Source organism: Dyadobacter koreensis, from assembly GCF_900108855.1.
Classification (GTDB): domain Bacteria; phylum Bacteroidota; class Bacteroidia; order Cytophagales; family Spirosomataceae; genus Dyadobacter; species Dyadobacter koreensis.
In genome coordinates this window covers 1,095,759-1,141,941 of sequence record NZ_FNXY01000001.1, presented here as the reverse complement: position 1 = coordinate 1,141,941, position 46,183 = coordinate 1,095,759, and the positions used below count along the sequence as shown (strand labels likewise).

At 44.2% G+C, this 46,183-nt stretch carries 43 protein-coding genes and 1 pseudogene (1 of these 44 running past the window's edge); 26 read left to right on the top strand and 18 right to left on the bottom strand.

What is annotated here, in order from left to right; all coding sequences use genetic code 11:
- A partial coding sequence (locus tag BMY70_RS04720) for an ATP-binding protein (RefSeq protein WP_177196958.1) occupies window positions 1–244 on the top strand: 244 nt, incomplete at its 5' end.
- A 19-nt stretch (window positions 245–263) separates the two neighbouring features.
- The gene (locus BMY70_RS04715; protein ID WP_374754691.1) at window positions 264–614 is read left to right on the top strand and encodes an SOS response-associated peptidase family protein; all 351 of its coding nucleotides are present in this window, start codon (window positions 264–266) and stop codon (window positions 612–614) included.
- A gap of 64 nt (window positions 615–678) precedes the next feature.
- Here the strand turns inward: BMY70_RS04715 and BMY70_RS04710 are convergent, their stop codons facing one another.
- Both BMY70_RS04710 and BMY70_RS04705 read right to left on the bottom strand, forming a co-directional pair.
- Window positions 679–1,497, bottom strand: a complete 819-nt coding sequence (locus BMY70_RS04710; protein ID WP_090332494.1) for a hypothetical protein — start codon at window positions 1,495–1,497, stop codon at window positions 679–681.
- Window positions 1,498–1,550: 53 nt separating this feature from the next.
- Window positions 1,551–2,750 (bottom strand): DNA-methyltransferase, encoded by a 1,200-nt coding sequence (locus tag BMY70_RS04705; RefSeq protein ID WP_090332492.1) that lies wholly within the window; start codon window positions 2,748–2,750, stop codon window positions 1,551–1,553.
- A gap of 107 nt (window positions 2,751–2,857) precedes the next feature.
- On the opposite strand from BMY70_RS04705, the gene BMY70_RS04700 reads away from it, so the two are divergent.
- Window positions 2,858–3,100, top strand: a complete 243-nt coding sequence (locus BMY70_RS04700) for a helix-turn-helix domain-containing protein (protein WP_090332489.1) — start codon at window positions 2,858–2,860, stop codon at window positions 3,098–3,100.
- The gene (locus tag BMY70_RS04695) at window positions 3,087–3,692 is read left to right on the top strand and encodes a BglII/BstYI family type II restriction endonuclease (RefSeq protein WP_090332486.1); all 606 of its coding nucleotides are present in this window, start codon (window positions 3,087–3,089) and stop codon (window positions 3,690–3,692) included. The genes BMY70_RS04700 and BMY70_RS04695 overlap by 14 nt, the downstream gene beginning before the upstream one ends.
- A 34-nt stretch (window positions 3,693–3,726) precedes the next feature.
- On the opposite strand, the gene BMY70_RS04690 is transcribed toward BMY70_RS04695, so the two are convergent.
- Complete coding sequence (locus BMY70_RS04690; RefSeq protein ID WP_090332483.1) at window positions 3,727–3,906, bottom strand: hypothetical protein; 180 nt, start codon at window positions 3,904–3,906, stop codon at window positions 3,727–3,729.
- On the opposite strand from BMY70_RS04690, the gene BMY70_RS04685 reads away from it, so the two are divergent.
- On the top strand, window positions 3,905–4,201 hold the full coding sequence (locus BMY70_RS04685; protein ID WP_090332481.1) for a hypothetical protein: 297 nt from the start codon (window positions 3,905–3,907) through the stop codon (window positions 4,199–4,201). The two genes, BMY70_RS04690 and BMY70_RS04685, sit on opposite strands and share 2 nt — an antisense overlap.
- Before the next feature lie 169 nt (window positions 4,202–4,370).
- On the opposite strand, the gene BMY70_RS04680 is transcribed toward BMY70_RS04685, so the two are convergent.
- Window positions 4,371–4,568: a hypothetical protein gene (locus BMY70_RS04680; RefSeq protein ID WP_090332478.1), complete on the bottom strand. Its 198-nt coding sequence runs from the start codon at window positions 4,566–4,568 to the stop codon at window positions 4,371–4,373.
- Between the two features lie 843 nt (window positions 4,569–5,411).
- On the opposite strand from BMY70_RS04680, the gene BMY70_RS04665 reads away from it, so the two are divergent.
- Complete coding sequence (locus BMY70_RS04665; protein WP_090332473.1) at window positions 5,412–5,837, top strand: hypothetical protein; 426 nt, start codon at window positions 5,412–5,414, stop codon at window positions 5,835–5,837.
- Window positions 5,838–5,935: 98 nt separating this feature from the next.
- Here the strand turns inward: BMY70_RS04665 and BMY70_RS04660 are convergent, their stop codons facing one another.
- Window positions 5,936–6,097: a SymE family type I addiction module toxin gene (locus BMY70_RS04660; protein WP_090332470.1), complete on the bottom strand. Its 162-nt coding sequence runs from the start codon at window positions 6,095–6,097 to the stop codon at window positions 5,936–5,938.
- Between the two features lie 988 nt (window positions 6,098–7,085).
- Between BMY70_RS04660 and BMY70_RS04655 the strand changes: the two genes are divergently transcribed.
- Entirely contained in the window at window positions 7,086–7,406 is a 321-nt protein-coding gene (locus tag BMY70_RS04655) for a hypothetical protein (RefSeq protein ID WP_090332468.1), read from the top strand.
- Between the two features lie 6 nt (window positions 7,407–7,412).
- Here the strand turns inward: BMY70_RS04655 and BMY70_RS04650 are convergent, their stop codons facing one another.
- The 3 genes from BMY70_RS04650 to BMY70_RS04640 form a co-directional block, all read right to left on the bottom strand.
- Window positions 7,413–8,078, bottom strand: coding sequence for a hypothetical protein (locus tag BMY70_RS04650; protein WP_177196957.1), 666 nt, complete (start codon window positions 8,076–8,078; stop codon window positions 7,413–7,415).
- Between the two features lie 130 nt (window positions 8,079–8,208).
- On the bottom strand, window positions 8,209–9,462 hold the full coding sequence (locus BMY70_RS04645; RefSeq protein WP_090332463.1) for a HEPN domain-containing protein: 1,254 nt from the start codon (window positions 9,460–9,462) through the stop codon (window positions 8,209–8,211).
- A 939-nt stretch (window positions 9,463–10,401) separates the two neighbouring features.
- Entirely contained in the window at window positions 10,402–10,710 is a 309-nt protein-coding gene (locus tag BMY70_RS04640; protein WP_218148577.1) for a helix-turn-helix domain-containing protein, read from the bottom strand.
- Between the two features lie 448 nt (window positions 10,711–11,158).
- Between BMY70_RS04640 and BMY70_RS04635 the strand changes: the two genes are divergently transcribed.
- From BMY70_RS04635 to BMY70_RS04625, 3 genes are read left to right on the top strand one after another with little or no spacing between them, the layout of a single operon-like run.
- Window positions 11,159–12,532: a TlpA family protein disulfide reductase gene (locus tag BMY70_RS04635; protein WP_090332461.1), complete on the top strand. Its 1,374-nt coding sequence runs from the start codon at window positions 11,159–11,161 to the stop codon at window positions 12,530–12,532.
- 22 nt (window positions 12,533–12,554) lie between these two features.
- Window positions 12,555–15,773 carry a SusC/RagA family TonB-linked outer membrane protein gene (locus tag BMY70_RS04630; RefSeq protein ID WP_090332459.1) on the top strand — a complete coding sequence of 1,073 codons (3,219 nt, stop codon included), beginning with the start codon at window positions 12,555–12,557 and terminating at the stop codon, window positions 15,771–15,773.
- 16 nt (window positions 15,774–15,789) lie between these two features.
- Complete coding sequence (locus BMY70_RS04625) at window positions 15,790–17,124, top strand: RagB/SusD family nutrient uptake outer membrane protein (protein ID WP_090332456.1); 1,335 nt, start codon at window positions 15,790–15,792, stop codon at window positions 17,122–17,124.
- A 96-nt stretch (window positions 17,125–17,220) separates the two neighbouring features.
- On the opposite strand, the gene BMY70_RS04620 is transcribed toward BMY70_RS04625, so the two are convergent.
- The 4 genes from BMY70_RS04620 to BMY70_RS04605 form a co-directional block, all read right to left on the bottom strand.
- Window positions 17,221–17,475 (bottom strand): hypothetical protein, encoded by a 255-nt coding sequence (locus tag BMY70_RS04620; protein WP_090332454.1) that lies wholly within the window; start codon window positions 17,473–17,475, stop codon window positions 17,221–17,223.
- Between the two features lie 143 nt (window positions 17,476–17,618).
- The gene (locus BMY70_RS04615) at window positions 17,619–18,044 is read right to left on the bottom strand and encodes a MauE/DoxX family redox-associated membrane protein (protein ID WP_090332452.1); all 426 of its coding nucleotides are present in this window, start codon (window positions 18,042–18,044) and stop codon (window positions 17,619–17,621) included.
- A 178-nt stretch (window positions 18,045–18,222) separates the two neighbouring features.
- Complete coding sequence (locus BMY70_RS04610; protein ID WP_143072054.1) at window positions 18,223–18,783, bottom strand: Crp/Fnr family transcriptional regulator; 561 nt, start codon at window positions 18,781–18,783, stop codon at window positions 18,223–18,225.
- A gap of 20 nt (window positions 18,784–18,803) precedes the next feature.
- Window positions 18,804–20,003, bottom strand: coding sequence for a hypothetical protein (locus tag BMY70_RS04605; protein ID WP_090332448.1), 1,200 nt, complete (start codon window positions 20,001–20,003; stop codon window positions 18,804–18,806).
- Here BMY70_RS04605 and BMY70_RS04600 point away from each other — a divergent pair.
- Complete coding sequence (locus tag BMY70_RS04600) at window positions 20,002–20,187, top strand: hypothetical protein (RefSeq protein WP_090332446.1); 186 nt, start codon at window positions 20,002–20,004, stop codon at window positions 20,185–20,187. The two genes, BMY70_RS04605 and BMY70_RS04600, sit on opposite strands and share 2 nt — an antisense overlap.
- On the opposite strand, the gene BMY70_RS30820 is transcribed toward BMY70_RS04600, so the two are convergent.
- The 4 genes from BMY70_RS30820 to BMY70_RS04585 form a co-directional block, all read right to left on the bottom strand.
- Window positions 20,174–20,317, bottom strand: coding sequence for a hypothetical protein (locus BMY70_RS30820; RefSeq protein ID WP_177196956.1), 144 nt, complete (start codon window positions 20,315–20,317; stop codon window positions 20,174–20,176). The genes BMY70_RS04600 and BMY70_RS30820 overlap by 14 nt on opposite strands.
- 921 nt (window positions 20,318–21,238) lie before the next feature.
- Window positions 21,239–22,396, bottom strand: coding sequence for a sensor histidine kinase (locus tag BMY70_RS04595; protein ID WP_090332443.1), 1,158 nt, complete (start codon window positions 22,394–22,396; stop codon window positions 21,239–21,241).
- A complete protein-coding gene (locus BMY70_RS04590; RefSeq protein WP_090332440.1) occupies window positions 22,389–23,222 on the bottom strand; it encodes a LytR/AlgR family response regulator transcription factor in 834 nt (277 codons plus the stop codon). The genes BMY70_RS04595 and BMY70_RS04590 overlap by 8 nt, the downstream gene beginning before the upstream one ends.
- A gap of 92 nt (window positions 23,223–23,314) precedes the next feature.
- The gene (locus BMY70_RS04585) at window positions 23,315–26,410 is read right to left on the bottom strand and encodes a lantibiotic dehydratase (protein ID WP_090332439.1); all 3,096 of its coding nucleotides are present in this window, start codon (window positions 26,408–26,410) and stop codon (window positions 23,315–23,317) included.
- Window positions 26,411–27,408: 998 nt separating this feature from the next.
- On the opposite strand from BMY70_RS04585, the gene BMY70_RS04575 reads away from it, so the two are divergent.
- Entirely contained in the window at window positions 27,409–27,879 is a 471-nt protein-coding gene (locus tag BMY70_RS04575; protein WP_090332434.1) for a JAB domain-containing protein, read from the top strand.
- A 252-nt stretch (window positions 27,880–28,131) separates the two neighbouring features.
- Here BMY70_RS04575 and BMY70_RS04570 read toward each other — a convergent pair whose 3' ends face one another.
- Window positions 28,132–28,410 carry a hypothetical protein gene (locus tag BMY70_RS04570; RefSeq protein ID WP_090332431.1) on the bottom strand — a complete coding sequence of 93 codons (279 nt, stop codon included), beginning with the start codon at window positions 28,408–28,410 and terminating at the stop codon, window positions 28,132–28,134.
- Between the two features lie 608 nt (window positions 28,411–29,018).
- Between BMY70_RS04570 and BMY70_RS04565 the strand changes: the two genes are divergently transcribed.
- The 7 genes and pseudogenes from BMY70_RS04565 (at window position 29,019) to BMY70_RS04530 (ending at window position 36,985) form a co-directional block, all read left to right on the top strand.
- On the top strand, window positions 29,019–29,396 hold the full coding sequence (locus BMY70_RS04565; RefSeq protein ID WP_090332429.1) for a plasmid mobilization protein: 378 nt from the start codon (window positions 29,019–29,021) through the stop codon (window positions 29,394–29,396).
- The gene (locus BMY70_RS04560; protein ID WP_090332427.1) at window positions 29,390–30,679 is read left to right on the top strand and encodes a relaxase/mobilization nuclease domain-containing protein; all 1,290 of its coding nucleotides are present in this window, start codon (window positions 29,390–29,392) and stop codon (window positions 30,677–30,679) included. The genes BMY70_RS04565 and BMY70_RS04560 overlap by 7 nt, the downstream gene beginning before the upstream one ends.
- 24 nt (window positions 30,680–30,703) lie before the next feature.
- The gene (mobC, locus tag BMY70_RS04555) at window positions 30,704–32,701 is read left to right on the top strand and encodes a conjugal transfer protein MobC (RefSeq protein WP_090332423.1); all 1,998 of its coding nucleotides are present in this window, start codon (window positions 30,704–30,706) and stop codon (window positions 32,699–32,701) included.
- 943 nt (window positions 32,702–33,644) lie between these two features.
- A pseudogene (locus BMY70_RS31645) lies at window positions 33,645–33,944 on the top strand (DUF3892 domain-containing protein); the annotation flags it as partial.
- Window positions 33,945–34,218: 274 nt separating this feature from the next.
- Entirely contained in the window at window positions 34,219–34,902 is a 684-nt protein-coding gene (locus BMY70_RS04545) for a hypothetical protein (RefSeq protein WP_090332418.1), read from the top strand.
- A gap of 620 nt (window positions 34,903–35,522) precedes the next feature.
- Window positions 35,523–36,317: a sensor histidine kinase gene (locus BMY70_RS04535; RefSeq protein WP_090332413.1), complete on the top strand. Its 795-nt coding sequence runs from the start codon at window positions 35,523–35,525 to the stop codon at window positions 36,315–36,317.
- Window positions 36,318–36,334: 17 nt separating this feature from the next.
- On the top strand, window positions 36,335–36,985 hold the full coding sequence (locus tag BMY70_RS04530; protein ID WP_090332411.1) for a response regulator transcription factor: 651 nt from the start codon (window positions 36,335–36,337) through the stop codon (window positions 36,983–36,985).
- A gap of 129 nt (window positions 36,986–37,114) precedes the next feature.
- On the opposite strand, the gene BMY70_RS04525 is transcribed toward BMY70_RS04530, so the two are convergent.
- On the bottom strand, window positions 37,115–37,366 hold the full coding sequence (locus tag BMY70_RS04525; RefSeq protein WP_090332409.1) for a hypothetical protein: 252 nt from the start codon (window positions 37,364–37,366) through the stop codon (window positions 37,115–37,117).
- A gap of 522 nt (window positions 37,367–37,888) precedes the next feature.
- Between BMY70_RS04525 and BMY70_RS04520 the strand changes: the two genes are divergently transcribed.
- The 7 genes from BMY70_RS04520 to BMY70_RS04490 form a co-directional block, all read left to right on the top strand.
- Window positions 37,889–38,203: a hypothetical protein gene (locus BMY70_RS04520; protein WP_090332406.1), complete on the top strand. Its 315-nt coding sequence runs from the start codon at window positions 37,889–37,891 to the stop codon at window positions 38,201–38,203.
- 86 nt (window positions 38,204–38,289) lie between these two features.
- Window positions 38,290–38,766, top strand: a complete 477-nt coding sequence (locus BMY70_RS04515; RefSeq protein WP_090332404.1) for a hypothetical protein — start codon at window positions 38,290–38,292, stop codon at window positions 38,764–38,766.
- A gap of 164 nt (window positions 38,767–38,930) precedes the next feature.
- Window positions 38,931–40,004, top strand: a complete 1,074-nt coding sequence (locus BMY70_RS04510; protein WP_218148571.1) for a LacI family DNA-binding transcriptional regulator — start codon at window positions 38,931–38,933, stop codon at window positions 40,002–40,004.
- Window positions 40,005–40,084: 80 nt separating this feature from the next.
- Window positions 40,085–41,959, top strand: coding sequence for an ulvan lysase-like protein (locus BMY70_RS04505; protein ID WP_090332401.1), 1,875 nt, complete (start codon window positions 40,085–40,087; stop codon window positions 41,957–41,959).
- Window positions 41,960–42,261: 302 nt separating this feature from the next.
- Window positions 42,262–43,188, top strand: coding sequence for a sugar phosphate isomerase/epimerase family protein (locus BMY70_RS04500; protein WP_143072053.1), 927 nt, complete (start codon window positions 42,262–42,264; stop codon window positions 43,186–43,188).
- A gap of 34 nt (window positions 43,189–43,222) precedes the next feature.
- Window positions 43,223–44,761, top strand: coding sequence for a glycoside hydrolase family 28 protein (locus BMY70_RS04495; RefSeq protein WP_229209478.1), 1,539 nt, complete (start codon window positions 43,223–43,225; stop codon window positions 44,759–44,761).
- Window positions 44,762–44,789: 28 nt separating this feature from the next.
- Window positions 44,790–46,183: the start of a hypothetical protein gene (locus BMY70_RS04490; RefSeq protein WP_143072052.1), read on the top strand. 1,489 nt of this gene lie beyond the right edge of the window; 1,394 of the gene's 2,883 nt are visible here — the first part of the coding sequence; it begins with the start codon at window positions 44,790–44,792; its stop codon lies beyond the right edge, outside the window.

Here is a 46,183-nt window from a genome sequence, read left to right as displayed (position 1 = left end):
GCTCTTTCCAGTAGAAAAAAGTCAGGCGGTCTCATTGTTTAACTTCATCAACCTGCTCTACGAGAAAACCTGTTTTATTATTACAACCAATAAAATGGCAACGGAATGGGCCAAAATGCTGGATGACGAAGTGCTTGCAACGGCTTTACTGGACCGATTGCTTTACAGATGCGACGTGATCAGTATGAGTGGAAAAAGTTACCGAATGAAAAACAGAAAGACTTTTTTTGAACCCCAAAATTAACCCATGTATATTTGCCAAAGTGGTGCATTCCTGTTGCCAATTTTGGTGCACTCCTAATTTCCATTTTTGGTGCATTGTTAGTTACCGCTTACAAACGGACGCAAGCGCGTTGATGGCAGAAGTCCATAACGACGCCCAACGTCAGCCGTTGATATTGGATGGAGACGCAGCGACCGCCTGGCTGATTCCGGATTTGACACAGACGGAAATGACGGATCTTATGAAATATAAATATCCAGACGAAAAGCTAACAACTTACCGCGTGATGGATGGGATTTACAGTGCAAAGGTTGAAACAAACAAGCCGGGAGCGATTATGCCATATGAGCGGCCGAAGCCGGATCTTTTGACTTTGTTTGATTTGGAGTGATTATAGCCTTGAAGTATACCGATAATAGTCTAGAAGAAATTTTGTAACAGTGATGGTTCTTAATTCATCTATTTCTCGGTTTTTTTGGATCAGAAAGGGGGTTGGAAGGAGCGACTCGTGTAAGGTTATTTACTCTTAAACTATCAATACTATTATTGATAGAATTCAGCCTAGATACTAAACCATCCATTTGCCTGTGCTCGACCACGATTGTTTTTGGTACTGACTTTTTTGATTCGATATGATTGTTATAGTTAACTAATAACGATAACAGCAGTGCACTCGTAGAGATATACAAAGCAATTGTGGAATTGCGTGCAGATCTTGATGAATTTCTAGCGGATATTGAAGAATTAGAGGCAGATGTAGTTGCGCGGTCAATTTGCTGAGCAAACCTCTGTTCGTCTCTGGCAATAAATCCTTCATTACAAAATCTCCTAAACTCATCAGAAATGATAATTTCCTTGGTAGCATATTCTATGATTTTTGTCATTAATGTTGTATCATACATAGGACTAGATGAATGCTCAACCTGTGCTACCCAAGGTCCAAAAACGACATTTCGCTGTGCGGGTATTATATGAAATAAAGATATGTAAGCCTCTTTTTCAAGTAGTATAAGAAGATTAATTGCAACAACTAAGGTTCGAATAACAGAATCATTTTCCCGAATATTAACCTGAAGGACTCCATTGACAAATCCACCAAGCCTTTTTATAATAACACTATTTTCTTCGCTGTTGATTACTATCGAGACATCTCCAACAAACTCAGTAACAACTGTGGTCAAATTTAAAAAACTGTTTGGATCTTCAATTTTTGCTGCATCTAACGCAAGGATTCTTCTACAAAAGTCTTTTTCAAGTTCATTTAAACTTCGCATATATTTAATTGGGAGGAATAGATTTAATTGATATTTGTCAGTTGATTGTCAATTTAAAAATCTAATAGTAACGGCTTTAAAGTATTGAAACTCTCATCAGTCCAAAGTCCTCGTTTCTTCCTATCAATTGCGCTTTCCGCGGTAAAGAGCCTATTGTAGCCGTTGCGATACTTCGAAAGTAATGGGCGTTCAGATTCGATTTCTTGGAAACGAGCTAAAATATCATCTACAGGGCCGATTTCAACACCTATCCATTTTCGTTCTTTTAATTCTGCTACAACGTATGTGCTGCCGCTCCCACCGAAGGGATCAAAAACGACATCACCTGGTTGGCTTGCCATTTCAAGAATTCTGTCAATTAACTTAATGGATAGCTCATTAGCGCCTTTTCGTTTCTTGTATTTAGTATGGCGTACTGGCGGAATGTCGTACCAAACATCCGTCATACTAATACCTTTGGGGTTCATTTTGTCTTTGTATCCGCCATAATCTTTGAGGTCGCCTTTACATTTCGGGCAAATCTCCATAGGTAAGCGGTCCGAATTGAAATAATTAGGCTTTTTCCCTTTGCAGTAGTAAAGTAAAGAATAATGTGACGGATATAACCTTCCTTGAATTGGAAGGCTGTATTTTATATCTGCGGTAATCCAATGTCTAAAAGTAAGCCGCTGATTTAGATAATCTGATAAATAGGTATTCCACTTGGGAATATTCCATAAGAAGAAACTGCCACCTGGCTTCAAAACCCGGATACATTCGTCGATCCATTTTTCAGACCATGCAAGGTATTCTTTCTCAATAAGATTGTCGTTCATATTTGAAGGATACTGCTTATTAAGGTTAAAAGGCGGATCCGCAAAAATTAAGTCGACAGAATTATCCGGCATGCTTTGTAAAACTGTGTTACAGTCCGCTTGAAAAAGTGACCCATAACTTGTAACTAATTGAGGTTTAAGTTCGGTTTTTTCTTGTAAACCTGGTTTATTGTCAACTTTAAGTAGGTCTCCGATTTTTATTGCATTAATTGCGAGTTCCTCCATCAATTCAGTGGAAATGATTCCCATAGACAGCATTAAGACCGATTTGCTAATTCCTGAAATTTTGGCAATAGATTCGATTTCTGATATTGATGGCAGTATGTTGTTATCGTTGTAATATTTTAAAAGATGGAAGCTAATCCCAGTTTGTTCAGCAAAGCTAAGTGCTTGACTTCTATTGGTAATTCGTAAGGTTTCAAATAATTGGATTGCCATAATATTGTTAATATGGTACTAGAATGCACAAATATATAAATTATTGCAGACTATTGTCTGTTGATATCTGATTTGAATACCTATATCCTTGCCCAATTATTTCAGACATGGATATTGACATTGCTTTTGCTTCCCTACTTCGGACACTAAGAGAAAAAAACGGCCTTTCCCAAGAAAAGCTTGCTGAAAAGTGCGACCTCCATAGAACTTACATATCATTACTTGAACGCGGTAAACGCCAACCTTCATTAAATGTCCTTTATAAACTGGCGATAGGGCTAGACATTTCATTATCAAATATGATGTCTGAGTTGGAAACTAAACTCTCAGATAAAAATGAAAATAGTTAAAGAAAATTTCTTTATTAGTAAAGGAAGCTTTTCCGAATCCGAAAAGTTTCAGGAAATTTTAAAAGATATCAGAGATGGTATTGCATTAGTCAATAATCCGTTTTCCAGTCAGAATTTTAAGATTAATCCTGTGAGAAGGGGAAATGGAGTAAAGCCCATAAAAAATAATTTGATTGTCCATTTAGGGCAGAGAGACTGGCTACACGAACAACGAATTAAGATTGTCAACGGTATGGCTCCCGGACCGATTGATTCCGTTATTAAGACTGAATTTGGTCATTTCGCGCTTGAATGGGAGACTGGTAATATATCATCGTCTCACCGCGCTTTAAACAAAATGGCAGTGGGAATGATAGAGAAGAATATCATTGGCGGTATCCTCATTTTACCTACCAAAGACTTATCTCAGTATTTGACCGATCGGGTAGGGAATTATGAAGAATTAGAATCGTACTTCGTGATGTACAACAACCTAAATTTAACTGAAGGTATTCTCGGGGTGATATCTGTTACCTATGATGAGATAGATGCAGACGTACCGCTTATTCCGAAGGGGCAAGATGGGAATAGTAAGAAGGAAATTATTATCTAAAACAAAAAAAAAATGGGGGCGCAGCCCCCATTTCCTAAAACGCTACTGCCATTCTGCGAACCTGAATGTGCAATTGCTCGCAAACCTGTAACTTTCCAGGCAGCTTGTTATATTCTTCATCTCTTACCTGTTGCAGATCCAGATTGTATTGAATCCATCTAACTTCTTCTGCAAGGTACTCTTCAAGTCTGATCAATTTCAAGTAAGTTTCCATGTGTGCTACTGTTTCACCTGCTGGCACCGCACCGGCATTAGGCCCGGCCGTACGTGTTAGGTCTGATACATGCAAGGGGCAGCCGGGAAAAAATACTACCCGTTTTTCAGGGTGGAGATTTTTTTTTCGGACGGGCTTTTTTGCCCGCCCTTGCATGTTTCAGACCGGGCGTAACTTTGCTAATTCCGGTGTGGATGCTGTGCGATGGCGAACGCCGCGGCTAAAAGGTGTTTCCCTGTCGACCAACCTGGCGGGCAAGTGGCTGGCAGCTTTTTTTTCGCTGCCAGACGCCTAGGCCGACAGGATTTCGAAGCCAGATGTTCAGTAGCGACCAAGGAAAAGGTAATCTCTTTTGGACGTCGAGATGCTGTGAATTTTCAGTCGAGCTACAAATTAATTGGCTTTTAAGCCAGCGTAAAAGAGATGAATCTGAGCAAAAAAAAGGAGGCCGAAGCCCCCAAAGATTAATACCTACCAGGATATAACGTTCTCCTAACTACAAAATGTAGTTCCTCCAATAATTTTCCTAATTCAACTACCTTCCTTTCATTATTGTCACTCACTTCAATATCCTTTAAAGTAAACGTATTCCAAAATCCAACCTCTAATCCCAACATTTCCTCTAACTCTTTCAAATTCTGATACAAAATTTCATTTTCCATTTCTATAAATATTTAACCCTGCTAATACCACATAGCATTGCACCCCGCTTCACGTGTTAGGGATGATTGGTGCAACGTACCCTTGCATCTTTCGTTCGAGCGTATATTTCGTAATACTTGTGCGGTGTGACTGCCGTAAAGGTGCTAACTCGCATAGCCTTTCAAGTTCTTACCAAACCCGACCGGGCCAGGCGTTTGGCGGTTTTTTTGTGGCCGACATAACGCCTGGCACGGCGGGAGTTCAACGCCAGAAGTTCAGTAGCGACCAAGGAAAAGGTAATTTTCTTTGGACTGTCCATTATCCAAGATTCGGATCGGGTCAAACTACTTTCCGTCGCCATATTAAATAAAAAGAGGCCGAAGCCTCTTTTTTAAGGAAGATATAAAAGTTCAAAGATCTCTTCACGTAATTGCTTACGGTGATCTCGGATACTGTGCAACCTATTCCATTCTCCATCAGTCATCCTAATATTTCTCATATCAGCTTCAAACCTTTTGATTTGTTTCTTCACTTTCTTATCGAATTTGACGATTCTCTTACTTGCCTTGTTCATATTATAAGAATTTAAACCTGCCAGCTTCGTACCGGCATTACGCGGTTTGCACGTGATAAGGCTGATTCCTGCAAGGGTCTGCATTAAAAAATACTACCCGATTTTCCGGGTGGAGATTTTTTAAGGACAGACTTTTTAGTCTGCCCTTGCAAGTTTCAGGCTGAGCGTAACTTTCGTATTGCCGATATGAATGCCTGCCATCGATCGGTGTGGATTTGGAGAATATAATTACTGCTCAGCTGATGATTATTAATTCTATCTTTGACACCTACTCAATAAAACCTCTATCATGAAAGCATTTCTTTTCTTCTTCGTAGTCACTATTTTTCCTTTCGTTTCAAATGCTCAGAAGCCTCCAAAGAATGCAAAACAAATCATTTTGACCGTCGACAGTACGAAGTCACAGGAAACAACAGTCAAAGAGTTCGTATCATATCTAAATGACCGGTCTTACGAAATTGACAACTATAATAAGGATTTGGGTCTGGTTACTACCAAAGGAAAAGAAGTCAAATTCTGGCAACTCCGGTTGAGTGTTTTTATTGAAAACAATAAAATAAAAATAACTGGAACTGCTTTTACGAGTATGCTTGGTATTGAGAGTTATTGGCCGGTAGAAAACAAGGGTTCGTTGGGAAGTGTTTTTGTTCATACATGGAGAGAAACCAATGAAACGGCATTAAATTTTCCTCATTCGATGATCGAATACCGATAACACTAAAATTCATTTTACAAAAAAAGAATTGAAGTTGAGTCTTTTTATTTTTTTTCTGTCAATTGAAAGAAGTCGGGAGTTTTAACTCCCGACCTGGACTATGGACTGATTATGATTTGACCGTTAATTACAGCAATATTAACTTCCTGCCCGATTTGAAAACCGGTTGATTCCAGCCTGATCCCGGACAATGGCAAGGATGGAACGAACCGGATACCTCGTATCCGGCGTTCAGCTTTTTCCTGAACTTTGCGATTCATATCAGTAGGGGATTACCAGGTCTGAAACCTGATCATGAATTTTACGAAGCACAGCGTACTTCGTTTTTAGAAGAACTTTTGCAGCTGGTGACTTGGCGGAGTTCAGCTCTTTCTGCACTTTCGAGGTGTTGGATGATAACTCTGTTGGAGCGCATACAGTTTGTCAAGCGTGTCCATACTATTAAAGTTAACCTTCTGGAACCGTACCAGAATTGCGCGGTAGTGACGTGTTAGGTTTGGATTCGTGCAAGGGTCTGCGTTAAAAAAACTACCGTTCACGGTGGATATTTTTCAAACGACGGCTTTTTTAGCCGCCCTTGCATTTTCCAAACCGAGCGTAACTTTCGTTATTCTGTTATGGTAATTTTCGCAGTATAAGACGGTGTGTCATTGTCAACCAAATCTTTTGAGGTGAAGAGCTGCTGTTTGAAAGGAGTATTAGTAGGCCTGTCAACTTGCTGCAAATGAGTATGATTATATCTGCATTAGACAAAAAAGAAGCCAGAGGACAAACTCCGAACCTTTATAAAACACCCTCATTTGTGGCGATCTATCGCCAAACTTAAAGGTAGACAAACGTTTTAACATTCGGTCGAGTTTCAAAAACAAAAAAGACCAAAGCAAGACTCTGATCTTTTTTAAATTTAAACACATACTGACAATCCGAAGACGCCAGAGATGTATTTTAGACGCATAATAGCAATTTGGTCACAAGGATTGAAATTTGTTTGTCGATTGTCTGGCAGGATGGATCAATAATAACAACTTGGATGTTCTTCTGCCGCTGGATAGGACTGCCGCTGGATAGGCGCCCGGGCCATTTGCCGCAGAAGGGGGTGCGGGGTGCGGCAAATGGCCACAGGGGGCGCACAGAAATTTGAAAGGGGCGGGCCATACATTAGAACCCCGCAATGAAAGCACATGGCCCGCCCCGCCGACTGAACGAAGGCTGCTCCCGCGCCCCTTCGGGAACCGTTACGCAAAAGGCATGACAGCCATTTTTATGGCTGGCGTGAGCTTTTGCACGGCCGGGAGCAGACAAGGAAAGGAGACGTATAAACTCGTTTTGTGCGGCTGGATTGCGCGGTGGGAAAAGAGCGGGTTTGACCAGGGCGTGCTGAAACCTTTTTCAGCACTCATCTGCATTTTTATGCAGATTACGCGCGAAACGAGAGAACGGATAAAATATGAACAACCTTACGCCTGTGGCCGAAGTGCGTTAGGAAGAGCATTTAGCCGGGTCTGTTTTGCTTTTCGCAAATCTGGACAGGCTGAATGCTGTGCGGCTGGGGGCAAAATAATTACATGAGGATAGCTAGAACATATCTCGATTCTCGTAAGTGGCACTTAGTGCACTAATTACAACATCTGCATTATCCTTTACAAAATCAATTTGTTTTCTTGTCAATGGTCGACCATGTATTGCATAATTACATGTAGCAAGTACTTTTGGCAGTACTGTTTTTACGTCATTATTGATTAATCCAGATCGAGAAAGTTGTGAAATCTGTTCCAATAGAGACATTCGCTGGTTGTTAGCGATATCTGGGAAAAAATAGGCAAACAATCTATTAACAATCCTTTCAATTTTATATCTTACAACAAATAAGTCAATGTTATCATCCGTCGGTATATCTGAATCGACACCTTCTTTCTCAACTTCGACTAATTCAGGATTGCTTTTAATGATTTCAATTTCTTGCTTCAACTCAGATAATTTATTTTCTGATGGTGGTGGCCCGAAGCTGTGAAAAGTTGCGTTTAAGGTTTGATTTTGACTATTTCTAATATCGCTTTTAATGTCGCCAAACTGAATCCTAATTGACTCTTTTAGCTCATCAATTTCTTGTTTAAGCTTTATCCCTAAGAATTCCATTTCAGCAAATATTGGTACTAGCATCATTGCAACAAACAATCCTAAAAGAAATGAATCATTAGTAGTTGCATTACCAGAGGTAATGTCACCAAGTCTATATCCCAAAATAGAGGCGGTAGACAATAGTAGTAATATCCACCACCATAACTTGAAGTTGTCAGAGAATTTCATTTAAAATAACGGCGTGGCAATTAATTGATATCAGTTTATTGCCATTTTATATAGAAGATTGAAGTCAGTTGGGTGGAGATGAAATTTCAATAATTTCAGCACGATTATAATTATTTTGAAGAAAATCAATGTCTCTATCCAAATCCAGCCCTGATAATAATTTAGTGCTGTTTGCCAAAACATTTCCACATTTATCTTTTATAACAAAACTTGTAGTCATGCCAGATTGGTATTTATGAAAATTTGACTTATCAGCCATAATTAAGCTAAGGGATCTTAAATTATCATAACACTCTTCCTTGGTTTTATAAAATCCTCCGTTCAGTATAATCCTTCCTCCATTATCTGAAACGTTAAATGTATAGCCATCTACTGCAAAAGAAATAACGTGAATTTTACATCCATTAGATTTTTTGGAAATATCATCCTTGAATGCTTCAACTTCATTTTCATTTAATTGAATTGTTTCTATTTTGGCAGTTGCTGCATAAATAATATCCATTAGTTGGCTATGTAAAGCCATTCCGGATTTCAAATCTGAATTCGTAAATAAATTATTGTGTGCCACTTTGTTTCTGATTTCTTCCAAGGTTTTCCATTTGTTTTCAAAGCCCTTGGCTTTAAATGTATCTTTAAAGAATTTAGTGTAATTGCTCTCCAACCCTTTTTTTAAGTCTATTAACGCTTCCACTGTCTCCTCCAATTTTAATATCTGGGCTATTAAATTGGTTTTGTCGTATAGAGTAGTAAAGTCTGAGTAAACCATTTTCCCTAAATCGCCGAAATCAATTAAATAAATCTTGTTATCGATGAATTTTACAAAGGCTTTCTCATTGTCAGTTCTACTATCAGCTTTCGTGGCTGTTCTGGAATTGACGGTTAAATTCCACCAACTGGTGCCTATTTTACTAACAAAAAATTTTATTAGATATTTTCTCAATGAGGATTCGACTTCATTAATTAGTGGATATAATTGAGATGCTATCTGTTTTGATATAGTATCTTTGAGAACATAGGAATTATCTTTTTTAATGCCTAGTTTACTTAAATTTTCTAACACAATCAATCGTGCCTTTTCCAAGTATTTTGATTCTCCGGAAAAGGATAGCTGAAATATGCTTGTATTCGAATTATTTGTTTGATTGTCGATTTGCTCTATACTTACCGATGAGTTATTCATGTCCTCAATTTTATTCTTATTTAATTTGGGAGATTCCCAAATTTCATCTATTGAAATTAAATAAGAGGTAAAATCAAATGCAGTTTTTAACTTATACTCATCATTATAATCTACACAAAGAATTTCAAACACTTCCATAACTTTAACTTTAAATAAAGAATTTAGCCATATTGGATGTTTTATTTGAAATTATCAAACTAAACTCGCGCTTTGTACCCACAAAGTTATTTAACGTATCAAAACTCCGCCACCAACCCCTTCCTCCCTCGATACTCAAAAACCACCTCCCGCAATTTTTATTAGCAATGACCTGCAATTTGTATTTCCCATTTTGGATTGTGAGCAATGTCTAAGAATTCACCACTTCGGCGAATATACAGAGGTTAATCTTGTGGTTAAAAAAAGTGTTGCCCTTCTTCTATTGATAACTTTCCCGATCAAATTTCTTAAGTGGCATCTGTAAAGCAAGCGGTTTAGTGAAACTGTTTCAAACACTTCGTCGTCCAGAATCTTGCCCGATTCCGTTTTCATTTTAATGGCTGTAACAATAAAACATGTCTTGTTTAAGAGCCGATTCATAAAGTAACATAGTGAGAACGTCTGACTTTTCTCCACCGGAAAGAACATGATATCATCAATAAAATATTGTTAGAATTTATATGTCTATTATAATCTGGATATTCCTCTCCCTACTGTTTCTTCATCATTATCGTGAAGTTTTTCATGGATGCGGAACCAGTAACAATTGAAAACCACAGCGAGTTGCCATAATTTCGATGGAATGAGTACCAAAAGGCAGGAATTTCTACTTATTTTAAGGCGCAGAAAATAGATGTTTAAAAAAAGCAAATACACATTTGAATCAATCTGGTCGACCAAATAATGGTTAAAAGGTCTACCAAAGTTTTACCAAATCTGACGAAGAACCACTTTAATAGGACTATCTATATTCAGTTTGTTCAATTCATCGATTCAAGCAAAATTTTGACACATATAAATCTAGAATCGAATTAGCTTCCAGCTATCCTGATCATGAACTAATTCTTAATATTACCTTTAAAATGAATTACTTTTGCCCTAAAATAAAGGGGAATCAAAAAAGTCTTTTAAACTGATGTCAATAGATTTACAGAATTTGTTAATACTGTAAATTGAAGCTCCTCTTCCAGATTCTAATCGGTGTAGTGCTTGTTTATCTTTCTCCAGATTTTCGATTGCAAAATGATTTTGCTTCTTACCAGAGGACTTTCTGAGCTCTTTGATCCTTTTGGCAATAGCGTTTTTAACTAATAAGTCTTTTTCATCCAGTTTTGCACTCATGTGTGCAATCAAAAGAAATTTTGAAAATAAAAAGTAAACCATTTGGCTGACTTTTTGTTTTTTCATATATTTGTTTATAATTTGATATTTCTTAAAAAATAGAATCAACTGTGTAGCATTCCAATTAGAAAACAGGTAATTTTTGGAACGGGGCCAAGTTAAATCGATCGCGGCCTAGGCGTGAGCTCGGCTAGTCGTTCCAGGGTTCTACCAGTACCTCTAATGAAACAAGTTGAGTCTCACGTCCTTTAAGGTTTTGCCGCATCCTTTCGAGACTCAATTGATTTTATTGCCTTTTGTTTCACGCTGCTTTTTTTTAGCACAAACCAAATTGCGCGTATGATGTCTATTCTTGCCCTGGTGATCTGTCCGCCTGATTGAAAATCTGATTTTCCTGATTGTTTTGCTGTATCCGATTATTTCGGTGTTCAGGCTCTTCGTTTCTTTTAGGTTTAGCCCAGTTTAGACTCGAACCGGAAATCTATTGTTTTCACTTCCTATTCTATTTGTTGCAATGAACGCACGTTTTTGCTCCCTGGGCAGACTATTGCCTGACTTGTTTTACTTTACGATTTTATTTATCCTGCTCTGGTGCTGGAAACCGGCAGTCGGCCAGTCTGCCGCTACCGTTCCAATCATCGGACAGAAGGTGCCAGACGTGGATCTGGGCCAGGTGCTCCGCTTTAAGGACGGCAAGGCCAAGCTATCAGACTTTCAAGGAAAGCTGTTAATCCTGGACTTCTGGGCGACCTGGTGCAAGCCCTGCGTCATGATGATTCCGCGGATGGACTCGCTTGAAAAGCAGTTTGAGGGGAAGGTGCAGTTTCTGCCCGTAAGCTATCAGACCGCGGAGCAGATTGCTGTTTTTCGCCAGAAACTCGCCAGACGAAACGGCATGCGTATACAGGGCCCGGAAGTGGTGGGTGATACCCTTCTAAAATTGTTGTTTCCGCATAGCGGCGTTCCGCATTACGTGTGGATTGACCAGGAAGGGGTGCTCAGGGCCGTTACGGGACTGGAAGAGATTACAGCGGCGAAAATACAGCAGGTTTTAAGCAGCTTATCTGCTTTTCTGCCTGAGAAAAAAGATGAGCCCCGACTGTCCTATGACCCGCATACCACGCCGCTTTTTGAATTTATCGGCCAACAGAAGTTACCCGCCTTCGGAGAGGTAAATTACCATGCGCTTCTGACAGGCTACATCCCGGGAATGCAGTCCAGGACCTCTTTTCTTAAACCCAGAGTGAAGGGCCAGAACTGGCGGCTTACCTACTGTAATGAGAATCTCCGCTCGATGTACGGCTACGCGTACGGCAGGGCCAGACGCTTTTTTTCGGATAACTCCATCTCGATTGAAGTGCGCGACAGCAGCCAGTTTTTTCATATGGGAAAAACGGCACGGGAGTGGATGCCGCAGCATAGCTACTGCTATGAACTGGTCGTTCCGGCGCAGCTGGCCGACAGTGGATTTGCCATGGTGCAAAAAGATCTCAGGCGCCTGTTTCCCCAGTATGAAGCAAGGGTCGAAAAAAGAAAAATGAAGGTGCTCGCGCTGGTCAGAACATCTGCTTCTGATAAAATCAAAAGCAGGTCTGAGCAAAGAAAAGTGTCCTATGACGGGTTTTCTTATCAGGCTCAGCGCACCACGATGGAAAATTTTTTGGTGGGCCTGAACGGGATCTATATGAACAGCTCGCCGATGCCGATCGCTGATCACACAGGGTATCAGGGAGAAATTGATTTAGCGCTGGATGTGAAATTCTCTGATCTGGAAGATGTCAACCGCGGCCTTTCTCGCTACGATCTCAGGCTGATTGAAACCGTGGACAGCGTGGAAATTTTGGTGATCAAAGACCGTGTTCGGATGGATACCTCCGCAGAAAATTAACCTTCACTTCTATTATTCCAACATGAGAACATACGTTACTTTTTTTCTTGCCTTCTATTTGCTACCGGGCTTTTTTCTTTCAGCGAGTGGCCAGTTTATCGCCAGGGGCATGGTTGTCTCCGCCTCCGACTCGCTTGCACTGCCCGGGGCAGTGGTGAAGGTCAAAGGCGGCAGTCAGGGCGTTACCACGGATGAAAAAGGCCGGTTTCAGATCGCGCTTGTGGATTCTTCCGCCAGGCTTCAGATCTCTTACATCGGGTTTCGTACCTTGGAAATCAGCGTTCGTTTTCCTTTGCAGACAGACTTGACCGCCGCACTTTCACCGGATGCCAACCAGCTTGGGGAAGTGGTGGTCTCCACGGGCTATCAGACTGTTCCCCGCGAGCGGGCCACAGGCTCATTTTCCAGTGTCAGCCATGCGCTTTTTAACCGCAGGGTCAGTACCGATGTGATCAGCAGGCTTAATGATCTTGTGCCGGGCCTGATCACCAACCGGGGAACCGGTTCAGCCCGGGGACTTTTGATCCGCGGGCAAAGCACGATCAATTCATCTGCGCGGCCGCTGATTGTCATCGATAATTTTCCCTATGAGGGGGATCTAAGTACGCTGAACCCCAATGATGTGGAAAGCGTTACGGTTTTAAAGGACGCTGCTGCGGCCTCGATCTGGGGGGCAAGGGCCGGAAACGGTGTCATTGTCATTACCACCAAAAAGGGGGCAATCGATGCAGCGCCGAAAATCAGCTTTAATACCAATTTTACGGCCGGACAAATGCCTGATCTTTTCTATCAGTCTCAGACCAGTGCCGCAGATTTCATTGAAAACGAGCGGCTGCGCTTTGAAGCGGGAAGCTACAGCAATGCTGAAAAAAATATCCGGCAGTACCCTTTCACGCCGGCCGTTGAGACGCTGATCGCTGCCCGCGATAAGACGATCACACCGCAGCAGGCCCAGCAGCAGCTGGATGCTTTTAAACAGATCGATGTCAGAAACGATTATCAGAAATATTTGTATCAGCCCAGCCTGAATCAGCAGTATTCGCTGGGAATTCAAGGGAGCGGTAGCAAAAACCGGTATTTTCTCTCCGGCGGCTATGACCGCAGCCGCGCCAGCGAGGTGGGTAACCATTACGAGCGTTTTTCGTTTAATGCCAGTAACACCTATGCGGTGAGCAGGCGTCTGGACCTGACTGCGGGAATCTACTTCATACAGAGCACCAGCACCCAAAACAGTCAGGGGCTGCCCACCTATACCAACGCGCTGACCGGCTACACAGGAACGGCCATGTACCCGTATGCAAGACTGGCGGACGGCAGCGGCAATCCTTTGGATCTGATCCGGCAGAACCGCCTTTCCTTCGTGCAGAAGGCGGCAGGAATTGGGCTGCTCGACTGGAGCTATAATCCGATCAGGGAAATCAGTCTTGCTGATAATAAGGTAAAACTCACGGATTACCGCATGAATCTGACGGCAGACTATAGAATCTCAAAGGCACTACGGGCCAATATTCTCTACCAGTACGCGCGCGGCATCAGTGAGGGCAGAAACTATTATAGCGCTGCCACCTTTACAGCGCGTAACCTGGTAAACTCTTTCAGCTCGATCGGCGCGGGCGGAACCCTGGTCCGTCCCATTCCGGCAGGAGGGATCCTGGACCAGGCGACAAGCGCATATCAATCCCATAACCTTCGCAGCCAGCTGGATTACAGCCAGAGCTGGGGCCGGCATGAGGTGTCGGCCATCGCAGGCGCAGAACTTCGCGACCTGGCAAGAAATGGCAGTACCTACCGGGTATACGGCTATGATAATGCGTACGCCACGGGCAAGGCGGTCGACTACGTGACCTTTTTTCCAAATTTTGTTAACCCCTCCAATAGCAGCAGAATTCCGTATCTGGATACAAAAACAGGGGAGTCGGACCGCTACCTTTCTTACTACGCCAATGCGGCCTACACCTTCCAAAAACGCTATGTATTTTCAGCCAGTGCCCGGCTAGACCAGAGTAATCTTTTCGGGGTGAAAACCAATGACAAAGGGGTCCCGCTTTTCTCCTCGGGCCTGGCCTGGAACCTGAGCCAGGAACCTTTCTACCACGCAGCATGGCTTCCCTATCTGAAACTGCGGGCCACCTACGGTTCGAGTGGCAACAGCAACAAAAATGTTTCGGCTTTCACCACTGCCGCCTTCGGCGCGCAGGGTGATGCTGCTACCGGGGCAACGTATGCCACCATCCAGAATCCTCCCAATCCCAGCCTTCGGTGGGAGCGGATTCAGACATTTAATGCCGGCGTTGACTTTGACACCCGGAACCGGGTTTTTAGTGGCAGTCTGGAATACTATCATAAAAAAGGGATTGACCTGATCGGCGTCAGGCCCTATCCGGGCTCATCGGGTATTAAGACCTTCACAGGAAATTATGCTGCTACGAAAGGACAGGGGATTGACCTTTCCGTTCAGGCGCGGATTTTTGACAAGGAGTTTAAATGGTACAGTATGCTGCTAATGAGCCAGGTTACCGATAAGGTCACAAAGTACGATGAAACCACGCTGGCTGTTTTTTACCTGGGAAACGGGGATGGGGCCGGGACCTATCCTTTGGAAGGAAAGCCGCTGTATGCCCTGTACAGTCTGCGCTGGGCAGGGCTGGATCCTTTGAGTGGCGATCCTTTGGGTTATGTGGACGGGGAAGTCAGCAAAGACTATGCGGCCATACTTTCCGCCGATCCTTCGCAGATGATCTATCATGGCCCGGCGCGGCCGAAAGTGTTCGGCGCTTTTCGCCAGACCGTGAGCTGGAAGGCGCTATCGCTTTCTGTCAACATGACCTACCGGCTGGGCTATTTCTACCGCGCACGATCTGTTTCCTACTCGGACCTTGCCGATGGACTGACCGTGCATGGCGATTACGGGCTCCGTTGGCAGCAACCAGGCGACGAGCAGCGGACCCAGGTTCCATCCCAGCCGGCATTCCCGGACAGTAACCGCGATAATTTCTACCTGCTTTCGCAGGGTCTGGTTAAAAAAGCGGATCATGTCCGGCTTCAGGATGTAAATCTAAGTTATAACTGGTCCAAAAAGACGGGCTCAGCCTTCCCTTTTTCAACCGCGCAGCTTTATGTCTATGCCGACAACCTCGGAATTTTATGGAAAGCCTCCAAGGGAAAGCTTGATCCGGATTACGCGCAGGCGCTTTACGCTTTGCCGCGCACGCTGAGCATAGGTTTGAAACTTGATTTTTAATATTAAATGTTACGATATGAAATGCTTTATCTTTCTAGTACTTGCGGTGCTGCTCTGCAGCTGTCAGGAGCAGTTTCTGGACAAAAAACCGCAGCAGTCACTTCTGGTACCGCGTACGGTCAGTGACTATCAGGCGCTGCTGGACAATGCTAACAGTCTGATGAACGTGGCTCCTTTTTTACCACTGGCCGCTGACGGCGATTTCCGGGTAAGCGAAACGGGATGGAACAACCTGGCGCAGCCCGTACGCAGTACTTACCTTTGGAGTGATGAGATTGCCGGACAACTCAGCGACTGGGATATTCCCTATAAACAGGTTTTTACCTGTAACGTCGTGCTTGAAGGGCTTGAAAGCCTCAGCGAAGAAAACCAGAGTCCGGCTTACCGAAATCTGAAAGGAAGCGCCTTGTTTTTTAGGGCGCTGGCTTTTTACAACCTTGCCCAGCAGTTTGCTGCACCGTACGATCGGGCCCGCGCCACGGCGCTGGCCGGCATCCCGCTTCCGCTGTCCTCAGATATCAACCTTCTGATGCCCAGGGCTTCGCTTGAAACGACCTATGCGCAGATCATTGCTGATCTTGAGGCCGCACGGCCTCTGCTGGATCAGACGCCGCAGCTGCTGACGCGTCCGAGCCAGGTGGCCGTCTGTGCGCTTCTGGCCAGAATTTATCTTTCCATGCAGGACTACAGCAGCGCCTTAGGGCAGGCATCCCTGGCTTTGGCTGAAAAAAAGACCCTGCTGGACTATAATACCCTTAAAGCGGGTTCGAGTCTGCCCTTTCCGGTGACGCTCAATGTGCCGAATCCCGAGGTGATCTTTTACCTGCGCGCCAATAATACGTTTCTTGCCAATCAGGCTGTTTTTGCTGATTCGGCTTTGATCGGACGCTACGATGATCTGGATCTGAGAAAGCATTTATTTTTTACCGGTCAGCTTCAGTTTAAAGGCTCCTATACCGGCACGATCTATCCCTTCCAGGGGCTGAGCACTGATGAGCTTTACCTGATCCGCGCGGAATGTCTGGCCCGCTCCGGCCAGCTGGCTGCAGCCGTGCAGCTGCTTGATGAGCTTCTGCAGACCCGCTGGGTGAAAGGAGCCTTTGTCCCGCATGCAGCCGGATCCCAGCAGCAGGTCCTCAACCTGATTCTTTCCGAGCGAAGAAAGCAGCTCGTCGGCCGGGGGCTCCGGTGGAGTGATCTGAGGCGGTTAAATCAGGATCCGCAGTTTGCGCAGACCTTAAAAAGAACATTTTCCTCCCAGGTCTACATGCTGAAACCCGGCGACAAAAGGTATCTGTTCCGAATCCCGCTCGATGAGATTGCAACGCATGACATTGCGCAAAACCCGTAAATCAATTTTATCTTTTTTAGCCCGGCACCTGAAAAAAGCCCGCCGGATTTCCGGCGGGCCTACCCTTAACAACGATTTGACGCGGCTGTGATGCTCTTACAAAGAAGCTCTTCCCCGTACAGGCTCAGAGATATTACCCTCTTCATCCTGAAAGGCCGAACAAAGCTTGGTATTATCACTGTCACAGCTGACGGTAGCACCGGCCGGAATTGGCGTCCAGGTCGGGCTGGCTGCATTGGGTGTGGAATTGTAGACATTGGACGCAACCATGCCTGAATGGTTTGCCATGGCCAGTCCGCCACTCAGCAGCAATGCTGCCACAAACAAAAAATCAACTTTTAGCTTTTTCATAACCTTTAAATTGAAATGTTAAAAATGAAAAAAACGAAGTTTGCTTACTCGGTTTGCAGGTTTTCAGCGGGGTCCTCAGGCCCATTCCCTGGCATAGACAGGGCAGCCGTCCGGGCTGTGCCTGCTACGTCTTCTGGTATTGGTCAAAGGGGCATAGGGTCTTGCTTTGATCGAAGCAGCCGAACGCCCCAAATTGAGAGCAGAAGAAAAAAGAGATTAAATACCAAATGGGACTGTATTCCCATATTCTTAAGTACACCTCCGCAGCTGCAGGGCACCCTTTCGAATACGTTCAGCACGGCAAGGCCCATGTACAGGGTGAATACCGACAAGAGCACCGCGGATACCAAAAGCCCGTAACGTTGGAACCTGGGCCAGATCAGCATGAGCACCGTGCCAAGCTCGGATACCGGAATCAGCCAAAGCAGTACAGGTACCGACCAGCCAGGGACTGCCTGGTTTTTTAGCTCGCTTTCAAAAACGGCCAGATTCGAAAGTTTAGCCGTGGCCGTGTAAAAAAATAAGAACACAAGCGCCAGGCATATCAGCCTAAGAATTTTGGTTTTCATCTCGCTTAGAATTTATCATGTACTTCGGCCGCGCAGCTGCCGCTTAAACCCTTTTGCCCCAGGGCCGCTGGGAGATAAAACTAGACTGAAAATAGCTTAGGTAACTTCCTGTATCGTAAGTGGATATCGTTTTATTTTTTGTATGGAGCTTTATTTTTCAGGGTAATTGCGGGTTTTTTTAATGAAAATTTCTTCTGATTTCGCTCATTCTGCCCGGGGAAATTTCAAGGTAGCTGGCAATATCTTTCAGCATCAGGCGTGCCGCTGGAAATACCTGCTGGAACTGCACATATCCCTGCGCGGTGGGAAGCGAGCATAGAAAAGATTTGAGCTCACCCTGGTTTCGGTCCTTAAGAATAATCTTGCTTGCAATCTTCGGGGCCTCGCTGAATGTATGATACAGGAAAAGAAGGCTGCTATCCGAAAGGGTACTCACCTGACTGTCTTCCAGTAGCATGATGCGGTCGGCCGCGGTACTGTGCGTTGGTCCACTGGCCAGCAGCATTACCTGACCCTGTTTCCAAAAACGGGTCACATGTTCTTTTCCTTCCTGATCCTGATAGTACCCTTTGGCAAGGCCGCTTTCCAGAAACCAGATCATAGGCGTCTTTCCGCTTTGTTTGAGAAGATCGCCCTTTCTAAAATTTTTTAGCGTCAACGCCTGATCTAGTGCCGCTGTAAAGGCGGGGCTCATGGGGTATAGCGATGCGAAATGTTTAGTGAGTTCGAGACTTTTCATCGTTGGATTTGTTTTTGATGTCAGTATTCTTTGATCCAGGTGATCACCGATTCAAGCACTTTGATAACAGTCAGTTTGTCTTTTTCTTCAAATGCGTAGGATTTTGAGCGCATGCTATCCCAGGATAGATCCGCTTTACGGGGCGTGGAAAGAAAAGGCGCGATGCTTTGAAAAACCGCATTCATCGAGCGGGCCTTAATGATCCGAAGCGAGTCCAAAGCTCGCAAAATCAGTCCGATCTGATCTACCGATAGCAGCACCAGCACCTTCAATGCGCCTGGTTCCGCGGCTGTTCGTAAAGCGCTCAGATCACCGGGCGGATCAGCACTCCAGCCGGACTGCTCTTTGAGAAAGCCTATTTCCTGGGTAAACCAGTTGGAAATAACCTTTTTTAGATCCGAATCAAACGGACTGAGTCTGACGCCGTGCCTTCGGTGCATCTGATTGAACCGCTTGTATTGCAGCATCAGTAGGTGAATCTTATCCCGGGCAGGCTCAACTGCCTGGACACGCCGGGACAGATGATCAATATAATAATCCATAAACGGCCGGCTGTTAAAGTTCAGATAGACCAAAAGTTCAACCAGTGCATAATCCAGGTCGGCTGCCGGATTCAGGGAAAGTAGCTGATTAAGCCCCAGCAGCAGCTCCCGCTGGTAGGAAACGGTTCGAAAACTTTTGTTTTTTAGCATGGGCCCGCCCGGCTCCGCACTTAGTGCTTCGAGCAGGACGCCGATCAGAACAGGGTCCGCCTTTCTTTGGTCCAATTCTTTTTTTACCAGGCTGATACCCCTTTGGTACTCTTTTTCGAACTGGGCCAGGTAGGCATCCGGTGCCCGGTCATCAAGGTCCAGATACGCTGCAAAGCTGCTTTCGATAAAGATCAGAAGATCATAAACGCAGACCGCCGTCCGTTGCAGCGCACCTATGGTCAGCACATTCAATGGATGGATCCTGGTTACTCTGCGGGCCGTCTGTTCAAGAAGAACCAAAAGACTTCCGTGTTGCTGTCTGATCAGATGCTGGATTTTGCGTCTGCTGGAAAGCGTAAAGGTCTGGTGGTTCAAATAGGCGATATAGTCCTGTTTTTTCTGATGGAGCTGGTTTGTTATGTTTTCATACTGCGCCTGAGAAATCGTACTTACTTCGGATTCAGAAGAATCCAGTGCAATGGTTATAATGAAATCCAGCCATTCCAGGGTATTTTGCTTTTCTATCATGAGAACGTCGAGTTTAAAACTAAAAATTTTCAATTCTAAACAGAAGGGTGTTATCGTCGTCAGGGTGCTGGTACGGATCCGCGGCAGGGCCGCAGTGATCATCGGGCGTAATAAAGTGGAAAAGCAGCCCTATGCGGAGCTGCTTTTTGAAGCCGGGAAATTATTTGAATTTACCTCCGCGTAATCAGCGTACAAATCATTCCGCTGGTCGTAATCGGGTCTGGCTGTGATTTTTCAGATTTCTTCTGCCAGATCTGGCTTCCAAAATGATTCAGTGGCACCTCTTTGAAAACGGGTTTTTGCTGCTTTTTCATAATCGTCTGTGGGTTTGTGAAAAAATAAGACAAGCTGCAAATCAAGGGTTCGTTCAAAAGGTGTAAAAATTTTTGTGACCACTAGGGGTTAAAGTGGTTTGAAAGGTGCTACGTCTGTTTTGTATCGCCTTCTTACCCGCGAGCCTGGGTGCGAATGGTTAAAAGACCGTCCGGTGTGACAGCTTGGGGACCAGACGCTGGGATCAGGATATGTGTGCGTTCGATTTTGTGCCAGACATGACCGGGGTGCTGGCATTTTGATGACCACAGTTGCTTTATCTTAATTGTGATGCACCAAAAGCCTGATTTACAGGCATAATTTTTAGCCGGAAGATATGAATCTGAGCGCAACCTGAATTAATAAACAGAAGATTTGCTGGATGCAACAGGAGCAATTTTAGCCGGTAGATGGCCTGGAATCATCAGAGCCGTTTGTGGCGGCTTTTTTAATCGGGAATCCGGTAGGCGCTGGTAAAAACTGTGGGCAGTAAAATTTTGCCTTCCATTGCGAGCTGGCGCGTATTATCGCCCTTCAAGAAGAAGTAGTGCAAAGCCAGTAGCCTACGGGGAGTAGTGCAGGACCCGCTATAAGGGGAATCACAAGCATGCCAACTCTTATGCTATGGAAAGGTTCGCTTGCAGAAGGGGGCAGACCGAAGAAGCCTCCCAAACCTGCCGCCGGCGGGTTTGAAACGCTGATGGTGATTTAGCGTTTTGTGATCAGAGAATAGCCAGGGCTTTCACGGCGCAAAGGCTTCAAAGACCGAAGAATAAACCCAGAAAAGAATGGTGCGGCTCATTTTGATAACCGTCTGTCTATTATTTGGTTACCCAGTGGTGGTGCTGGGTAACCGATATGCTTTGAATTTAGGATGTGGCTGGCGGCATATTCGCTTTTAGGTAGCGGGCAGGGTAAGGATTTTACTGACTATTTTCGGAAGCCTGGGTAAAGGGTAGCGTCAGCAAAACATGAAACTCATCATCGGTTTGTGTTGCTATCAATTCAAAAGTGCTCAAAAAACTCAGCTGCAGACGTTTTTTTATGTTGGAAAGACCAATGCCGATCCTGTTTTGACTGCTTGGTTTGTGGAAAATTTTGGGTTTGCTGTTTCTGATGCTTAACTCGAGCCTATCACGCCAGATAATGAGCGAGATGTTAATCCAGCAGTCTTCAAACGTAGGATAGACCCCGTGTTTAAAAGCGTTCTCGACCAGTGTGAAAAGAATCAGTACAGGTACAAGCTTATCAGTAGGGATGGGGTGATTTTCCCTGACAGTGACTTTGAGACGGTCCTCAAAGCGGCGGGCTTCCAGACTCAGAAAGTGCCTTATTGCCGCCCATTCCCTGTGCAGTGCAATCATTTCATTGCCTGTCTCATACAATGTAAAGTGCAGTACTTCGGTAAGACTGACCAGATATGTGGCCGCCTTTTCGCTGACGGGCAGCAGTTCTGCCAGAACCGAATTAAGGGTATTTAAAATAAAGTGCGGGGCTGGCTGCGCCCGAAGGATGGCCAGGTCATTTTTTAATTTACCGGCAAGAAGATCCCTTTTTTCGATCTGTTGCCTTGCTCCGTAACCTGTCATCTTCAGTCCCAACGGAAGAAAAAGAAGCTGTGTTTCGGTAATGTCATAAATTAGCAGCATCCACCAGTCATCCAGGCGATTTGAGCTGACAGGTGCGAGGTAAAGGCTTCCAATATCATTGAAGGATTTGGAAAGCGTGCTTAGGCCAAAGCCTTTATCAAGCGTAAAGAAAACGGCTACGTTGGCGGCGTGCATCAAAAGCACCATCAGAATACCGGTCAGAATCATCAGGCTAACTCCGTAATACTTTTCTGTAAGACGGCTAAAAGCGCCTGCCGCCAGATAGTAAACCGGAATAAAACGCAGATAATACAGCCCGTAGGAGACCACCCAGCTCGTTTCAAAATGAATTTTTTCTTTTGATCCTGCAAAGTACAGCAGATGAAAGATCATAAACAGCAGCCAGAACAGGGCATGGTATTTCATGCGCTGCCGAAGCGTCTGCGGCTGCAGCATATAACGCAGCGGAAAATGTTGTGCATGTCTATCCATAAAGTGGGCCTAGTTTTTTTAATACTTCACTTCTCAAATACCTTGATATTTTCGCCTTGTGTTTGCCTTTGTGCATCAGGATCTCATTGCCGTTCAGCCGTTCTACCAGCTCACCGTTTACTATATACGACTTATGCGTTTTGATAAAAAAATCGGGCAGCTTCTCCAGAAGCAGTCCCAGTGAAGTGCGGACCAGGTGCCTTTTCCCTTTGATAAACATAGAGACATAATTGCCGCTTCCTGTGATCATCGACAGGTGTTTGTATTCAACCGGAAGAATAACCTTATCGACGCGAATCCACATCCTTTTTTCTTCGAAAGTAGGAATATGCCTGGGGTGGGGAAGGATCTGGTCAGGAGCGCCGTTTGCTTTAAGGAGCTGAAAAGGGTGTAAAGGGTCCAGTGGTAAATCATCAGGTTCCTGCAGGTCAGCTGAAGCGGCCTTAGCGGCCCGCAGCTGGCGGACTTTGTGAACCGCTTTAAGAAACCTCTCAAACGAGATGGGCTTTAAAAGAAAATCCACTACATTATGATCAAAACCATCAATTGCAAAACGCGCGTGCGCGGTGGTCATAATGACCGATGCGCGGATGCTGCCGACAATATTAAGCAGCTCCAGTCCAGTGATGTAAGGCATATCGACGTCCAGAAAAATAATATCGGGCTCGCGCGTGGAGATTGCTTCCAGTGCTTTGACTGCGTTCATGCAGCTTTCGGAAAATTCAAGTCCGGGGACTTTTCCAATGTAAAACTTAATGGTTTTGTGCGCCGCACTTTCATCATCAACGATCAGGCAGCGGAGCGGCCTGGAAATTTGCTGTTTCATCCGTTTCAGAATTTAAATACAAGAAAAGAATCCTGCTGGGCTACTTCTGAGATACGTTTCGTGAAGGAGGTGAGATAAATTTAAATAGAAAATCAGTTACAATTTACAACCTGAGGGAATATTTTTTTTGAATTTTTGTTTTTCATTACGGAGGTATAATACTTCTTAAGATAGTGATAAATAACAAATTCCTGTTGCCGCTGCCGGGTGAAAAACCAGCGGTTTAAAAACAGGTGGATTAGATCCGTGCAGAGTGGTAGTTGCATGGGGGCGCCGATCAGTGCGGGGCTTTTTGTAAGCCGCCCGATTCGGATGCTTCGCTTTTGAAAAAAGACGGCTAGTTTACTGATTTCAACCGGTTGGTCCAAGCCCAAAATCGTTTCGATCCGCTGTCTCTGGGCTCGGTAGTTTTCATCCATAACCCTTCGCAGCGTTCCATCACCGTCGAGTTCGGCTGCAAACTGCTGATGCATTTTCTCAACCAGAATCCTTTTTTCGTTCAGATCCAGGTCAAAATCACTCAGAAGCTTATCCGTAGCCCAAAGGGCCGCCTGCCAGCGCCGGTCAGGATCCTGTCCGACAGCGTCCAGTGCACTGAAAACGGCCTGGCTGTCGCAGTGAAAAACCGACTCGATTTTTTCATAGAGCTTCGAGGGGTAGCGCTCCAGTTCTCTTTGATAGGTATCGGTCTGCATGTTTCGGACCATCCCGCTTTCTAACAGCGGTTCCACAGCCTTTTGAAGCTGCCCGAGTACCAGGGCCCAGAAGTGTTTTTTCTCGCTGTAAAAACGTAGCCGTAAATGCGGCTCAGGATCGTTATATCGTATAAAAAACCATTTTTGGATGATTTTTTGCTTTTGCAGCGATGCCATCAGCGGTGCAAGCGCCTGGGTGATCAAAAGATCCGACAGGCTTTCCGCGCAGTATAATTTTACATACAGCCAGCGGCTGCCCGTACAGAAGCGTCGCGCTACGCCGCCGGTCGGCACCTGGTGTAGTTCGGCCTGCACTGCGGGCCTGGCGTGGGTAAAGTAAGGGATCACCACCTCGTTTGAAAAGTGCTGCCCGCCTTGTTTCAAAATGCCCTGACCAGGCCTATCAAGCGATTCACTGATGCGGACATGTCCATTCTTTTTAAGCAGCTGACTGAGCAGCGAAAGGGCCTGCTCACTTTTACTGTCGATCAGAAGCGTTTGGTCCTGCTGACCTACTGTAAAATACCGGGGCGTGTTCAGTTTTTTCTCAACCGTTTTCCACCAGTCGGTTTTGCTTTGCAGCGGGCTGGGCTCCTCGGCATCGGTCAGAAGCCAGCTGGCCTTGCTTAAAATGAGCTGATTATACTGCACGCGTGGAAGATAAGCCGCATCCGAGTAGCCTGCCCAGTCCCAGAAGACTGACGCGGTGTGCTGACTGGCCAAATCACAAAGAAAACGGTAGACCGGAAGTCCGCTGCTGAAATTGTGCGCACTGCTAAGGGCCGGGATGATTCTTTTTTGCAAATTCCGGCTTGTCAGTATAAGGTTTTTGCCGTCCTGGCAGCTTAGCCAAAGATCATCGGTGCGGATCGTTTTACCGGCCGAATTGCCCGCTCCTGCCAGATAGCTGATTTGGTAGGAGCCCAGATCCGGCCGTTGAACGATGTTGGCCGCCTTACCCGCCGGCAGATGGGCGATCTGAGCCAGGATGAGATCACCGGCATTCGCCTTCTCATGTTCCATAATCCGTTCAACGTGCCGGGTGAGCCCAGGATCACCCGGGCAGAAGCGGGTCAAAAGACTACTGGCCGAAGGGCCCGCGAGCGCTTTGAGCTCAAAAAGAAAATCACCCGCATCAAGCGCACGCTGGCAGCAGGCATGAAAGCTTCCCAGCACATAAAAGCTTGAGGGCAGCGCCGCTGAAGGATTCTGATGTTTTTTTAGCAGCTCGTCTGTCAGAAGAACGGTGTGAACCCTGTTGTCAACAGCGCGCTGGTAGAGCGCGCCTGCAAGATCGTTGATGTTAGCTTCCGGTGTTTTTACCGGGGGCGCATTGTCCCTAAGGCCGCCAAGCAGCGGAAGCTTGGGCTGAGTCATCTCACTCAGCGAGCCGTAACCCATGCCGTAATCATAGTCCAGCGCCACAAGAAGTGGCACGGGCTGCTGGCCGTAGCGCATATAAAAACGGCTGGTGAAATTATCAAGATCCTCGCTGCGGCCTGGGCGGCTTAAAAAGGATAGTCCGTCCAGCTGCCGGCCAAGTCTTTGCAGCACCCTGCCACTGATGCGGGCCTTTAAGGTCTGAAACCGGAGCGTGCTGTGTAGGGTGCTTTCCAGCGGATGATCGGCTTTCAGAAAATCCGTCAGGGCTCTGTTGACTTCTGTGGCCTGAGCATTCAGCGCTAGCTGCGTTTGGATTTTTTGCAGGGCGGCTGTTAGGGGCCGGGCATATTTTAAAGTGCCCAGCACCGATTTGAGGTAGGTAAGGTAGTCTTCACCTGATACCTTTGGCATCAGGCTGTCGGTAAACATCTGAGAGCGGATCAGCGCGTCTGCATACGCATCAGCCCGTCTTACCCCAAGGTTTTCACCTTTAAGCAGGTTTTTAATTTGAGCAGGCGAAATTCCTGTGGCTGCCTCTGCAAGAATCTTTTCAAGCAGCGGATCAAAGCGTACCTGCGTTAAAACGAAACCGGATTGCTGCTGCCTTTTCAGATACCGGTAGTTCTGCCCGGCCCGGTACAGCGAGCTATTGGGATAAAACAGCAGCTGGGATCGAAGCCTTGTATTTTCAAGGATTTTCGCCCTGATGGCCAGTTTGGCTGTGCTGTCAAGTTGGCTTCGAAGGGCCCGGGGGCGTTGCCTTGAAAAAAGGATCCGGGTGCTCTGACCGGTCTGTATGGTGAAGTAACCTGCGAAAAGCCCGAAGGGCGTACAGCGGCTTGCCGCCCGGATCAAAAATTTATACAGGCTCATAAGAAGCTTCTGTTTTCCGCTGACTGGTTTGCCCGTTACGAAATCTTTGGCCAGCCCGTAAAGCGTACCGGAGGCTAGCTGCAGTCCTTCTAAAAGCACCGGATCAGAAAAGATTTTGTGTAGTTCAGATTCGAATACAGAAGGGGCGTCCTGGATTCGGGCATGAAAATCTTCAAGGATGTTTTTGGAAAGCAGCGGCCTGCGAAACACGCAGAAGCCGTAGGATTGGGGTTTCATAACAGTTGCTCTTTAAAGGTACAGTCCGATGCTGTAAAGTTTAAAAGGTGTTTTCAGGGCGGTAAATTTTTGTGATCATACGCATCAAACCCGGTACGAAAAAGCGCTAGTGACATGTGAAGTGCGTTCAGGTGGGTATAAAAGGTACTTACGCCTGCTTGGGTGTGACCCCGAAGCAACAGCAAAAGTGCCGTGAAGATAGTTTTCCCCATTTTTTTCGCAGAGAAGTGCAAACCTAAAACGGTTCGGCATAATGCCGGCAGAAGATCGGTATTCCTTTTTTGCTTATTTTCTTTTTCTGCCGGCACCCGTCAAGACTTTTGGTCCGGGACTTCCAGTCCGGGACTTATTCCGTTTTCCCTTTTGGCCCCGGGGTGGGGGACTCTGATCCTTGGCTTTTTTTTCTTGTTTTTTCATTGGGGTCAAGCCCTATGCTTATTCTCTAAGTGCGGGATCATCCGGCTTTTGATTGCAAAAAAGCATTTTGAAAGGCGAAGCATTACGGGTCAACCGCTTTTTAAAAGCTATGGTCATGGCCTTTTTATAGCACTGATCAAGCGGTTGTTTTTCTGGGTCTCCAGTTTATGATCCCTTTTGTTACTGTGTATTATTTGATAGGCTGATTCGCTTTGGGGCTCCTTGGCCGGTGAACAGAGATTCGCGCCCCCTTTGGGGCGAAAGCGGTGTATCCCCGGGATCGGCGGTCGTTAGGTAGGTGTTTTTCACCGGGGATAAGGCATGGTTTCATTCGGGAGAGCATTGCAAAAAGATAAAGCATGCTCTACTAAGCCATGGAAAAAGTGGTATCGAAGTAAAGTACGATCACTAATTCCCCTGCAAGTTAGGCGGCCAAACCGGTGGAAGTGCGGTGAAATTCCGGCATAAACGCGGAAGGCCAGCGCGCGAAAGGCTCTCCTTTATTCCGTTGCTTCTCCTTACTTACCGGCTTAACGCCATACAGGGCACCGTAATTAATTTTTAAACTAAAAAGCGTAGTTATGGAAAGCCTTGTCAAAAAACCGGATTACCTGATTGCTTCTGAAATAGAGCTGATCTACAAAAATAAAGTGAAAGCCAGTGAACGGCCGAAAATAAAAGGGGCGCACCAAGCTTACCGTGTTTTGATCGAAAGCTGGAACCCGGATGAAATTGAGTTTCGTGAAGTATTCAAAATAATGCTCATTAGCCGGGCGAACCGGGTGCTGGGCATTTATGAAGTTGCCAAAGGAGGATTGACAAGTGTAGTCGTCGATGTAAGAATGATCTTTGCCGCAGCCTTGAAAGCGAATGCCTCAGCCCTTATACTGGCCCACAACCATCCTTCAGGACAGCTGGTGGCCAGTCAGGCAGATAAAAATCTGACCGACCAGATCAAAAATGCCGGTGATATTTTAGATGTACCCGTGCTGGACCATCTGATTGTGAGCAGTGAAGGCTACCTTTCCTTTGCCATGGAAGGACTGATTTAAAGTTCGGGCCTTGCTGGCAAGGCACCGGTGAACGCACCGGTGCCTTTTTTATGCCGCTTTTCGCCGAACTGATAAATTGCCTGTACCCTGCAAAACAAGTATCAACGCAGCTTCTAATCCAAAGCTAAAAAGCCGACCGGCCATTCGCTTAAGCACCATCCTTGATAGCGGAATGTTAAGCCACAAAGCTTTGCGTAAAGCGGTGCCAAGTCCAGGATTGCAAAAAGATGGTCTTATCTCGCTGATGTGGCCCTAGCTTAACCCTTTAAGCTTTTCGTTGAGCGCCGAAAGATCAGCCTTGGACAGCGAGTCGGAAACAAGTTTTTCAAGTTCTTTCACTGTCTGCTCGCCAAAATAACCTACCAGGCCTAAGCCCGGATCGTTTTTGCCACTTAACTCATTTTCAACACAGGCTGCCAGAAAAAGCAGTGATTTTCGTGAGACGCGAAGATCTACCTTTATTTGCTCGCTCATGCCCGGTGAACAAAGAAGGGTTTCATATATCAGCGAAATATCAGTTGTTGTTGCCATAAAAAATCGTTTGGATAATTGAAAAATAAACTTTCCAAAACTAAAATCCCGCTTTCAATATCACCCATTTAAAAAATGAAAGGGTAGGAATTGCCGACTATAATAAGCAGCATTTATTATTTTATCAGACTTGCCGGTGATGCCCGCAGAAATGGATTTAATGGAGGGTATTAAAATAACGATTTTATTGTGCTTTCAAAATGGACGAATCTACTCATGTCAAGCGGGGAATCCATCAATTTGAATGGGGCCGGGGAGGCTTTACCTATTTAGAATTTAAAAGGGTCAACGTATTTTAAACTTCTGCTTATAGCTTTGTATCACAAGCCGAAGCTTTTAACAGTAGGCTTGATATAAGGAAGGTGTTTTTTTGAGCGTTAGCAGGTCAATTTTTTTTAATAATTCTGAACTTTCAAAAAAGCTTAAGACCACCTGCTTTACCGTGGTCGGCAAGATGTACCGTTGTATCACCTTTTTTTACGGTCCCCGTAAAATGGTAATCCCCCGGGATCTTGCCTGGCCGGGGCCATGGCCGCCCTTTACTCGGAACTCGCAGGCGGCAGCATAGAAAATGATGTTTTGTTAGACATGTGAAATAGACAGAGGAGATGAAAGAAAAGAGAAGAAACAAGTGGCTGCACGTGAGGCTGAATCAGCAGGAATTTGATAAAATTCAGCAGCAGTTTCATGCGACAACCTGCCGCAAACTGAGCGATTTTACCAGGCGAAAACTGCTCGGCCAGCTGCTGGTAGGAAACTACCGGAACGCTTCACTTGACCAGATCACTGAGGAGCTTGCCCAGTTGAAAGCGGAGCTTTCCGCGGCAGGCAACAACTTTAATCAGGCCGTCAAAAAGCTGCATATGCTCAGTAAAATCAAGGAGTTTGAACACTGGCTGATTGGTTATGAGCTCGACCGCAGAACATTGCTTCGAAGCGTGGAGAAAGCGGCCGGCCTGATCGCTGAGGTGGCAGAAAAATGGTAGCGGTCATCCATGCCGGAAGCTCACTCCGCTCTGCGCTAAAATACAACGAGCGGAAGGTCACAGAAGGGGTGGCAACCCTTCTGGATGCAGGCTATTTTCTTCAGAGCGCTAAGCAGCTCAGCTTTCAAAGCAAGCTTTCCAGGCTCGCCTCTCGCAATGCTTTGAATGGGCGCGTTAAGGTCAATACGCTTCATGTCTCACTTAATTTTTCGCCCGATGAGAAGCTGTCTTCTGACAAACTTAAAGCAATTGCCGGCAGTTACCTGGCTAAAATCGGCTTTCAAAACCAGCCTTATCTTTTGTATGAGCACCATGACAGCGGCCATCCGCATGTGCACCTGGTGACCACCACAATAAGAGCGGACGGTTCAGCGATTAATCTTCATAATATCGGAAGAAATCAGTCTGAAAAAGCCCGGAAGGCGCTGGAAAAAGAGTATGGTCTAATGCCTGCCCAGCGGCAGAACCCTGTCAAAACTGAGCTGAAACCAGTGGATTTGAAAGCAGTACGTTACGGGGAAGCAGAGACCAAAAAAGCAATAGGAATAGTGCTTCAATCCGTAATTCCAAGCTATCATTACAGCTCGCTCGCTGAGCTGAACGCGGTATTAGGACAATACAATGTAACCGCGGAAGCAGGCAGCCAGGATTCGAGAATTTATAAACATCGAGGCCTTGTTTACAGGGTTCTTGACAAGGACGGAGCGAAAACCGGGGTGCCTGTAAAGGCCAGTGCATTCTATTTCAAACCTACTTTAAAGGCGTTGGAAAAAAGATTTGCAGCCGCTGAGCCCGAACGTTGCAGGCAAAAATCGCGCGTGAAAAACGCGGTAGATCTGGCACTTTTAAATCAGACACATTCGCTGGAAAGCCTTGGCAGGGCCCTTGCAAAAAAAGGTGTGCGGCTGGTGGAAAGAAAAAGCGGGAAGGGCCTTGTGTACGGGCTTACCTACATCGACATGCAGACAAAGTGCGTCTACAACGGCAGCTATCTGGGCAAAAATTACAGCGCAAAAGCGGTCCAGGAAAGGTGTCAGCTAAAACCTGAACGGGAAAAAAAGGTGCCGGAATCCGCGCCAAAATCAAAGCAGAAATACCCGCATGAGCCAGTAGTCACAGCGGGCTTTTCAAAGCCAGTAGATCAAGGTTTAACAGACAGTCCAACGGGTAGCACCGCTGATAAAAACCTGTGGGAAGCGCTGATGCTACCGGTTTCAGATCCTGGTTATGTTCCCTGGCAGCTTCGGCGTAAAAGAAAAAAGAAGCGAAAAGCTGCCAGGTAGTGATCACATTTTAAACCTATTTTTATGCAAACCTCAGAAAACCAGCAGGCGCTTTCAAAGATACTGGATATGAGCCGGCTGATCGCGATCACTGTGCTTGCCCTTCATTTTTATTACGGGTGTTACAGCGCATTTGAGTCCTGGAAGCTGGTAAGCCCTTTGGGTAATAAGCTGCTTGATAACCTGGTGCGGACCGGGCTTTTCATTCCGTTTCATAAAGCAAAACTGATTGCACTCTGTTTTCTTGGCATTTCACTGCTGGGTGTAAAAGGGAAAAAAAAGGAAGGGCTAAGGATGAAAACCGGACTGTATTATACCGGCACAGGCCTCTTCCTTTACTTTGCCGGCTACCTTATTTTCGACTGGACATTCAGCGCGGAAGCACTTGCCGCGTGTTATATCATCATTACTTCGCTGGGTTTTACTTTGTTGATCGCAGGCGGAACGCTGATCTCACGCGTGATCACGCTGCGGATAAACAGCCAGGATATTTTCAACGAAGAAAACGAGACTTTCCCGCAAGAGCAAAGGCTTCTAACCAACGAGTACTCGGTAAATCTGTCTGCGCGCTACCAGCTGAAAAACAAGCACCGGGCTAGCTGGATCAATATTATTAATCCGTTCAGGGGCCTTCTTGTTTTGGGGTCGCCCGGCTCAGGAAAGTCTTATTTTGTCATTCGTCACATTATTTCACAGCATATCAGCAAAGGGTTTTCAGCCTTCATTTATGATTTTAAATATGATGATCTTTCACTGATCGCCTATAACTGGTGGCTGAAATCAAGGGCTAATTACCCCGTAGCACCTAAGTTTTATACCATCAACTTCGATGATCTGAGCCGCTCCCACAGGTGTAATCCACTGGAAGCTGCCGCGATGCAGGACATTACCGATGCAGCCGAATCAGCACGCACGATCCTATTGGGACTAAACAGAGAATGGATAAAAAAGCAGGGTGATTTTTTTGTTGAATCGCCTATCAATTTTCTGACTGCGGTGATCTGGTACCTCCGGAAATATCAGAATGGAATTTTCTGCACATTGCCGCATGTAATCGAAATTATGCAGCTGGATTATGATAAGCTTTTTACGCTGCTTCGCACTGAAAAAGAAATCGAGGTGCTGATCAACCCCTTTATAACGGCTTATCTGAATGATGCAATGGAACAGCTGGAAGGGCAGATCGCCTCTGCAAAAATTGCGCTGGCAAGGCTTGCTTCACCTCAGCTTTATTATGTGCTCTCAGGGAATGATTTTACGCTCGATATTAATAATCCGGCTGAGCCCAAGATTCTCTGCGTAGGAAACAACCCGCAGAAAATCCAGATTTACGGGTCGGTTTTATCGCTTTATGTAAACCGTCTGGTCAAGATCGTCAATAAAAAAGGCAAACTTAAAAGCTCACTGATCTTTGATGAATTTCCTACGATCTACCTGAGCGGCATTGATAATCTGATCGCCACGGCGCGCTCCAATAAAGTTGCAATTACCCTTGGGCTGCAGGATTTTTCCCAATTAAGAAAAGACTACGGAAAAGAGCAGGCTGATGTGATTGCAAGTATTACCGGCAATATTATCTGCGGTCAGGTGACAGGCGATACCGCGAAACAGCTTTCGGAGCGCTTTGGGAAAATTATGCAGGACCGCACAAGCTACTCGATCAACCGGACGGACACCTCGATCAGCCGCTCAAAGCAGCTTGATATGGCAGTGCCGGCCTCTAAGATCGCATCGCTGAGTGCTGGTGAATTTGTAGGCATGGTGGCTGATAACCCTGATGAGAAAATCGAACTGAAAACATTTCATGCTGAAATAATCAACGATCATAAGCAGCTTGCAGCGGAACAGCAGGCCTATGTCCCGATCCCTGAAGTTAGAACTCTGGATGAAAATATGGTTAACAGGAATTTTGATGAGATTCGTCAGGACGTGCAAAGCATCGCAGACAGCGAGTTTGAACGTATCCTGGAAGATCCGGCCTTCACGCATTTGATCATCCAGAAAAATAAATCCAAATACTAAACCTTATCATGAAATACAATGAAGGGATAATCATCGGGTTTATTGCTATCAGAATTATATATGACCGATCACAGCAGACGTTTAACACATTCTAAAACATACGCAAATAACTTGCTACTTGGAGATAAGGAGTATATTTCAAGCCCGTGTAGCTGCTAAATAACTATGTATTTAATATTAAAAAGGAATTTCGACCCTCTTTTCAGAAACCTGTGATAAGTTATTGATAGTAAGTAATTTGTACCAAGCGCTTTAATGGATTTAAAGCAGAGTTCTTTTAAAAATCACGAATTTAATTTGATAAAAAGTGAACAAATGCTTCATCAAAAGGAATATTAAAATTCAGATAATATAATTTTATTTAACTGGTTAACACAAAATTTTCGGCCTTGAAAAGATTCAACGATGGCTGTTGGTGTGGACAATTCGGCGACACTTATTGCCTTATGGTTGCGATCTAATGACAGTTCATACATCACATTTATTGCAGGTTAAGAACAGGCACTACGACGAATTGTTAAGACGGATTCGGCTCTGCTTACCTAATGTACGTGATAGTTACAAATCGCTATCAAGATAAAATCTTAATCGTACTTTGATCTTATCTCTATACAGCTATTCGAGAAGATAAGCAATATCTTTAAAGCTGTTGAAAATAAAACCGTTTCGAAGATTGTACATATTGTTTCGATGGCATTCTAACAATACCAAACCATACAAGTTTGATTTGGAGATTTATCTTTTGGGAATTTGGTTGTTTAACGAATTATTAAGTGGTTGTTGGTTGAAAATGATTATTTTTATATTTAATGCCGTCTTTTGGGTAATTAACTTTGTTGACATTTATAGGAGGAATACGACCATTGAATAATTCGTTAAACAACTAAAATAAATAGATATGGCCGTATACCGAATTTCTGGAGTTTGAAAAAATTCCGAAAATGTAATCACACATTATGCATTTCACACATCTAGTAGTGGCTCAGCTACACGTGCCAAAAAAGTCACAAAAGCCGAGGCCAAAGATCTACTGGAAAAACTTGGGAATTCGGTAACCACTTGGGTATGGAATTATAATTCAGCAAGATGGAATGTTGGGGAAACAGTGAAAGTAGTTAATGGCGGAAATGGGAAATATTTAAGGTCTAACCCAGATAATAAACAGACTGATAATTTAGCACATTTGATCGACTTCGATTGGATTTTCCCTAACTGGAATACAGTAAACTTTAAAAACGACTAAATCGATAAGATGGTTAGCTTGTATTTCTCCATTTCATACTTATTGAAAACTGAATCTATTAAAGCGTCTTGGTGGAAATAGTCATTCAAGTGTAGCGAACAGAGTGCAATTCATTTAAATGTGTAACTGAACATTTATTTAAACGATGTGAATTGGATGTCGTGCAAATGCCGGAGAGGGTATTTTTCCCTAAGTAAAAAGGGGGAAATCCTCATTTATAAGTTACCCAGATAGAAATAATTTTGTCTGTTCATAACCTTAAACATCTATCATTATGCCGTTTTTAATTTCAGAATCCGTCTTAGAAAAAATCGTTTTTCTAACCGACTGGAGGCAGATTTCACTTGCAGATTTAAAAAACTTCCGTAGACAATTAGTAGATCGCTACCATCGATTACCCGTCGATACCGGAGTAGATTATTCCGCAGACCTAAATGAAATTTCAATTAACACAGAATTTATTTGTGATTTAATCAAGCGAGCTGAAATAGGAGACTACATGGTAGCACAATACTATTGCGACACCGCTGATAATCTATTCAAGAATTTGACCATTGCTTTCGCAATAAAGAGAAAAGTAGAAGGAGGGCAAGACGTACTTATTGCTGACACGTTTTATCTTGTTAACGGTGATAAAATTAGCGAGGCGGCTTTTAAACCTTTGCACGAAAACTATAAAAGAAGAAGAGAAATTCTTGGAGGCTTTCCAGGGGGCGAATTTAAAAAAGACAGAGAGGGGCGGGCTCACCTAATTTCTGTGGAGATGAAAGAAGTCTTTGCTAAAATAGACATCTTAAACCAAGATATTTTTGCTTATTTCATCCTTGATGATTCTATACGTGGGCAGGCAACACTTAGTGTTACGTTTACAGATGCACGGGTGGATATCGACAGACAATTTCGTGAGGATGATCCAGGCGCTTATGACCATGGAACTGCTTGTTGTCCAATTGAATAGATTTAAATGTCACTATATTTTTATCTTATTATATTAACTCTGTGCTTTCTGGTAGGTCTTTTCTATTTAAGAGATTTACCGGAAAGCTTAATACCGATTTTTTTTCTGGTTTTGACAACGGTCATTGTAGAAAGTATTGGTTTGTACTTTTTAAAAGTTTTGCATCGCACCGCGTCTATAATTTTTCACATTTATCAAATCTTTGAATATTTTTTTTTAGCCAAATTCTTCTTACATATCGTCAGATCGGTTCAATGGAAACGCATCATAAATGCAAGTATTTACTGTATCATTTTTATTAATTTGCTGACGATTTTTCACATGGTTGACAACACCCGCTTGTTTAATGTGTATGTTTTTTTGAGCGCGGCACTACTGTTAACTGTATGGAGCTTTCTTTATTTTTCTCAGCTTTTTCAAAATATTCAAGAGTTCAGATTGGAAAAAAATCCGAACTTCTGGATCTGTACTGGAATCGTATTTTTTTACGCGGGATCTTTTTTTCAGATGGGTTTCACAAATAGTATTTACCGCTACAGCCCCGAGCTGGCAAGGCAACTGTATGTCATAAACCACTTATTAAACTGTATCTTCTACGGACTTGTTACCTATGGGTTTATATGCCAGACAAAATATCGGAATCAGTTGTAATTGTAGTTGCAGGAACGATCCTAATACTGCTTTTACTTGTATTTTTACTCACATTCTTCTTTATTTTCCAACGCCGTCATTTACAACACCAGACGGAGAAAGCACAGCTTCATGCAAAGTATGCACAGGAAATATTACTCTCTCAAATAGAAGTTCAAAATAGTACTTTGCAGCAAATAGCTCAGGAGTTGCATGACAATATTGGTCAGCTTCTATCAGTTGCTAAGATAAATCTCAATATTTTAGAGGATATTCAAAAAGATACAGACGCGCAGCCATATATAACGCAGACGAATGACATCATCGGAAGTGTTATTTCTGATATTCGTTCTCTTACTAAAAGCTTTGATGGCGACTTCGTAAAAGATTTTGGTCTTGAAGATAGTATGATTCAGGAACTTAACCGTATAAAGAAGACGAATAAGTACTTTACTGAATTTATCACGGAAGGAGAGAAATATTCGTTGGGATACGAAAAAGATATTATTTTATTTCGGATTTTTCAAGAACTTCTCAATAATTGCTTGAAACATGCAGTTGCATCTCAGATTACTCTACAATTGCATTATCATAAAAATTCACTGGAATTTCAACTAAAAGATAATGGACAGGGATTTACACCAGAGCAAAAGAGTAAATCGATTCTTAACTCTGGGGCAGGTTTACGAAATGTGCAGCGGAGAGCTGAACTTATTCACGCTAGTTTTGCCATAGACTCTGCACCTGGCAAAGGAACATTAATCATCATAAAACTCCCTAGATAACCTAATCGCTCTGAAATATGGCCACTTCTGTTGTTATTGTTGACGATCATGAATTAATGGCCCAGGCTTTATCAGGGCTGATCCAGAAATTTGATACATACGAAGTTCTTTTTGAAGCTTATTCAGGGCAGGAGCTTACTCAAAAGATTCATTATGACTTGATACCAGATATCGTCCTATTGGATATTCACATGCCGATTATGGATGGTTTTATGGTTTGCGAATGGCTGAAAACACACTATCCATCAGTAAAAGTACTGGCCTTGTCCATGAGCGACAAGGAAGAGTCAATAATACGTATGTTAAAGTGTGGAGCGATTGGCTATTTGCTGAAAGGTTGTAAGCCTCATGAACTCAAGCATGCCATGGACGCTGTCGTTAGCCAAGGATATTATTATTCCGGATATGTTGCTAGTCATCTCATAAATAATGTAAATCCGAACGTACTGGATAATAGCTACGGTTCTCCACGACTTAATGAAAGGGAAATCTCTTTTGTAAAACTAGCCTGTAGCGAATTAACGTATAGTCAGATAGCGGACAAGATGTGTGTTAGTCCTAGAACCGTCGACGGGTATCGAGAATCTGTTTTCGAAAAATTAGACGTAAAAAGTCGGGTTGGAATGGTAATAAAAGCCATTCAGATCGGAATTTATGAAGTACCTTAACCGTTACTATCAGTGGCAGAATTTACGATGGGAGTAAATAGCAATTTTATAAGTTTTCTATTGCTAAATCGAAACCCTACCAGTAGGCCGTTAACTGATTAATAAGTCAACGGCCTGATTTTCTCAATTTTACGGACAAAGCGTGTCGAGAATACTCATCAGAGCCCTAACAGCCGCTTTGATATTTCCCGGAATAAATGGAATCGCCAGAATTCCTGCAAGAAATGGTCGAATTTTTCTATACAATGGGCACAACTGGGGGATTATTGGAAGATTTAATGCAGTAATACCTTCGCTATGATCTTTTAGTAAGTCGCTTCCTTCCAACTCACTATTTAATCTGACCATGTCGTCAAAAGAAAATTCTTTTTCTGCTTCCATTTTGATTAATAATTTAGGTGAATTTTTGAACTAGGCTTGGGTGTAATCACTTTTTTGTTCATAATTATAGCCATGCTTTGTGATAGTAAAAGTATAACGATATTCGGGGCGGATACACGGGGAAATCACCCAACTATGAATGGGGAGTTTCCCGTATTTTAGAAGAAAGGTTTAATCACAACTAAGTCGAAAATCTTTGTAATTGACGGATCGGATTCAGCTCTATTTAAAATTAGCTGAACTGCGATATACTGCATACCTCGAGCCGGTAAATTGTAAACCAGAGAGAGGAATCTGAGATGAATGACTATTTCAAAGTATCTGGAATCGGATGGAAATTATAAAATGGTCAGATTATCTTATGTAGTGATGAATCGTTCGAGTTCAACTTAAAGAAAGCGGAGACCGTATTAGCGGCTGGGAAGCATACTGCACGAAATGAAATTAAAGAAGCCATAGCTGACTTATCGAGAAAGCCTTACGCTAATATAATCTGGCGCGATCCAACACAGCTTAGCTTGTTTGGAATGCATTAGTCGTGAAGCTGCCAATGATAAAAAAGCGACACTTGGTGAACTGATAAAAAAATACAAAGGGACCATTCCGCCACCTTTGGACATTAAGATTGAAAAAGCATGGGGTTACTCATCAGAACAGGGTCGTCATTTGAAAGAAGCCCGCGATTCTGAATTTGACGAAGCAGAGCTGCTTGTAACCTTGGCTGCAGGTCATTCAACATATATGGTAAGGAAATTGACACAAATGGCAACAGAGAAAGACGAAGCGTTTATGCCTTTTGATATGCCCGATGATGATGATGATGATTTGCCCTTTTAACAAGAGTATTTGTTTCCCGAGCGATGACCTTTTAAATATGCCCATTGTTCGCATTCTAACGTTCGCTTTCACAACCTTATAAACCGATGCGTTATTCAACAAATTGGTATCAGACGGCACTATCTATCCGAATACCGATTAGTTACGGTGATGCGAGTACGACCATCAATAATGTTTTTACGTCCTTTCCGTCGATCGGAGAAAGAAGTTTTGTCCGGTACAGTTATACGATCAAAAGCGCGGTATCATTTACGTCCAATGCTAAATATCTTTTCTCTACCGGATTTAACAGAGGTTACCGGTCTCAGTCACGCCGTGCGGATCTTGTTTATAAAAATACAAAAACTGACATGACCAGCGGCGAAGCTCTTGGCCGGTTTATGTATTTTAATTCCAATGGTGCCCGTATATCGGGCGGTGTAATCCTGGGAAATCTGGACTACACGCACACTTGTAACAATAAATCTTTTTCTGTTGTTTCCGGTCTTTTTGAACAGGGAGATCGAGATGGGTTAAAGACAAATCTGAACCTTTCTGAACCGGACAGAGTGCAGTTTAGATAAGACGCACAATTTATTTGGCTAAGCAAAATTAATTAGTTTTAAGCCAACATATCCGTTAAGATTTAAACTATCAAATCTTGTGGTTTTTGCGCGAATCTTCTGAGAATTTCTTCAACGTTTCACCTGATTGTTTATATTTGACATTCATTTATACTGAAATCATTGTGGAAGAAAAAGAAGATAGCTTGCTTTCAGGAGTGAAGGAAATTGCAAGAAGGGCGAAGGTATCCAGGGCAACAGTTGACAGGGTGATTCACAACAGGCCGGGAGTATCATTAAAAACAAAGAATCGTATCAATGCGATTATAGAGGAACTTGAATACCAGCCCAATGTTTTAGCTCAGCGACTGGCCTTGACATCCAGAGGGATTCTTCGCCTTGCTGTGCTCTTGCCTGATATATCACAGGAAACCGAGTATTGGAAAGCACCTCTGGAAGGGATAAATAAAGCCGAAACAGAAATCAAACAATATGGTTTACAGGTAGACTACTATTTTTTCGATCAAAACGAGCAGGCCGTTTTTGCTGAGCAGGTACGTCTGATCATGGAGAATAAGCCTGACGGAGTATTGATTACACCAACATTCGAAACGGAATCTATTGCACTACTTAGCTACTGCAAAGCAAAAAAGATTCCCTGCGTTTTAATGAATTCAGATATTCCGGGTCAGCAAAGACTGTGTTATATCGGGCCTGAGCTTTTTGACAGTGGTTATCTGTCCGCTCAACTGGTACATTATTGTCTAAAGGAAAAGCAGAAAGTAATGATTGTTAACATTGCCAGAGAAATTGAAAACAACGTAGCAATTCTGCGCAAAGAGGAAGGGTTCCTAGCCTATTTTAAGGAGAAATTATCCGAAGACCTGCTTGTATCCTTGAATACAACCGATACCAGTTACCCCGCCGTTGCCGGAAAGCTTAATGAGTTGCTCCAAGAGGAATATCATGTGGGTGTAATTTATGTAACTAATTCTCGTGTTTCGCTTGTGGCAAAATGGTTGGAATCGATTGGCAGGAACGACATCATTTTGATCGGATACGATTATCTTGATAGTAATATTGAATTTCTCAAAAAGGGAATTATCGATTTTCTCCTGTGTGAAAAGCCCCAGGAACAAGGTTACCGGAGCGTCATGACGTTATTCCAGTTTCTGGTGTTTTCCACTGTCGTCAAGGAAGATTACCTGATACCGATCGATATCATTACGAGTGCAAATTACAGGTATTATAGAAATTAAGCAGTTTCGCATTTATTTTCATTAATTTCGTGCACGTGCCCTATTTTGATTTATGCAAGGGTCGCTTAAACTATCATTGTATGAAATACGCTGGTATTTTTGGGATATTTGCTCTGCTTTGTGTGTCAACAACAGCAATCTCCCAGCCGATTCAAATCAAAAAGGAATATGCTTCTACCTTACTTGATCTCACAAATACATTACTGGATCTTCAGATCAGTCCGTCAGCTCATGCCGACTGCGGAGCATTGGTTTGTAAAAATTGTAACGTCCTGCATACCAGAGCAGCGGAGGCCGCTTATCCTTTTGCGGTTGCCTACAGAATCACCGGACAGACGCGTTATTTGAAAGCTGCAAAAGACGCCGCATTCTGGTTGATCGGTGAGCAGGAATTAAATGGAAGCTGGAAAGAAACACCCGAGGAGTGGACAGGCACTACCACCGACCAGCTCTTAATGCTGCTGCTGTCGTATGAGATCATTGCCGGTAAACTAAGTGATAAAGAAAAAACACAATGGATGGAAGCATCCAGGAGAGCCGCAGATTATCTGTGCCAGGTAATGAAACCGGAATTTGCCAGCATCAATTACGTTGCAACAACTACCGCCACGCTTGCTAAGGCGCAGGAAATCACAGGCGTACCACGTTATGGTGATAAGGCTCATGAAATGGCGAGAAGAACCGTTTCCAAAATGGATGAATACGGATTTATCAATGGAGAAGGCGGCAGGGGGGTAGGGGCTAAATCGGGAGTAGATCTGGGTTATGAAATGGAAATGTCACTATGGGGCCTCGGACTCTACGCCAGGATAACGGGCGATACCCTGGTTAACAACCGCGTACGCCATGCACTTAAAGCGCATTTGTATTTTATCTATCCTGATGGATCGCTTGATAACTCCTGGGGCGTCCGCTCCAACAAATGGACCCTTTACGGAGGAGCCACTTCCGATGGCTGCCAGGCCTTGTTCTCACTTTATGCCAAAGAAGACGAACGTTACGCCACCGCATCCTATAAGAATCTTTTGTTTCTCAGAAAGAATATAACTCCAGGTGGCCTGGTAGGATATGGACCGCATCATATGAATGTGCTCAAAGCTGTACCCTGCATTTATCCCACTTTTACCAAAGCAAAAAATCTCGCACTCGCTTATCAGGCGGAAACCAGCGAAACCAGGTCCTATGCTGCGCTGCCTTCCGAAAAACAAGGATGGATCAAATACTTTGCAAATCTTGATGTGGTACAGGTAAGAACCAAAAACTTCATGGCCACCGTGACCGGCTATCGCTATAAAGATCAGATGGCTGGTGCCAAAAGCAAGTATATGTTTCGTCCCGATGGTGGCACTGTTTCGTATTTGTGGGCGGAAGGATATGGCGCTTTGCAGGCTTCCAGCGTAACCGAATACTCGCGGCCGGAACCAATGAGCTTTCCCGAAGCGCCTGGTGTCAAAAGTCTGACTCCCCGGATTTCGTACACCGATTCATTGGGCTATTTCACCAATCTGTTTGAATTTGACGCGCGGTTAGTGGCAAGCGAGTCTAAAAATGATCAGTTTAAGGTAGAAGCAAAAGGTGAGCTTAAAAACAGAAACTGGATAAATGGTGGAGTGGCTTACGGCATTGACTACACCTTTGCGGACAACCACATAGAGAAGAAAATAACACTTACCTATCACGACGCCCTTCCCGTTGTTACCATCACAGAACCTTTTATCCTTGAACCCGGTACGAAGATTCATCAGGAAAATGACTCGACAGTCCTCATAAAGGGTTCAAAAATGAGTTTTCTCTTTACAACAAACGGTGGAGAACAACTGATCACTGCCCGGGATTTGAAAAACTACTGGGCGCCATATCCCGCACTTGCAGCATGTCCTCTAGAATTAGTAGTGTCTCCACCTGAACAGGGATTTATCAAAACAATTGTTTATAAAATTTCAATAAAAAATTGAAGTAAACATTTATATTAGAATATTGGTATTAAAAGGCCCATATGCATTGTAAAAGGGCATTTTTGTTGAATATTTTTTGGTCAAATGATCATTTGATAGCATTTTTGTGACTTTTTCCTTTAAAAATAGAGTCAATAATTTGGTCTGTACTATTTTTATTTTAAATTTGTGCACGTGCCCGGTGTATCATTCGGGTCTGGCAGGAAATACGAAATAAGTCTTTAAGTTTTGAACCATTTTTTTATTTACATAAAATCGGGCACGTGCCCGAAAATTCGAAATTTTATTCTGGAACGGGTTCTATGGAAATTAGCTGTGCATATCTTTATATCATCTCGAAATATGGTTATCCACCGCCGGTTGAGGATACGGTAGCGCATATCAGGGAAATAGCACAGCTGGGATTTGCTTCTCTGGAACTTGAAGCAATCGGGAAGAGTAATATTGAATATTTGTTTGAAAATAGAAAGGCTGTTAAAGATGCGCTGGCGGAGTATGGCTGTTCTGTACCGGTTTTATGTGTGGTATTGCCACGGCTTGGCGCCGATTTGCCGGCATCGGAGCGGGCGGAATGTCTGGAACTTTTTGAAATAGGTTGCCAAACTGCCCATTTTTTAGGCGCAGAAGGCGTTTTGGATAACGGCCCGCTTTTACCGCTGAAATATCCGTCCGACATGCCGGTCATGCGTCATTACAGTGGCTTGCAAATGGCAGGCCTGCATTTGCCGTTCTCGCTGGACTGGAACAGTTATTGGAACAAGTTGGCAAAAACGTACGGGTCAGCGTGCGGAATAGCCGCAAAATATGGGCTTGATTATCACCTTCATCCCTGTGAAGGGAGTCTGACGGCCACGACAGATTCTTTTTTACTTTTTTCACAAGCAGTAAACGCGCCGAACCTGAAGTTTAATCTGGATACATCCAATCAGTTTCTGGTCAGCGATAGTCTGGCGTTGAGTTTGGTAAGGCTCAGAGATAAAATAAGTTACATACACATATCGGATAATTCCGGGCTGAAAACAGAACATTTGCCACCAGGAAAAGGCAACATCGACTGGGATTTGTTTTTCGCGGTTCTCAGAGAGATCAATTACAAAGGCAGGATTGCCATCGACGTGGGCGGAGCAGAGACCGGAATTGAGAACATGGAAGACGCATACCGCGAAACTGCGAGCTGGCTGAATAAAAAGATTGAATATTATCTCCAACCAGCCGGGGCGGTTTTATAGGTAAATCTGTTAGTTAAAGTTTAAATCATTGTTAATGAATATTTTAGGTGAATATTTTTCTCGTCTGAAAACGCGTATTTTGTTTGCTTTGATGGTGGCAATTTCCGCAAATTTGTGGGCGCAAACATACGACATCCGTCATTCTGGTGCGATTGGTGACGGGATCACGGACAATACGCTATTTATTCAAAAGGCGATTGATTCCTGCTCGGTCACGGGTGGCAAGGTATATTTTCCAAAAGGCATTTACCTTTCAGGAACGCTGGTTCTGAAAAGCAACGTGACGCTGCATGTCTCATCCGGAGCGACACTTCTTGGTCAGCCCAATACGAAGTTTTACCCTTATCAGAATTCCGGTATCCGGTTTTACGGGGAGGATTGGGCAAAACAGGCTTTGATTTTTTGCAAAGGTCAGAAAAATGTCTCCATCGAGGGCCAGGGAACGATTGACGGCCAGGGTGCTGCGTATGTGACAACGACATTGAAAAAGCCGGATCGTTATAGAGACAGACCGTACCTCTTATGGTTTGCTGGATGTGAAAATGTATCGGTTACGGGCGTCCGCCTCCAGAATTCGGCTTTCTGGATGCAGCATTACCTGGGTTGCAAATACGTCCGTATTGATGGTATTAAAATCTGGAATCACTCCAATAAAAATAATGATATGATGGACATTGACGGTTGCAGTTACGTGACCATCTCCAATGTCATTGGGGATTCGGACGACGATGGGATTACGATCAAAAGCACTTCACCACTTGTTTCCGAACACATTACGATAACAAACTGCGTGCTTAGCAGTCATTGCAGTGCAATCAAATTTGGGACCGAATCCGTCGGAGGCTTTCGAAACATAACCATCTCAAACTGTGTCATTAAACCCTCTGCACAACTTAAAACCATTTATGGCAAACCAGCCGGGATCGGCGGATTGGCCATGGAAATGGTGGATGGAGGGATTATGGAAAACATTACGGTAAACAATCTTGTAATCGATGGTGCCGAGGTTCCGCTGTTTGTCAGGCTCGGCTACAGGGCGCGCAAACATATCGGGTCAGCCAGTACGCCGGGATTAGGGAAAATCCGAAATGTCAGTATTTCCGATGTCGTTGCTACCGGTGCCGGAATTACCGGCTGTTCTTTTTCGGGCATTGGCAGGGCTCCGATAGAAAACCTTTCACTGCGAAATATCAGCGTTGAATTTGCCGGAGGTGGTCTTAATTCCGATGCAGAAAGGATTATAGAAGAGCTGGAAGACAGCTATCCGGAAGGAACCATGTTTGGAAATTTGCCCGCCTATGGGTTTTATGTTCGTCATGCAAAAGATATAAAAATGTCGGGCATTACCTTGCGTTACAAAACGGGCGAGCAGCGTCCGGCATTTTTTATATCCGATACCCACGATTTTTCTATTCTGGATACCCATGTGAAACCCAATCCGGGCTCGCAGACAATGGTCGTTCTGGAAAAAAGTTCGAATGGACTTATATCTGCCAAAGGATACAATTTCCCTGCTGGCGGTTTCATTAAAAAAGATAAGCTATCTAAAAATATCATTGGAAAAGTAGAATAAACATATCATTTTATTAAACGTATACACATTGAAGTTAGTTTGGTTCACATATCTTCTGGTTGTATGTCTGCTCAACGTTTGCTCTGCGAACGGAAAGCAGGCCGGGAACTTCCTGTATGATATGGGGACAGTATCTTCGCGCGTTGAAAGCGGATATCTTGGCGTGAATCCCGATTTGATTTTCAGCAAGGAGCGCGGTTATGGATGGATCAACGGGCCAAAATATGCCTTTGATACGTTGTATAACAGAATTGCCGACACCTTATTTTGCGACGGAGTTGTGGGCGAAAAAACACTGATTTTTAAAACCAACATCCCGCAGGGTGAGTATTTTTTGTTGATCACAATAGGGCATCCCGGCCAGGATGTGATGCAGGCAAAGATCGGGATCAATGGTCAGGTTGTAACAGAAAACATATCAGCACCCTGGTTTCGGCTTCCTTACAGATCCGTTCGTCGGAAAATAACGGTTGGAAAAAACGGAGCTGTTGTAGAAATAAAATCGATTGGCAAGATTGACATTGTCGGTTTGTATCGCATCGAATTCAGGTCTGTTGCTGATATTGAGGAAGGAAGTTATTGCAAAATACCGGAAACGGAAGCCGGAGAAATGACGGCATCTGAAGGCGCTTTGAAGGTGCAAATACTTAAAGATCCGGCTAACACGGCCCTGCAAAACCGGCTTAATGTTTTGCAAAAACACCTAACAGCCGAGCGATATTATGAGCTGGCCGGCTGGTCGTTCGCTGTCACCCGGACAAAAATGAACCAGATCCAGCGCATGTATGCTGCGATTGACTTACTGGATCAGATCGTTGCTGATCCAGCCGATCCACTGTATTATAAATCACTTTACCTGCTTGCAAAAATTCATTACTGGCTGGCAAAGGAAGATTCTGAATTACTTCCAGGCAGTAAGTCACAGGTATATTTCGATCAGTTGGCAAAGGTGTTTCCCAATCACCGGTTGATCAGAATGTATAAAGGAGAAAAAATTGAAGATCCGTTCAAAACCGGTTCGGATATGTCCGGAGCGCCGAAATGGGCAGTTTTACAGCAGGAGGCTATGGCCCGGATGTTGAAAGTGATCCATTGGTGGGTACAGCACCGCCAGTCTGAGAATGGTGAGCTGGGAGGAAAATATGCAGATGATGTAGAAATGCTCCGCTGGTGGCTGCCTGCCATTCTGGGTGCCGATGACAGTCTGGCCCGGGTCGGTTACACCCGGCTGGCCGACGGGATCTGGAACAGTGGCGCACTGGTTCGGGGTTATGACAAGAAAACAGACGACGTCGAACATTCGGCAGAGCTTTTCAGGGATTCGCATACGGGCATGTTTATGGTGCGTTATGCAGATCCGGCTTACGTGGAGCGTGCCATGATCAGCATGCAGAATTTTGGTGAGGTCTGGTCGGGAATTAC

Excerpts from the sequence above, each read along its gene's own strand:
- BMY70_RS04710 (WP_090332494.1), bottom strand. The coding sequence starts at position 1,497 with ATGCGAAGTTTAAATGAACTTGAAAAAGACTTTTGTAGAAGAATCCTT.
- BMY70_RS04705 (WP_090332492.1), bottom strand. The coding sequence starts at position 2,750 with ATGGCAATCCAATTATTTGAAACCTTACGAATTACCAATAGAAGTCAA.
- BMY70_RS04700 (WP_090332489.1), top strand. The coding sequence starts at position 2,858 with ATGGATATTGACATTGCTTTTGCTTCCCTACTTCGGACACTAAGAGAA.
- BMY70_RS04695 (WP_090332486.1), top strand. The coding sequence starts at position 3,087 with ATGAAAATAGTTAAAGAAAATTTCTTTATTAGTAAAGGAAGCTTTTCC.
- BMY70_RS04685 (WP_090332481.1), top strand. The coding sequence starts at position 3,905 with ATGTGTGCTACTGTTTCACCTGCTGGCACCGCACCGGCATTAGGCCCG.
- BMY70_RS04690 (WP_090332483.1), bottom strand. The coding sequence starts at position 3,906 with ATGGAAACTTACTTGAAATTGATCAGACTTGAAGAGTACCTTGCAGAA.
- BMY70_RS04680 (WP_090332478.1), bottom strand. The coding sequence starts at position 4,568 with ATGGAAAATGAAATTTTGTATCAGAATTTGAAAGAGTTAGAGGAAATG.
- BMY70_RS04665 (WP_090332473.1), top strand. The coding sequence starts at position 5,412 with ATGAAAGCATTTCTTTTCTTCTTCGTAGTCACTATTTTTCCTTTCGTT.
- BMY70_RS04660 (WP_090332470.1), bottom strand. The coding sequence starts at position 6,097 with ATGAATCGCAAAGTTCAGGAAAAAGCTGAACGCCGGATACGAGGTATC.
- BMY70_RS04655 (WP_090332468.1), top strand. The coding sequence starts at position 7,086 with ATGACAGCCATTTTTATGGCTGGCGTGAGCTTTTGCACGGCCGGGAGC.
- BMY70_RS04645 (WP_090332463.1), bottom strand. The coding sequence starts at position 9,462 with ATGGAAGTGTTTGAAATTCTTTGTGTAGATTATAATGATGAGTATAAG.
- BMY70_RS04640 (WP_218148577.1), bottom strand. The coding sequence starts at position 10,710 with ATGAAAAAACAAAAAGTCAGCCAAATGGTTTACTTTTTATTTTCAAAA.
- BMY70_RS04635 (WP_090332461.1), top strand. The coding sequence starts at position 11,159 with ATGAACGCACGTTTTTGCTCCCTGGGCAGACTATTGCCTGACTTGTTT.
- BMY70_RS04630 (WP_090332459.1), top strand. The coding sequence starts at position 12,555 with ATGAGAACATACGTTACTTTTTTTCTTGCCTTCTATTTGCTACCGGGC.
- BMY70_RS04625 (WP_090332456.1), top strand. The coding sequence starts at position 15,790 with ATGAAATGCTTTATCTTTCTAGTACTTGCGGTGCTGCTCTGCAGCTGT.
- BMY70_RS04620 (WP_090332454.1), bottom strand. The coding sequence starts at position 17,475 with ATGAAAAAGCTAAAAGTTGATTTTTTGTTTGTGGCAGCATTGCTGCTG.
- BMY70_RS04615 (WP_090332452.1), bottom strand. The coding sequence starts at position 18,044 with ATGAAAACCAAAATTCTTAGGCTGATATGCCTGGCGCTTGTGTTCTTA.
- BMY70_RS04610 (WP_143072054.1), bottom strand. The coding sequence starts at position 18,783 with ATGAAAAGTCTCGAACTCACTAAACATTTCGCATCGCTATACCCCATG.
- BMY70_RS04600 (WP_090332446.1), top strand. The coding sequence starts at position 20,002 with ATGAGAACGTCGAGTTTAAAACTAAAAATTTTCAATTCTAAACAGAAG.
- BMY70_RS04605 (WP_090332448.1), bottom strand. The coding sequence starts at position 20,003 with ATGATAGAAAAGCAAAATACCCTGGAATGGCTGGATTTCATTATAACC.
- BMY70_RS30820 (WP_177196956.1), bottom strand. The coding sequence starts at position 20,317 with ATGAAAAAGCAGCAAAAACCCGTTTTCAAAGAGGTGCCACTGAATCAT.
- BMY70_RS04595 (WP_090332443.1), bottom strand. The coding sequence starts at position 22,396 with ATGGATAGACATGCACAACATTTTCCGCTGCGTTATATGCTGCAGCCG.
- BMY70_RS04590 (WP_090332440.1), bottom strand. The coding sequence starts at position 23,222 with ATGAAACAGCAAATTTCCAGGCCGCTCCGCTGCCTGATCGTTGATGAT.
- BMY70_RS04585 (WP_090332439.1), bottom strand. The coding sequence starts at position 26,410 with ATGAAACCCCAATCCTACGGCTTCTGCGTGTTTCGCAGGCCGCTGCTT.
- BMY70_RS04575 (WP_090332434.1), top strand. The coding sequence starts at position 27,409 with ATGGAAAGCCTTGTCAAAAAACCGGATTACCTGATTGCTTCTGAAATA.
- BMY70_RS04570 (WP_090332431.1), bottom strand. The coding sequence starts at position 28,410 with ATGGCAACAACAACTGATATTTCGCTGATATATGAAACCCTTCTTTGT.
- BMY70_RS04565 (WP_090332429.1), top strand. The coding sequence starts at position 29,019 with ATGAAAGAAAAGAGAAGAAACAAGTGGCTGCACGTGAGGCTGAATCAG.
- BMY70_RS04560 (WP_090332427.1), top strand. The coding sequence starts at position 29,390 with ATGGTAGCGGTCATCCATGCCGGAAGCTCACTCCGCTCTGCGCTAAAA.
- mobC (WP_090332423.1), top strand. The coding sequence starts at position 30,704 with ATGCAAACCTCAGAAAACCAGCAGGCGCTTTCAAAGATACTGGATATG.
- BMY70_RS04545 (WP_090332418.1), top strand. The coding sequence starts at position 34,219 with ATGCCGTTTTTAATTTCAGAATCCGTCTTAGAAAAAATCGTTTTTCTA.
- BMY70_RS04535 (WP_090332413.1), top strand. The coding sequence starts at position 35,523 with ATGCCAGACAAAATATCGGAATCAGTTGTAATTGTAGTTGCAGGAACG.
- BMY70_RS04530 (WP_090332411.1), top strand. The coding sequence starts at position 36,335 with ATGGCCACTTCTGTTGTTATTGTTGACGATCATGAATTAATGGCCCAG.
- BMY70_RS04525 (WP_090332409.1), bottom strand. The coding sequence starts at position 37,366 with ATGGAAGCAGAAAAAGAATTTTCTTTTGACGACATGGTCAGATTAAAT.
- BMY70_RS04515 (WP_090332404.1), top strand. The coding sequence starts at position 38,290 with ATGCGTTATTCAACAAATTGGTATCAGACGGCACTATCTATCCGAATA.
- BMY70_RS04505 (WP_090332401.1), top strand. The coding sequence starts at position 40,085 with ATGAAATACGCTGGTATTTTTGGGATATTTGCTCTGCTTTGTGTGTCA.
- BMY70_RS04500 (WP_143072053.1), top strand. The coding sequence starts at position 42,262 with ATGGAAATTAGCTGTGCATATCTTTATATCATCTCGAAATATGGTTAT.
- BMY70_RS04495 (WP_229209478.1), top strand. The coding sequence starts at position 43,223 with ATGAATATTTTAGGTGAATATTTTTCTCGTCTGAAAACGCGTATTTTG.